The following is a 55,268-nucleotide window of genomic DNA, read 5'->3' on the forward strand; positions in this document are numbered from 1 at the left end:
CCCCAAGCACGTCGAAGGTGCCCGGGCACGACTCAAACGCATGGTCAGCCGCGGAATCCTGATCGAGAACGAACCCGGAATATTCACTCTCGCCACGAAACGGACCTAATCTTTCCTACCGCCCTCTCAGCAGCACGGAATGGACACCGAAACGGGTGAATGGTACGGCGAGTGGTCGGCGGAGGACGTCGTCAGGACCGCACTGGATCGCGCCGCCTATCCTGCTTGATCGAGCGGCAGTGTCAACGATCTTGGGCTTGCAGGCGTTCCTCGAACCATCACCATGACGGCAATCCGAATGCCAGCCCAGACGGAGATGGGTGTGGCGTTTGCCTGGCTTTCGGCCCGCCGTTCAAGCCCGGCGCGCATCTGGTCGATGATCGCCAGCTTCGCCAGCCGGACCTGTTGCCTGATCGTCGTAGGTGTCATTGCCTTGGCCAGCACCGACTCCCTGATCACCTGCCAGGTCCGCGCTGGCACGTCAGGTGCACGGTGGCCGGCTGGCTCTTGAGTCCGCCCTTGTCGTAGATCCACATCTGGACGTCGACCGCTTTTTGGTTCGGCTGGCCGCACGCGAGGTTGAAGGGGTAGTCCACGCGGCCGGCTGACACGCGACCGTAGGAAGGACTGGAGAACGGGTGGCTTTCCGTGCCCGGCTGCCAGCTAAACCCGAACCCTTCCGCATCGCCGTTCACGTCGGTGTAGTTGGCTCGCGCATAGACGAGCACACCCTCCTGGTAGGTGCTGGTACTCACGATCAGAGGGGCTTGCGGTTCGGACACGGGTGGTTCGTGCGCGGGGAAGAGACCGGTCAGCCAGGTCGCGTAGGTGGCTAGGTGAGTGTGGTACCGGACATGTGCGCAGCTGCGGGAGTCTGGTTGGTACCTACACCAGGCTGTGTCGTCCCACGTGAAGTTGCAGACCGGGTCGTCGGCCAGGCAGATAGTGGCTGCGTGGGGCAGGGTCGGTAACCTCTTCCTACCGGCCGCACCGTGGAGATTCGGATCGAAGTCGCCCTCAGCGTAGGGGTCCGAGGGATCGAACATGGGGCTGGCATAGAGCACCACGGCCTTGACCCTGGTCCGGGCCTGTTTGGTGAGGGCTGGCTCGGCGGTGAGCCCAGGGTCGAGTGCGAGCTGGACGGCGTACGCGCCGAGTGAGTATCCGGATAGGACGAACTCCAGGTCGTCGCAGTCCGTGGCTGCGGCCTCGTTGAGCGCGCCGCGCAGCGCGAGTGCGCCAGCCGTCGCATTCTTTTCTGCGTCCTTCAGACTTTCGATGCTGACTGGCGGTGCGTGGTACCTGATGGGCGTGCCGGTGACGAGGAGACCCTTGTCGGCCATCTCCTCGGTGAAGAACGTGAAGGTGGATCCGACCTCGGGCCCCATCTGCACGGCGGTGCTCCCGCCCTCCCCGCCCTGACCAGAGCCCTTCAGCCCGAAGAACTGGACGTCAGCGCAGTCGGCGGCGGCCCCAACGGTCCCGGCTCCGACCTGGGAAGGCGCGACCGCTGCGGTGGGGGACGCTGCGAGCACCATGACCGCCACAAGCGTGGCAATGCCTGCGGATCTCTGGCGCGGCTTCACGACTGTGATCGTTGCAGACGCCAACGGGGGCGGAACGAGTTTGCCGTAAAAGGCGCCGTCACCGCCCCTTCTCCGTCGAGGCCGGCCAGAAGTTGCCTTCCCGCCGGAGGAAACGCCGGTATTCGCCTTTTACATCCGGTTCTTCCTCGCCGGCGCTGTTCAACGCCGGAGGATCCGTGCAGGGGTCGGCCGGAGCGTCCGCAAAGTAATGGACCGGCGTCGACTCTCGCAGGGCTTGCTCCTTGGCGCGGGCCAGCTCCTCCGGGGTGTATTCCCGGTTGCCTTCTTGCAGGATCTGCTCCCACGAGCGTGGGCGCGCATCTCCGACAGGAAGGCCAGCATTTACGGTCGGAGCCTGATATTCCCGGTCGGCAGGATCACCGCCGTCACGAGCTGATGCGGAGCTTGCCATCGCGAGTACGCCTACGAGGCGGAATCGGCTTCGTCATGACCGCGACTATAGCGGTACGACAAGCTGCGGTCGGGTTGAAGAATTTTTTGACGCCCGGGAAGTCGGTTGATCTTGACCTGCCGATCTTCAGCCTCCGACACCCGCCCGACCCCGTACGTACACCCTGGTGCGACAGCTCATGCCCTACCCGAACCGCGGTCGTCGTGGTTGAGGCGCCTCACGGGGTCCGGCCTCCCCCAGGGCGGAGGGGGTTGCCGCGGCGGGGTACCAGCCCGGCATGCGGATGCCGAGATTGCGGTACAGGGCGATCGTCTCGCCGTGGTGCAGCGTCATGGGCAGCCGCAGCGGCCCCTGGTGCAGGATCCGGTCCAGCACGGCCGTGGGGTCCCGGGGCCGGTCCCGGTCGAGCTCGGTCATGAGGTTCCTTCCGGTTCGGCGGGCGAGGGTCAGGCTTCGGCGGCGCGGGTGTGGTGCTGCGGGTCGGCGGTCGGGGCCGTGGGCGGGTGATGGAGCTGGCGGTGCAGCGGGACGGACGCAGCTGGACCGTCTGGGCCGTCACCGCAGGCGGCGGCTGGCAGCCCACACCCCCACTCACTCCGCGGCCATCCGAGAGCGGATGGTCTGTGGCTCAGATCCGCGAGATACGGCTTTAGGTGCCCTTACGCCCCGCCCGCAAGACCTCGGCGAGCACGTTTAGGTCCGGCCCGCCGAAGGCGATAGTGAAACTCCCCGTCGCGGGAGGGCCGTCCGTGTTCGTTGCGGTGGCCTTCCATGTTGCCGTCACCGGCGCGGTCCGGGTGGCCGGGATCAGCACCGACACGTGCTTGGTGAGCACGTGGATCTGTTCTGGCCGTAGATCCACCGGAGCGAACCGCAGCCTGAAGCCGCCTCCCCGCTCGATCGTCACAGATGGCGGGTGTGCTGTCGCCGAGCGGACGTTGGAGAGTGTGCCGTACGAGTGGATGGAATCCAGCATTGAGGACATCGGCAGATTCCACGGCCCCCAGCGACGTGGTGGGTGAGGCAGCAATTCGTCTAGGTTGAGGCCCTCAGTAGCTGGCTCGAACTCAGCGGCATCGGCTTCACCGGCGACGTAGAGCTCAACCAGAACCTTCTCGTAGTTGCGCGTGGACCGGTTAGCGAGCACAAACCTCGGCGGCAAGACAAAATTTGCAGCCGCGGTGCGCATTATGTCGGGCCAGGCCGCGCGGACGTCCTCAAGGTAGGCGTTCACGGCGGATTGGTACTCCGCCGGTGAGCGCTTCTCCCGCATCCGGGTTGGGCCGAGCCCGTACGAGCTGCTCTCGTCAGCGAACGTGGCGAACAGGCCTGTTGACGGGCGTGCGCGAGACGACTGCTGCTGTTCCTCGATGATGGGCGCCATGAGTTCGTCCCTCTTAAACCCCAGGAACTGATCAAGTTGGCTTGAATCCCATCCGTACCGGCTCAACGGTGAGGTGGTCTCAATGTCGACCGCGAGGTCCAGCCCCTCGGGTGCACGAGTAGCCCGCCGGTCCCCGAGTCTGGTGACCTCAACGTGGCCGGCCGGGGCGGACTTCGCTAGCTTCCGCACGAAGATGGCGCCGTTGGAGATGGTCCGCGGTTCCTTACCCTGTACCGACGACTGAACCTGAATCTCTTTCCGGAATGTATGAATGGGATCGCCCCACTGCGGCGGCCCGATCTCGATGATCAGGATCTTCTTGCCGCGGTACTGCGTCCAGTGCGGCAGCCACACCGGCCCGTCAGCGCCAACGTATGGACTGATCAGGTTGTCTAGATCCGCATTGTCGACGGCTTCAACGCCAGTTACGTTTCCGGGTTCGATGCCGATGAGCAGGATCCCGATGCCTCCGACGGCCCGCGCCGCGCGGTCGGGGTCACGGTTCGCCATGGCGATGATGGCCTTAGCGACGACCGTGGCCATCTGTTCCTTCGAGCGCAGGTCGAGCGTCGACTTCCACTCCAGCCAGTCCTGCTCATCGCTCGGATCGGCAGCGAACACCGCCTCCAGTACGGCCGACCAGTCGCTGATCCGCACTGGTCGGTGACTGGTGTCCATGTTCAGCATGGATGCACGGTACCGGCAGGGGCCGACTGCTAGACGGATTTGCGATCCAACGGCAATCACCACCGTCGCGGACGTAGATCACTGCAATCGAGCCTAGGGTGCGTCCTGCACTCTCTCCGCGGCCGCTGGTCCGAGGGCGGGGTCAGTTGCCGACAGCTATGGGCGTTGCTACGAACCTCGCGGTCGTGGCCGATGCCGGAAGGCGTACGTCGCGGAAAGCCGTGGTCATGTCCATCGTGCCAGGCTCCGGCAGCCGCGGCGCGCAAGGCGGAGTGGGAGGCGCGGGACCGGCGGTGGGCAAGCTCCACTCGATTAGGCTCCCGGCTGTGTTCATAGGGCTGGATGACATCGACTGGGAGTCGCTGGAGCACGCCTACGGCTCGGCGGAGGACGTGCCGGGGTGGGTGCGCGGCCTGGTCGACTCCGACCCGGCGGTTCGGGAGGAATCCCTGGACGCCCTGTACGGCGCCGTCCACCACCAGGGCGACGTCTACGACTCCACAGTCGCGGCGGTGCCGTACCTGATCGAGGCCCTGAGCAGGCCGGGCCTACCCGGCAGGAACGGTATCGCGGAGCTCCTCGCCAGCATCGCCGAGCTGGGCGAGTGGCCGGACGAGACGGAACTGGACGAGTACAGGGCCGAGATGCTTCGCCACGCCATGCAGGCCCACGCGCTCGCCGCGGCGGCGACACCGGTTCTGGTTCCGCTCGTCGACGACCCCGACCCGGCGGTGCGGGCCGCCGCACCGCAACTTCTCGTCGCCGTGGCAGCGGCGACTACCGATCTCGCCGGCCTGTTCATCGACCTGCTCGGCACCGAGGACGACGCCGACGTCCGGAAGGGCCTGTTCGACGCCCTGGGCAGCCTGAAACTCGGGGACGCCGCGATCGGTCACCTGCTCGGCCTGGCCCGATCCGCGCCGGCGTCTACCGGGCTGGCCGCCCTGATCGCCGTGGCCCGCAACGACCCGCACCGGGTCCCTCTCGACGGCGTGCTGGATCTCATCGTCCGGGCCTACTCCGAGGAAAGTCCCGCCGCCGAGCCGGCCGGCTTCCGGACCGACACCCTGGTCGGATCGGTCCGGTTGATGCGGGAGGAAGCGGCCGCGGGACGCCGTGCGCCACACTGCGCGCGCATGGTCGAGGACCTGACGGATCCGCTCGCCTCACGCGTGGCGGACCGGATCGCGATCGTCACCCCGCTGCTCGCCTCGCCCCACGACGATCTCGCCGGCGACGCCCTGTTCGCCGCGAACAAACTGATCGAACGGTGGCGTGGGGACTACCGGGAGGTGGTGACCCGGATCGCCGGGTTGCTCGACCGCTCACCGCGCCAGGCCGAACGGGCCGCCAGCATGTTGAGACATTGGGGGCCGGTCGCTGCGCCCGCCGCGGAGGCAGCCGCCCGGCACCTGGCCGACCTCGACGCCCAACCGTGGCAGGACGGGCAACCCTCCTGGAGTGTCTCGGGGCTGCATCCGTACATCGAGATTTTGGCCGCGCTCGGCGACGAACGGGCCCTACCGCTGCTGCTGACCGCGCTACGGCTGCCGCGACGCCCGTACGACATCGGATTCAAGCTCGCCCACTATGCCGAGCACGCCGACCGGATCACCGCCGCGATCGTGCCCCGCCTTCCGGTCCTCCGGGCCGGCGAACGGACACCTGACGAGTGGAGCGCATTCCAGTACGCGCTGCGGGCCTTCGGCCCGGCCGCCGCCCCGGCCGTGCCCCGCCTGCTCGCCTCACCACTGCAGGACGACTCCGCGGTCACGCTCGGCCGGATCGGCCCAGCCGCGGCAGAGGCGCTGCCTACCCTCCGGGTGGCCGCGACTGGCGACGATCCTCGGCTGGCCGTCGCGGCGGCCGGGGCGCTATGGCGCATCGACCGGTCGCTGGAGGCCCTGCCGCTGCTGACGGCGCACCTGGATGGCCCGGCCGCGGACCAGGCGCTCGGGGAGCTCGCCGAGATGGGCTCCGCCGCCGTCCAGGCCGCCCCGCTGGTCGCGACCTACCTCGACGCGCCGCCGCAACGGCACTGGTGGACACCCACGCGCGCCGCGATCGCGTTGTGGCAGCTCACCGGCGAGGCCGCTCAGGTGACGCCGGTCCTGACCGGCGCCTGGCACGGCAATCCACACACACGCACGACAATCGCCGAGGCGGCCACCGGCACGCTGGCGGCGGCGCTGCAACCCCTGTTCCGCGCCGAACTCACGGCGGACCGACGGTCGAATACCTCCGCCAACGTGTGGTCAAGCGCTCAGGTCACCGACGACGAGCGGCTGCTGCACCTTTGCCAGACTCTGGTCTGAGCCGGCTCCCCAGGGTCCTGCATGGTTCCTCTCGAAACAGCGTGCCTCGATATGTGCAGCAGGCACACGCCGCAACGTAGAGCAATCATTGGACCTGGTAGAGGCGCTAATCCGCGACAGTTGAATAGGCGCTCTCACCAGTCTTGAGGGCCGCCTACCACCGGGACACGTTCCCGGAATTCGTGGATGAGTGCCGCCGGTCAGGGGCGTCTGCTTTCTGCCTAGAATCCTAGGATGCTTTAGCGATCGTGCGGCAAGCCGCACTGAATAAACCCTGAAAAGACGGCTTCGCCGACGACCACAAAAGAACTGATTTCAGGACCACGACTGACGATCTCGTGAGAACTAGTGCCTGGCCTGGTCAGAGGGGGTCGAACCGTTGATCAATCGCCGCGAGCCGACCGCGTTTCCCGTCCGCCGGCCCGAGCAATCCCGGCCGGCGGACGGGAAGCGCGGTCAGTGGTTCAGAGTCTCCCAGACCGGATGCTGGGGCTCGTCGTTGTGCACGACGATGTCGACGTGATCGGTCGGGTGGACCGTAGCGAAATAGAACTGCTGGGAGGGGATGTAACGCCTGCGCCAGCGCCGTTCGACTTCGGGTCGAGATGACACCCGGCGTTCTCGGATCACGGCACGATCCACGGTGTTCTCGAGCGCGGTCGACACGAAGATGCGCAGATCCCACCGATCGATCAGTTCCGGGCGCATGAGGAAGACACCGTCGAAGATCAGCACGGCGTCGGCGGGGGCGGTCGTGACCGGCGGGGACAGCACAGTGTCCGCGATGTGGTCGTAGGCCGCGTCCTGGAAGCGTCGGTCTCCGCCCGGGCCGAGGGGATCGAGCAGGACCCGGTTCAGCGTGTCGTGGTCGTGGGCGTCGAGGTAGCAGCCTTCGGCCGAGTACTCGCCGCGCGGGTAGCGCTGTGCTCGCGGGACGAGGAAGTCGTCGATCGTCGCGCGGATGACGTTGCGGCCCTGTGTGCGCAAGGCGGCGGCCAGCTCGTCGGCGAGCGTGGTCTTGCCTGCGGCGGGCGGTCCGTCGATGGCGACCCGTGTCGGGTGTGGTGCGGTGACGGACCCGGCCAGCTGGGCCAGGTGGCCGATCATCTCGTCGCGGGTGCCTTGGTCCATGTGCTGCCTCATCCTGTTCTCGCGGGCTTGAACGGTGCCGGAGCCTGGGCGTCAGGTCGATCCCGGGTGCGGTTCAGGGCCGGCCGGCCGGCGGAGCATGCGGATCTCTCGTACGCCGTCCTCGATCTGGCCGGCGCCGTCGGGGGCGAAGCCGTGCTTGCGGTAGAACGCTTGCGCGCGGGGGTTCGGGTCGGCGACCCACAGCGCTGCCGGTTCGTGCGGGTCGAGGACCGCGTTGAGCAGGGCCGGCCCGGTGCCGGTGCCGTGGTCGCTGGCGTAGACGTAGAGCACGTAGAGCTGGCGGGTCCATGTCGGCGTGGTGTCCAGGGGTGGGCCTGACATGGCGATGCCGACGAGTCGGCCGTCGCGTTCGGCGACGGCGATGCGGTTGTCGCGGTACCGCTCGTCGCTGAGTGCGGCGGTCCAGAACCGGTTGCGGGCGGTGAGGAGGGCGGGGTCGTCGAGGACGGCGTCGGGCATGAGTCCCCGGTATGTCTGCTGCCAGCAGCGCACGTTGACGTGTGCCATGTGTGGGGCGTCGTCGGCCCGGGCCGGGCGCACGGTCGCTGGGGTGCTCATGGCCGCATCGTAGGCCTGGGTGTGGTGTGGGGCGTACCGAGGTTGATCGGGGTTTGTCGATGGTGGGTCAGAGGGTGATGAAGGTGGGTGGGTCGTGGCGGAGGAAGTCGTGGTGGGAGATGTCCCAGCCGTAGGCGCCGGCGCGGGCGAAGAGCAGGATGTCGCCGGCGCGCAGGTGGGTGACGTGTTGGCCGCGGGCGAGGACGTCGCGGGGGGTGCAGAGTTCGCCGACGGCGTCGATGTGGGTGTTGTGGATTTCGGGGCGGGGGTAGGGGTGGGGCCAGTCGTCGATGGGGATGACGGTGAAGGGGTGGGAGTAGCCCCAGGCGGCGGGGAGCCGGAAGTGGTGGGTGCCGCCGCGGAGGACGGCGAAGGTGCGGCCGTGGGTGGTTTTGAGGTCGAGGACTTCGGCGGCGTACCAGCCGGCGTCGGCGGTGAGGTATCGGCCGGGTTCGAGGATGAGTTCGAGGCCGTCGGGGACGGTGACGGTGGACAGCGGGGTCAGGTCGATGGAGCGGTCGGTGTGGTAGTCGATGCCGAGGCCGCCGCCGGCGTTGACCACGCGCAGGTCGATGTGGTGTGCCGAGGCGGTTTGCTGTGACCAGGTGATGGCGTCGGTGAGGAAGGTGGCGTGGGCGGGGCCGTCGAGGTTGTTGGAGACGCCGTGCAGGTGGAAGCCGATGACGCGCAGGCCGGTGGGGAGGGTGGCGAGGACGTCGGGGAGTTGGTGTTCGTCGATGCCGAAGGGGGTGGGGGTGCCGGTCATGGTGTGGCTGCCGGTGAGGGGGGTGGTGGCGCGGTTGATGCGCAGGCAGATGTCGCCGTGGAGGCCGAGGGCGGCGAGGCGGCGCAGTTCGTGGGGGCTTTCGACGTTGAGGAGGGCTCCGGCGTGGACGGCGGCGGCGAGTTCGGTGTCGGTTTTGGCGGGGCCGCCGAAGGCGATGCGGCGGGCTCCGGCTTGGAGGGCGAGGGCGAGTTCTCCGCCGGAGGCGACTTCGAGGCCGTCGCAGGTTTGGGCGAGGGTGTGGACGACGTCGGGGTGGCCGTTGGCTTTCACGGCGTACAGCAGGGTGGTGTTGGCCGGGAGGGCGGCTCGCAGTTGTGCGGTGCGGGTGCGCAGCGCGGTCGTGTCGTAGAGGTAGGCGCAGCGTGGTGTGGGGAGCCGGTGGAGGGCGGCGGTGAGGTGGTCAGCCATGGAGGGGGTTGTCGACGGTGATGTGGATGTCGCCGGCGCCGGCGAGGCGCATGCGGACGAGGGCTTTGTGGGGGATGTGGGCGGCGGTGAGCCAGTGGTGGTCGGCGGTGGCGTGGGGGTGGGGGCGCAGGGTGTCGTAGGTGTCGTCGATGACGGTGCGGATGAGGCGCCAGGCGTGGGTTTCGTCGAGGTTGTGGGATTCGGCGAGGCGGATGACGAGTTCGCCGAGGTGGGCTTGCAGGGCGGTGTAGCCGAGTTTGGCGCGCAGGGTTTCGGTGTTGTCGGTGCTGATGACGGAGCCGGGCCAGAGGTCGATGGTGTGGCCGGTTTGGGTGAGGCGGCCGGGGTGCAGGCGTAGTCCGGCGAAGTCGCGGAGGGCGAGGCGGTGGGGGTGGCCGTTTTTGAAGGTGGGCAGGCAGTTCTGGAGGTGGGCTTCGAGGGCGATGCCGTGGGTGAGGAGGCGTAGTAGGGGTGGCAGCAGGAGCCGGGTGTAGTCGGTGAGCCAGGTGGCGGGGTTGCCGCCGGCGGTGTTGACGAGGCCGGCCAGGACGGTGGTGCCGGTGGTGGGGTCGTAGGCGGGGAGGGCGCCGCCGGGGATGGCGTGTTCGCCGGGTTGGAGGCGGCCGGTGAGGCCGGTGCGGGTGATGGCGGAGAGGTCGCGGCCGCTGCCGGTGGGGACGGCGGCGCCGGCGGGTTCGGTCATGAGCAGGATGCGGTGGCCGTCGGGGTCGTCGTCGATGAGTTGGGTGAGCAGGGTGGAGAGGGTGGGGCCGTTGCGGGTGCTGGCGATGCTGATGCTGCGGCGGGTGGAGGTGACTTGGATGTCGAGGCTGACTTTGAGGTAGTGGCCGCCGGGCAGGAGCAGGGTGCGCAGGGCGGCGGTGGGTGTGGCGTCGAGGTGGCCGTCGAGGCGTTTGAGGGTGCCGTCGGTGAAGGCGTCGGCGTAGCGGGTGAGGACGGTGTCGTGTTGCCAGGCGTGGACGGGTTGGAGGCGGTGTCCGGGTGGGGCGTGGGGGATGTCGTGGAAGTGCTGGTGGAGCCAGGGGCCGAGGTCGTCGCCGAGGTGGGTGTCGTCGCGGACGGCGATGAAGTGGATGCGGGTGTGGCCGGCTTCGAGGTCGTGGGCGAGGACGTCGCCGGTGTCCCAGCCGAGGCGGGTGCGGCCGCAGGGGTGCAGGTTGTGGCCGGCGACGGCGAGGCGTTCGAGGTGTACGGCGGTGAGGTCGGGGTTGGCGCTGGTGGGGATGGTGGGGTCGTAGCGGGCGTGGGCTAGGGCGAGGTTGATGACGGCGTTGCGGATTTCGGTGGAGAAGGTGCCGGTGGTGTCGATGCCGGCGAGGAGGTCGACGGGGTCGGCGACGCCGGCGTGGGGGTATTCGGTGCGGTTGAAGGCGTGGGTGTGGCCGCCGGCGGTTTTGGGGGTGAGGTTTTCGCGGGTGAGGGCGGCGCGGAGGCGGCGGCCGACGGTGTCGGCGGCGTGGGGGAGGTTGCGGACGAAGCCGTCGACGAGGTGGGGTTCGTGGACGGCGAGGGCGGCTTCGGTGTGGGCGGCGGCCGCGGCGAGGCGGCCGGTGGTGACGAGGCGGATCATCGGGGGTCCTTCCGCGGGTGGCTCATGCGTGTGCCGCCATGGGGTTGGGCAGGTGGGTCCATTGGTCGTGCAGGGGGTTGGTGGCCAGTCGCATGGCGGTGGTGGCTTTGACCGGGAGGGGGTCGGTGAGCAGGGCGCGGGTGTCGGTGGTGCCGTGCAGGGCGGCGGCGGTGATCTGCCAGAGGCGGTCGGGGTCGGCGTGGTGGTGGTGGGTGAGGGCGGTGATGGTTTGGCGGGCGACGGTGGCGAGGGCGGCGGCGGCGAGTTTGGTGCGTAGTTCGGTGTGGTCGTCGGTGGGGAGGTCGCCGTGTAGTGGGGGCATGGGGTGGCCTGCGGTGGTGAGGCGTCCGGGGTGGACGCGGACGCCGCCGAGGTCGCGGTAGAGGGTGCGTACGGGGCGGCCGTCGTGTAGCAGCAGCAGGGTGTTCTGGCCGTGGGCCTCCAGGGCGACGCCGCGTTCCAGGAGGCGGGCCAGTGGGGCGAATAGCACCTGTCCGAGGTCTTTCATGAAGGTGTACGGGTCGGTGATCGCCGTCAGGTAGGCGGGGGTGGTGGTGAGGACGCCGAGGGGGACGGCGCCGGGGGGTGGGGCTTGGCGGATGAGGTGGGCGAGGCGGCGGTCGGGGCCGTGGTCGGTGATGACGGCGCCGGCGGCGGTTTCGGTGAGCACGTCCAGTGGCAGGTCCGCGGTCAGGTTGTGGAGCAGGGCGGACAGGCGGGGGCCGTTGTCGACGGCGGCGGGGGAGACGGTGCGGACGGCGGAGGTCATCTGGATGTCGACGGCGGTTTTGATGTGGGGGCCGCCGTCGAGGGGTGCGACGGTGCGTAGTGACATGAGGGGGCGGACGGGGCCGGTGGTGCCGTCGGTGGTGAGCCATGGGTATTGCTCGCGTAGGCGGGTGGCTTGCCAGGGGTGGGCGAGTAGGACGGGTTCGCCGCCGCCGTGCCAGCGTTCGGGGGGTACTCGTAGCCGTTGCAGGCGGATGACGGGATGGTGTTCGGGGGCGTAGGCGAGCACGTCGGTGACGGTCATGCCGGTGCGGGTGCGGCAGCAGGGGTGTAGTGGGTGGCCGTCGGTGAGGAGTTGCTCGGCCAGTCCGGGTGCCGCCGGTGGTGGCGTGGTGGGCGGGGTGGGGTTGGCGGCGCGGGCGAGGGCGAGGTTGGCGACGCTGTTGGCGATTTCGGTGGCGAGTGGGGAGGTGGGCCAGAGCAGGGTGGTGAGGTGGGCGGGGTCGTCGGTGGGGGTGCCGTTGAAGGTGGCGGTGAGGCCGGGTGGGGGTTCGGTGAAGGGGGTGGCGGCGCTGGTGGGGTAGGAGAGGGTGCCGTGGGTGAGGTGGACGTGGGTGCGTCCGTGGTGGTGGTGGCGGCTGGTGACGGCGGGCAGGGGTTCGGTTTCGCAGGCGATGAGGAGGCGGGCGAGGATCGCGGTGCGGGCTGCGGGTAGTGCTTGGTCGTAGCGTTGCAGCAGGTCGGGGCGGGTTTCGGCGAGTTGGTGGCGGGTGTGGGCGGGGTCGGCGGTGTGCCGGTGGGGTGGTGGTGTGGGGGTGGGTGGCGGCACCCCACCATTGTTGCGGTCGTTGTGGGGGATGTGTTGCGGGGAGTGGGTGAGCGGTGGGGGTCACAGTGGCGTGTTCCCCCGGCGCGGTGAATCCGATAAATTCTCGTATTCATCTTCAGGGGGAGTTGCTGTGGACGTCGACGTCATCGTGGTGGGGGCGGGGCTGGCGGGGCTGGCGGCCGCTCATGAGATCACCGGTGCGGGGAAGACGGTGGCGCTGTTGGATCAGGAGAACGCCGCCAACCTGGGTGGTCAGGCGTGGTGGTCGTTCGGTGGGTTGTTCTTCGTGGGCAGTCCTGAGCAGCGGCGTGCCGGTGTCCGTGACAGTGTCGAGCTGGCTTGGTCGGATTGGCGGGGCAGTGCCGGGTTCGACCGTCTCGATGACGAGGACGTGTGGGCGGTCAAGTGGGCGCGGGCGTACGTGGAGTTCGCCGCCGGGGAGAAGCGGTCCTGGCTGTCGGGGATGGGGTTGAGCTGGCTGCCGTTCGCGGGCTGGGCGGAACGCGGTGATCTGCGGGCGGCGGGGCACGGCAATTCGGTGCCGCGGTTCCACATCACCTGGGGTACGGGCACCGGTGTCGTGGCTCCGTTCGCGGCGGCGGCGGTGGCGGCCGCCGAGGCGGGGCGGCTGCGGTTTCACCATCGGCACCGGGTCGACGAGTTGATCGTCGAGAACGGTGCGGTGACCGGGGTGCGGGGCACGCTGCTGGCGCCTGATGAGGCGGCTCGTGGTGTGTCGTCGAACCGGGACCGGGTGGGGGAGTTCGAGTTGCGGGCGCAGGCGGTGGTGGTGACGACGGGCGGGATCGGCGCCAATCACGATCTTGTGCGGCAGTACTGGCCGGCGCGGCTCGGCACCGCACCCACCAGCATGATCACCGGGGTGCCGGGTTATGTGGACGGCCGGATGCTGGGCATCGCCGAGTCGGCCGGGGCGCGGCTGGTGAACCGGGACCGGATGTGGCATTACACCGAGGGTGTGCAGAACTGGGATCCGATCTGGCCGGGTCACGGTATCCGGATCCTGTCGGCGCCGTCGCCGTTGTGGCTGGACGCGCTCGGGCGGCGTCTGCCGGCGCCGTTCTTTCCCAGTTACGACACGCTCGGCACGTTGCGTTATCTGCGGACGACTCCGGACATCGCCGGGTACGACCATTCGTGGTTCCTGCTGAGTCAGCGGATCATCGAGAAGGAGTTCGCGTTGTCGGGGTCGGAGCAGAATCCGGACCTGACCGCCGGGGATCGGCGCGGTTTCCTTAAGGAGCGTCTGTTCGGCAAGGGTGCGCCGGCGCCGGTGGAGGCGTTCAAGCGGCACGGTGCGGACTTCGTGGTGGCCGACACGCTGGAGGAGTTGGTCGCCGGGATGAACAAGCTGACCGCGCAGCCGTTGCTGGAGGTGGCGCGGGTGCGTGAGCAGGTGCTGGCCCGGGACGGGCAGATGGTCAACAAGGTGTCGAAGGACGCGCAGGTGCAGGGGATCCACAATTCGCGCCGCTATCTGGGGGACCGGATCGGTCGGACGTCGGCGCCGCATCGTCTGCTGGATCCGGCGGCCGGCCCGTTGATCGGGGTGAAGTTGCACATTCTGACGCGTAAGACGCTCGGTGGTATCCAGACCGATCTGGATTCGCGGGCGCTGGGCGCCGATGGCAGGCCGGTGGAGGGTTTGTACGCGGCCGGTGAGGTCGCCGGGTTCGGTGGCGGTGGTGTGCACGGCTACAACGCGCTGGAGGGCACGTTCCTCGGTGGTTGCCTGTTCGGTGGCCGTGCGGCGGGCCGGCCCGCCGCACGGTCCCGGGAGTGGCGGGGGGGGGGCGCGGGGCCGCCCGGGCCCCCCGCCGGGTTGGGGGGTGGGCCGCCCCGTAGCCGCGGGGCCCCCCGACGGTCGCGGCGGGGTGGGTCAGCGCAGCTGGGTGACGATCTCGTCGGTGATCGGCCCGGTGAGGGGGCTGAGTTCGGACATCAGTTTCTGGGCGTGGGCGGCGGGGTCCTTCGGCAGGACCGGTGTCTGCCACACCGTGACGATGACGACCGCGTTCTCGACCACGGTGGTCTGGGTGAGGCTCTCGATGGTGGCGTCGGCGGAGAAGATGGCCCGGCCGGCGGCGGTGTCGCCTTCGGCGGTCCAGACCGCGGAGTCGGGTTCGGCGGCCTCTTTCAGGGCCCGGCCGCGGGCGTCATTGTAGACCCGTTGCGCGTTGCCGGTGCCGGTCTTGGTGGGTTGCACGCCGTCGGCGAACACCAGGACCTCGGCGTTGAGCAGGGGCCGGTCGGTGCCGGAGCCGGTGCCCCAGGAGCAGGAGGCTCCGGCCAGGGCGCCGACCGCAGGGCGGGCGGACCGGAACTGGCGGCCCGGGCCGGAGGCGTTGAACCGTTTGGCTTCGGTGGACCGCAGTGTCGGGCAGCCGCCGCCGTCCACACCGGTGTAGTGGGTGGCGGCCGACGCCGACGCTGCCGGTGACGCTGGTGCCGATGGTGGGTCGGGCTTCTCCGTGCTCGCGGAACAGCCGGCCAGACCGGCCAGCACCACCACCATCGACATGATCGGCCTGCGTCGCTGCATGCGCCGACCGTAGCGTAGCCGTCGGTCAGGCCAGCAACTTGGTCTCCATCTCGTGATCAAGTCCGACCGGTGGGCGGTCGGCGCGGTGCGGTGCGGCGCCGGGCAGCGACCGCAGCCACGCCCACGTGTCGGTGACGGTCTCGCGGACCGGCCGGCACCGCAGTCCGGCGGCCAGCGCCCTGCTCACGTCGCCTTGGTGCAGGAAAGCGTGGATCGGGCCCGGCGGCAGCCACACCGGCAGGTCGGTCCACGGTTGGGCACCGGCGGCGAGGATCTGCTCCGGGGGCAGCCAGCGCAAGTCGGCGTGTCCGCCGGTGATCTCGGTGGCGACGGCCAGCAGTTCACCCATGGTGGTGTGGCCGGGTTCACTCACGAGGTTGAACGGGCCGGTGTGGCCGGCCTCGGCCGCGTCCAGCAGGAATTCGGCCAGGTCGCGGGCGTCGATGTACTGCAACGGCAGGTCCTGGGGGCCGGGCGCCGGGGTGGGGCCGCCGCGGTGCAGCCGGTTGAGCCACCAGGGCAGCCGGCCGATGTCCTCGTGCGGGCCCAGGATGAGACCGGCCCGGGCCAGCAGCAGTGGCCCGGCGAACGCCTCGGCGGCGCGTTCGCCGCGCAGTTTGTCGCCGGCGTATCCGGGGTCGTCGGCGGCGACGAGCGGCGCGTCCTCGGTGACCGGCGGCGGTGTGGCGCCGGACTCGTCGAACAGGTAGACCGACCGGCTCGACACGTACGAGAAATGGCCTGCGCGGCCGCGCAGCAGACCCGCGGCCGCGCCGACGGCGTCGGCGTCGGCGGACCAGGTGTCGACGACGGCGTCCCAGGTGCCGTCGGCGAGCGCGGTGAGGCCGCCGGGGGTGAGCCGGTCGCCGAGCAGGACGCGTGCCCCGTCGACCGGGTCGCGCCGGCCGCGGTTGAAGACGGTGGTGTCCCAGCCGCGGGCGACCGCCGCCGCGGCCACCGCCCGGCCGACGAAACCACTACCACCCAAGATCAGAATCCGCATGCGGCGAGCCTGCCTCAGCGTGCGGCGACACGCCCAGCGGGCTCTGCCGTCGGCAGAGTCCGCTCACCGCGCAGCCCGCGGTCGCGCCTGGCTCAGGTGGCCAGGAACGTCTCGATCGCCTCGACGACCAGGGCGTGGTCGTCGGCCTGCGGCAGCCCGGAGACGGTGACCACGCCGATCACGCCGGCGCCGGGGATCCGCACCGGGAACGCGCCGCCGTGCGCGGCGTACCGGGCCGGGTCGAGGCCCTGGGAGGCGTCCAGGTGCCGGCCCTTGGCGGCGAGCCGGCGGCCGACCAGGTACGACGACGCCCCGAACCGGTACACGACGCGTACCTTGCGTTCGATCCACGCGTCGTTGCCGGCCACGGCGGCGTGGAACAGCTGTTGGGTGCCGCGGCGGATGTCCACGGCCACCGGCAGCGCTCGGCTGGTGGCCAGGTCGACCAGCAGGCAGCCGAGCGCGAAGGCGTCGGCTTCGGTGAAGGTGCCGAAGACCAGGCGTCGTTCCTGCTCCTCGATGGTGGCGATCAGCTTCTGCGGGTCTTCGCTCATGGCAGTCATTGTGGCGGGTCAGGCTTGCTGCCAGTGCAGCCACCCGAGGCGGGCGATGAGCATCAGCACCACCGCCAGCAGCACGATCCTGACGAACCCGGCGCCGCGGCGCAGCGCCATCCGGGCGCCCAGCAGTGCCCCGCCGACGTTGCAGACCGCCATGGCCGCGCCGAGCAGCCAGGCGACATGGCCGGTGGCGGCGAACACGACCAGCGCGCCCAGGTTGGTGGCCGTGTTGACGATCTTCGCCATCGCCGAGCCGTGCACGAAGTCGGCGCCGACGATGGTGGTGAACGCCAGCACCAGGAACGTGCCGGTGCCGGGGCCGATCAGGCCGTCGTAGACGGCGATCACCCCTCCGGCGACCGCGACCGCGGTGCCGCGCCGCCAGGCGGTGCGTTTCTGGGACTGCTCGGTGAGGCCCATCTGCGGGCGGACGGTGACGAACACGGCCACCGCGACGAGCACCACGATGATCACGGGCCGGTACGCGGACGCTGGGATCGCCCCGGCCAGCGCCGCCCCGCAGCCGGAGCAGAGCAGCGCCAGGGCGGCCGCCGGGCCCGCCACCCGCCAGTCGATCTTCGTGCGGCGGGCGTAGGCCACCGCCGCCGTGCTCGTTCCGCAGATCGCCGTGAGTTTGTTCGTGCCCAGCGCCGTGGCCGTGCCCAGGTGCGGGGCGACCACCATCAGCGCCGGCAGCAGCAGCAGCCCGCCTCCGCCGACGACCGCGTCCACCCAGCCGGCCGCGAACGCCGCCACCAGCAAGGTGGCGATCACCGGCCGCGCCGCTGTTTCTGCAGCCACATCCCGAACAGCGCGCCCACCACGAACAGCATCGCGAGACACAACAACGCCTTGAAGAACATCCCACTCATCCCGTTGGCTAGGGTCGGCTGGTGCGCCTGGCCACCTTCAACCTGCTGCACGGCAGATCACTGTCGGACGGCACCGTACACGCCGACCGCATCCGGACAGCGATCGCCGACCTCGACGCCGATGTGCTGGGCCTGCAGGAGGTCGACCGGGCCCAGCCTCGTTCCGGGCTGCTCGACCTGACCGCTCTGGCCGCCGACGCTCTCGGCGCGGGGCACCACCGGTTCGCCGCCGCCGTCGTCGGCACCCCCGGCCACGTGTGGGAACCGTGGCACGCGAGCGCCGACATCACCCACCCGCAGTACGGCATCGCCCTGGTGAGCCGCTATCCGGTGCAACGCTGGCAGATCACCACGCTGCCGGCGGCGCCGGTGCGGTCGCCGGTGTACGTGCCCGACGGCGGCCTGCTGCTGCTGCGCGACGAGCCGCGGGTGATGCTCGCCGCGGTGCTGGACACCCCGCGCGGGCCGTTGACGGTCGCCACGACACATCTGTCGTTCGTGCCCGGATGGAACGTGCGTCAGCTGCGCGCCGCGGTCCGGGCGTTGCGGGCGTTGCCGGCGCCGCGGGTGCTGCTGGGTGATCTGAACATGCCGGCCGGGCCGGTGCGCGCGTTCACCGGCTGGCGGCCGCTGGCGCGGGCGGCGACGTTCCCCAGCCCGTTGCCGAGAACCCAGCTCGACCATGTGGTGGCGGACCCGCGGGGCGCGGCCACTCTCGGCCGGGTCGTGCAGGTCCGTACCCCGCACGTCCCGGTCTCCGATCACCGGCCCCTGGTCGTTCACCTCGACCGTTGACCGAGGGCCGCGTCCGTTTCGACCGTTGACTCCGAAAGTTCGACCGTTGACCCGAAAGGAAGTACCAGCCGTGTTCACCGGCCTGAGCGCCTTCCCGCTCACCCCGCTCCGCGACGATCGCCTCGACGACCGCGCCTACGCCGGGCTGATCACCCGCCTCGTCACCGCCGGCGTCGCCAGCATCGGCGCCCTCGGCTCCACCGGCAGTTACGCGTACCTGTCGCGCGAGGAACGGGCCCGGGCCGCCGCCCTCGCCGTCCAGCACGCCGGTGAGACGCCGGTCATCGTCGGCATCGGGGCGCTGCGGCTGCGGCACGTCCTTGACGCCGCCGACGACGCTCAGCAGGCGGGCGCCGCCGCGGTGCTGCTCGCCCCGATGTCCTACCAGCCGCTCACCCCGGACGAGATCTACCGCCTGTACGAACAGGTCACCGCCCATCTGTCGGTGCCGTTGGTGGTCTACGACAACCCGCGCACCACGCACGTGTCGCTGACCGACGACCTGTACGCGGCGATCGCGAAACTCCCGCACGTCACCTCGATCAAAGTGCCGCCCCTGCCGGCCGACCCGGCCATCGCCCGGGACCGGGTCACCGCGCTGCGCGGCCGGCTGCCCGGCCACGTCGGCATCGGGGTCTCCGGCGACCCGGTCGCCGCGGTCGCCCTGCACGCCGGCTGCGACGCCTGGTACTCGGTCATCGGCGGCACCCTGCCGCGCCTCGCCCTCGACATCACCCGCGCGCCCGACGCGGCCGCCGCCCGCGCCGCCTCCGACCGGCTGCGCCCGCTGTGGGACCTGTTCGCCGCGCACGGCAGCGTCCGCGTCGTCGCCGCCATCGCCGAACACCTCGGCCTCACCGCCGCCGGCTGCCTGCCGGCGCCGCTGCGGGGCCTCGCCCCCGACGCCCGTAACGCCGTCATCCACGCCCTCGCCGAGGTCGACCCCACCGCTTGACGCCCACCGCCCGACGTCCTGACGCGGCCGGCCGTTTGCTGCCGGCGGACCCGCGAACCGGTCCCGCCCCACGCCGCGCGCCGATACCCATCCGGCGACGCCGCGGGCCGGTCCCGCTCAGAACCTTCTCCGGTACGCCTCGGGCCGCCCCGCCGAACCACGCGGCCCCTCAGCTACGACGCGAACATCTCCCTCATCCCGGCCGCTACGCGACCGCCGGGATGAGGCTGCTGGTCACCGGCCGAGCCCGTTCCGTCCCATGCCCAGCCGGTCCTGCCCAGCTACCCGGCCGTAGCTCCCGTGCGCTCAACCGCTCCCGGCAACACGTGCCAGCTACGGCTGGCCGCACCCTGCCGTAGCTCCCGCGCGTCATACGCCGGCTCCCGCGCGTCATACGCCGTGAACACGTCCCGGCTACGGCCGAGCACGGTCAGCCCGGGACCGCCCGGCGGCGAGCCGTCGCCTGCACATGTCACACCTGGCCGATGACACGCTTGCGCTACGGCTGGGGCGGTCGGCTGCGGGGGCCGGGTCTCTGGGCCCGAGCGCGGCGCCGGAACAGGCGGTCGCGTGGCTGGCTGTGGCTGCACAGCGTCGCGGGCGCTCGGCCTCGCCGGGGTGACCGGGCGGTAGCGCCGTAAGCGGTGAGCCGGCAGTGGCGGCGCGGGTGGGCGGCCCAGGTTGGCGGCGCGGGTGGCCGTTGACGGCCGGCTCGCGTTCGGTCCTGGCCAGGTCGACCCTGGCTGGTCAGGTTGGAACGTGGTCAGGGTTGTTCGGTGAGCGGTTCCATGGTGACCGACGTGCCCTGACCGGCATTCGCCCGACGCGCTCCGGCGACGGGGATCAGCGTGGGACATCAGTTGTCCTGAGGACCGGGGAGAAAACTCTGCCGGGCCTGCCTGCGAGAGGGGTGACCTGCCGGCGGTGCGGGTCGGCCGGCCCGGTGACCAGCAGCCTCATCCCGGCGGTCGCGTAGCGGCCGGGATGAGGGAGATGTTCGCGTCGTAGCTGAGGGGCCGCGTGGTTCGGCGGGACGGCCCGAGGCGTACCGGAGAAGGCTCTGAGGAAGACCCGCAGGCTTGGCCGCGGACCGGGAGAGTTTCTCGGAGGACCCAGCAGGGAGGCCCGGCAGCGAGGGAGAGGGATGGGCAGGAGGGCCGTCACGCCGTGTCGGTGGAACCGGTTGCGTGGCCGGTGGCTGATTCCGTGCGGCCGGCGGCGCACGACGCGGATCGGGGACGCCTGTGGCGTCGTGTGGGGCGGGTCATGGCGCGGATTCGGAGCTTCTTGTTGATGGCGTACCGGCTGCGCGGGAGGCCAGGAAGAGAAGTGACCTTCCCGCGCGGCCGGTGTCGATCAGCCGGCGTGTGGGCTGGACTCGACGGGCAGGCCGGCGGCCACCCAGTCCTGGATGCCTTCGCGGTACTTGCGCACGTTGGTGTAGCCGAGGGCGGTGAGCTTGTCGGCTACCCGCTGGCTGTTCGGGCAGGCCGGGTTCGAGCAGTAGGTCACGATCGGCGCGCCGCGGTCGGGCAGCAGCGTGCCGGCGCGGTCCGCGACGTCGGCCTCGACCAGCGCGATGGCGCGGGGCAGGTGCTGCTGAGCGTAGTAGTCACCGCCGAGAGCGTCGAGGACGGTGACGGTACCTGCGTCGATTTCGGCGCGGAGCTGTTCGCGGGTGATGAGGGCGGTCATGGCATCCTCCAGGTAATCGGACTACAGTCCAGTTATGCCTCGAGACATTAGCGGACCGCAGTCCGGTTCCGCCAGGCCGGCAGAAGAACTCTTGATGTTGTGCAGCTCGCCGCCCGCCGAGCGGGCCGACGCCGCTCGCAACCGCGCCGCCGTGCTGAACGCGGCGGCGGCCCTCTTCCGCCAACACGGCATCGAGGCGGTATCCATGGACGCGATCGCCGCCGCCGCAGGCGTGGGCAAGGGCACGCTGTTTCGCCGCTTCGGCGACAAGGCGGGACTGGCCGTCGCATTGCTCGACGAACAGGAGCGCAGCCTGCAAGAGGCGATCCTGTTCGGTCCGGCACCGCTCGGACCGGGCACGCCGGACGACGACCCCGGCTCACGCGAACGGCTGCGGGCCTTCGTGGCCGCCTACGTCGACTACCTGCTGGCCCATCTGCCACTGATACGGATGTCGGAGACCGCTTCGCCCGGTGCGCGCTACCGGATCGGCGCATACCGATTCTGGCACCGACACGTCTCACTGCTTCTGCAGAAACGCGACGACCCCGAGGCCGACGCGCACACCCTGCTGGCCGCCCTCGCCGCCGAACACGTGCACGCCGTGGCCGCCGAGGTCGGCGCCACCCGAGTACGCCAATCCGTGCAGGGCCTTGCCGATGCCCTCACCATCTGAAGCCACAGCGCCTTTCCTGATCAATCCCCATTGGTGAGACATCACTGGTGCCGGAACTCACGAACAAGACCAGACGTCGGTTCGTGGGGTCAGGGGGTGGTGGGGGCGATGCGGCCGAGGCCGGGAATGATGCCGCCCCGGTCGCGCAGTTGCGCCTCGGCCGTGGCCGCGCGCCGCCGCAGCCGCTCGACCTCGCGGGTCAGCACGGCCGCGCCACCGTCGGTGAGGCGGTAGTAGCGGCGGAGCCGGCCGTCGACCGCCTCCTCACGTTCGACTTCGATCAGGCCCTGTTCGGCGAGCCGGTCCAGGGCACCGTAGAGGGTGCCGGGCCGCAGCCGCACCTCGCTGTCGGAGAGCTCGCCGACGGCCTGGATGATGCCGTAGCCGTGCAGCGGCCGGGTGGCGAGGGCGGTCAGGATCAGGAATGTCGGCTCCTGCATCAGGTGGCCACCTTTCGTGGGGCGGCTGCCCGGCCGGGGCGCAGCACCGACAGCGCCACCGTGACGGCGGCCAGCAGCAGACCGGCGACGACGAGGCCGACGGTGAGCCACCGGGCGCCGGGGAAGGACTCGGGCGGCCCGGCGAGGCCGGCCGCCCACCAGTGCAGCGACGGCTGCAGGGCGCTGTGCACGGTCGGCACGCCGGTGTGGGTGTCGCCGGTCAGCGGGAAGACAGCGTCCTGGAAGACCGTGACGGTGTTGTCGTAGAGCGTCCACACCGGGGCGAACAGCACCGCGAAGGTGAACACCGACGCGATCGCCGCCGGCCGGGACCGGCGGCGTGCCACCGATGCCGCGATCAGCCAACCGGCCAGCGCGCCGAGGGCCAGGCCGGCGGCGATCAGCGGCAGCAGCCAGCCGCTGTCGACGGCCTGCAGGTCGGTGGTGACCGAGCCGCCCTTGCCGGTGACGGTGAGTTCGAGGCCGTCGCGGACCGCTTCGAAGCCGGTCTCGGGGTCGTCGGTGCCGGTTTTCAGGCGGTCGGTGGGCCGCACGGCGCCGACCTGCCAGCCGTCGGCGGCGAGCCGGGCGCGGGCCTGTTCGCCGTCCCACACCTGGCCGTCGGCGTGGCGGCTGCTGCCCCACATCCACGGGACGCTCTGCGGCGCGCCGGAGAAGACGTCCAGGATGAGGTTCGTGGTCGGTCCCGCGGCCTGCTGGTGGATCTGCTGGCCCTGCGCGGTCGACGGCAGGTCGGTGAACGTCTGCTCGCCCGCCCACGATCCGCCGGCGGCGCCGAGCGCACCGCCGGCGAGCAGCGCGAGGAGGGCGGCGATCCACGCGAGGGGGCGGCGGGCCGGCAGCCGGAACCGCTGGCGCAGGCCGCTGGCGAGCAGATGCCGGATGTCGGCGGCGGCGGGGCGGCGCTGGCCGGGTGCGGCCATCTCCAGCAGCGTCGTGACCATCTCGGCGCCGTACTGGAGCCGGTACGCGCGCGGGTAGGCGTGCAGCAGCCGCCGGTAGAAGCGCTCGAGCGCGGGGTCGGCGCGCGGCCAATCGGAGGTCGACATGCCCCTCACCGTACGGCCGCCGGTATATATCGTCAACCGAACTATCTGGTGGTGGGTATTCCGGTTGCGCCGGAGGCGGGGGAGCGGGCAGGCTAGGACCCGGAAGTCGCCGCCGACGGATTCAGGAGAGCATGTCGATGCTGTGAGAGACACCTGACCGCGTGTTCCCTGTCGGTGTCGTCTCCAGGAGGCCGTTGTGCGCCCCGAACCCCATCTCAAGACCGTCCGCCTCGGCTGCGCCCACGACGGTGAGCTGCTCTTCTCCGGTCTCGACCTGGTGCTGCGCGCCGGCGACCGGATCGGGATCGTCGGCCCTAACGGCGCCGGCAAGACCACCCTGCTGCGGGTGCTGGCCGGTGAACTGCGGCCGACCGAAGGCCACCTCAGCGTCGCGCCGGGCACCCGGGTGGCCTACGTGCCGCAGCGGATGCCGGACCCGGACGGCGCCGTCGGCGCGTTCCTCACTGGCGGCCTCGGTGAACTCGCCGACGTCACCGCGACCATGCGGGAGCTGGAGCGGCGGCTGGCCGACGGCGACGACGTCCTGGACGCCTACGCGGCCGTGCAGGAGCGCTGGACCGCCCTGGAAGGGTGGACCGCCGAGACCCGGCTCACCGAGATCCGCCAGCGTCTCGACATCGACCACCTCGACGACTCGTGGCCGTTGCGGGCCGTCAGCGGCGGCGAACAGGCCCGGCTGATGCTGGCCCGCGCCCTGCTCGACGAGCCGGACCTGCTGTTGCTCGACGAACCCACCAACCACCTCGACGCCGAGGGCGCGGCCTGGCTGCGGCAGTGGCTGCGGGAGTTCCCCGGCGGGGTGCTGGCGGTCAGCCACGACCGGGCGTTCCTCGACGAGGTCGCCGGCCGCATCGTCGAGCTCGACGGCATCGACGAGCAGCCGCAGGACTACCCGGGCTGCGGCTACACCGCGTACCGCGCCGAGAAGCAGCGCCGCTGGGAGAGACTGCTGCTCGACTACGAGGCGCAGGAGAAGGACCGGATCCGGTGGGAAGCCGACATCGCCCGCACCAAGGGCTTCGCCATGGGCGTGGAGAACGCCGACCGGTCCAGCGCCCAGGCCCCGCACCTGCGGCGGGTCGCCCGGCTGGTGGCCCGCAAGGCCAAGGTCCGTGAGCGGCGGCTGCGCCGGCAGATGGCCTCGGTGAAATGGATCGCCCGGCCGCGCACCAGGCCGCCGCTGACGCTGGCGTTCCCCGGCGACGACGGCGACCCGGGCGAGGTGGTTCTGAAGATCCGCGATCTGACCGTCCGTGATCTGCTGCGCGACGTCGACCTGGACGTGCGGCGCGGCGACCGGATCCTGATCACCGGGCGCAACGGGTCGGGCAAGACGACCCTGCTGCGGGCCGTCGAGCAGCGGCATCCGGAGGTGGCGGTGCTGCCGCAGACCGACGACGGGCTCCGCGACGCCACCAAGGTGATCGACTTCTTCCGGGCGCGGGTGCCGGTATACATCGACGTCGCGGAGAAGCTGCTGGCCGGGCACCAGTTCGAGGCCGACCAGCAGCAGGCCCCGGTGCGTGAGCTGTCCGCCGGCGAACTGCGGCGGCTGATGCTGGCGGTGCTGGTCAACAGCCCGTCGCGGGTGCTGCTGCTGGACGAGCCGACGAACTTCCTCGACTTCGCCGCCCTCGACGTCATCGAGGAGGCGCTGCGCCGCTACCGGGGAACCCTGCTGATCGTCAGCCACGACCGGTACTTCGCCGATGCCGTCGGTCACACCCGGCACTGGCATGTCGCCGCCGGACAGGTGATCGAAAGCTGACACCATGGGGGCATGTCGCTGCAGCCACGCCTCGCCGGGGAACTGGCCACCGGCGGACCCGCCGAGCAGTTCACCGAGGCGTGGCTGGCCAACCGGCGACTGTCCGACCACACCCGCGCCGCGTACCGGCGTGACGTGGCCGGCTGGCTGACCTGGTGCACGGCACACGGCACCGATCCGCTGCGGGCCAGTTTCCTCGACGTCAACGCCTACGCCCGCGAGCTGGAAGCCCGGCCGCTGGCGCCCGCCTCGGTGGCCCGCAAACTGTCCGGTGTCTCCAGCTGGTACGACTTCCTCGTCAAACTGCAGGCCGTGGTCGCCAACCCGGTCGCCGCCGCCGACCGGCCGCACGTGGACCGCGACCACTCGGCCACCCTCGGGCTCACCCCGTCCGAAGTCGACGCCCTGCTCGACGCCGCGACCGCGGCCGGCGCCCGCACCCGGGCGATGATCACCATGCTGGCCGACCTGGGATTGCGGGTCAGCGAACTCGTCGGCCTCGATCTGGCCGACATGGGACACGAACGCGGGCACCGTACCGTCCGGTTCACCGGCAAGGGCGGCAAGGCCCGCCGCCGCGCCCTGACCCCGTCGACCGCCGCGGCCGTCGACGACTACCTGCGCGAACGTGGCCTCGGACCGGGCCCGCTGTTCGTCACCGCCTCCGGCGCCCGCGTCGACCGGCACGCCATCTTCCGGCTTGTGCGCCGCCTGGCCGCGGCCGCCGGGATCGACGCCGCCGACCAGTTGTCCCCGCACTCGCTGCGGCACGCCTTCGCCACCACCGCGCGCGCCGAAGGCGTCGCCCTCGAAGACGTCCAGGACGCCATGGGCCACGCCGACCCGCGCACCACCCGCCGCTACGACCGTGACCGGCACAACCTGGATCGTGACCCCGCGTACACGATCGCCGCTGCCCGTGCCCGGCGTAACAGCCCGTGAACAGGCCCCCTATGCTCTGAACCCGGCTACGGAAAGCGGGCGGGGTTTTGAGTTCGGACATGAATATCGTCGAGGCAGTGATCCTCGGCGCGGTCGAGGGCATCACCGAGTTCCTCCCGGTGTCGAGCACCGGTCACCTGACGATTCTGGAGAAACTGTTCGGTCACCGGATCGACGATCCGGACATCACCGCCTTCACGGTGATCATCCAGTCGGGTGCGGTGCTGGCCACCATCCTGTTCCTGCGTCACGACATCGCCCGCGTCGTCCCCGCCTTCCTCAAGGGTCTGTTCAACAAGGAGCATCGCGAGCACGCCGACTTCCGGTTCGGGTGGGCGGTGCTGCTCGGCTCCATCCCGATCGTCATCGCCGCGTTGCTGTTCAAGGACCAGATCGAGACGACGCTGCGCAGCCTCTGGTTCGTCGCCGGCGCGCTGATCCTGTGGAGCGGTGTGATGGCGTTCGCCGACCACGCCGCCACCCAGGTCCGCCACCAAGAGGACGTGACCTGGAAGGACACCCTGATCATCGGGGCGGTGCAGTGCATGGCGCTGATCCCGGGCGTCTCCCGGTCCGGCGCCACCATGTCGGCCGGCCTGCTGCGCGACCTGGACCGGGTCACCGTCACGAAACTGTCGTTCTTCCTGTCCATTCCCGCGCTGCTCGGCGCGTCGCTGTTGCAGGGCATCGACGAGTACGACCGGATCGCCGGCGGGGTCGGCTGGACCAACACGATCGTCGCGACCGTCGTCAGTTTCGTCGTCGCCTACGCGTCGGTGACCTGGCTGCTGAAGTTCGTGTCGAAGCACTCCTACAGCATCTTCATCTTCTACCGGCTCGCGCTCGGGTCGCTGCTGCTGGTGCTGCTGGCCTCGGGCACGATCGACGCGAAATGACCCCGGGGGAACGAGCGCTCGCCCATGTGCGGGCGCTCTTCCCTGCTGTCGCGCCGTTTCCGGACGCGCCGATCACCGTCAACTTCCACCCCGACCGGCTGCTCCCGGACGGGCGGACCGTGATCGAGCACCTCGCCGCCGACGGGATCTACCGCAGCCAGTTCGAGACGCGGATCTCCAACGGCCTGGTCTTCCCCTACCCCGGCGGCGACCGCGACCGGTGGGAGCAGCGGATGTTCGGTGGGGCGTACACGAGCGCCATGGGCCGGCCCGTCTACGGGGCGCTCAACCTGGCCGGGCACCCGGACGGGGCCGCGCCCCGGTTCGGCAGCTGCCACCTGCTGCTGCGGCCGCACGTCGCGGCGCGCGCCACGTTCAGCCTCGGCGACAGCCACACCGAACCCGCGCTGCTCGGTACCGCCGACACCTTCGGCGCGATCTGGGACGGACTGCTCGCGCAGGTCGCCCGTACCGGGCAGGCCCTGGGGGTGACCGCGGCCGGCCGGCACGCGTGGGCGGCGGCACTCGCCGCGCCCCGCACGGACGCCGGCCGCACCCTCGACGACTACGTCGAGGCCCAGATCCACGACGGCGTCACCGTCGCCGCGGACGCCGCCGCGGTCGTCGCCGACCCCTCCTTCCGCGGTACGCCCACCGAAGCCGCCCTGCGCTCGCTCGGCGTCGAGGTCCGCTGGCACCGCGGCTTCCGCCTGCCCGCCGCCGAGTTCCCGGCGGACCTGCGCGGCGAGCAGGTGCCGCCGCTGGCCCGCGAGATCGCCGCCCGGTACGGCCAACCGGTCCTCGACGCCGAGATCATCGGCCGGGCCGCCCGCGACGGCGACCACCCGCAGCTGGTGAAATATCTGTGGCACATCCTGGTCATCCGGGGCCGGCCAGCCTAGCCACCAGCTTCTCGCCGTCGGGCCACGGACCGAACCCCGACTTCGAGTCGAGATGGCCGACCGCGCCGGCGTCGAACAGCTCACACCCCAGTCGCGGGCCAGCCGCACACCGTCGGCGAACGCGCAGTGCGGATCGTCCCGGCTGGCCACCAGGATCGACCGGAACGGCAGCGGCGTGCGCTGCAGCCCGTCCACCGCCGGCGGCGTCACCAGCAGCGCGCCCACCACCGGCCCGGTGTGCTCCTGCGACCAGAACCGCACCGTCAGGCAGCCCGCGCTGTGCGCGATCAGGATCGCCGGCTCGTCCGAAGCACTGACCACCGCGTGCAACGCCGCCACCCGCTCCTCGGGAACATAGGGCGGGCCGGGCGGCTCGGGCGCCCACACCCACTGTTTGTGGGCGCGGGCCCACTGCCGCGACCAGTGGTTCGCAAACGGCTTCCCCCGACCGGGCACCAGCAGAAAACGGGTCACCCGCGCGAGCGTAACGGCAAACGTCGATCGATGCCCGCCCGCGGCGCCGTCTCGCCTCGTGGCGCCCGAGCCGCCCACGCGGGCATCGAATATGGTCGGACCCGTGCCCGACGCGATCTTCGCCCACCCACGGCTGGCCCGGCTCTACGACACGTTCGAGGGCGACCGCGGCGACCTCGACGCCTACGAGGAGATCATCGCCGAACTCGGGGCACGGCGGATCCTCGACCTCGGCTGCGGCACCGGCTGCCTGGCGCTGCGCCTCGCCGCCGCCGGCCTGACGGTGACCGCCGTGGACCCGGCCGCCGCGTCCCTCGACGTGGCCCGCGCCAAACCCGGCGCCGACAAGGTGACCTGGCTGCCGGAACTGCCCGCGCCGGCCGGCGATGGATTCGACCTGGCCGTGATGACCGGCAACGTCGCCCAGGTGTTCCTCACCGACGACGAGTGGGACACCGTCCTGCGGGACCTGCACGCCCGGCTGCGGCCCGGCGGGTTCCTGGTGTTCGAGACCCGTCGTCCCGAATTCCGGGCCTGGGACGAATGGGCCGCGGCGCGCGCCCCCCGTCACCCGCGACGTGCCCGGGGTCGGCCCGGTCGAGCAGCGTTTCACGCTCACCGAGGTGCGCCTGCCGAAGGTGTCGTTTCGTTACACCTACACCTTCGGTGACGGTGAGACCCTCACCTCCGACTCCACGTTGCGGTTCCGCGACCGCAACGAACTCGACGCCGGCCTCACGGCCGCCGGCTTCCGCATCCACGACGTCCGCCAGGCGCCCGACCGGCCGGCCCGCGAACGCGTCTTCCTCTGCGACAAACCCTGATCGGGTACGGCCGGTGAAGGCGCCGTGAGCAACCGACCGCCGCCGCCGGCCCGCGGCGGCGGTCTGGTCGCGGCCGGCCGTCGATGACGGGTCGCATCGGCGCCCGGTAGGGCGTGCTGGCGACGGCTGGGGTACTCGGTGGCAGGGGTGCCGGCTGAAATCGGTGGTGCGCGGGAGGGAGGGCGGTCATCATCGACGGTCATGACCAGCCGATACGTCGCCCTCGGTGACTCGATGTCGATCGACGACTACGCGGGCGGCGCCGGCCGCGGCGCGGCGCGGCGCGCCTGCTGCACCGCAACCACGACAGCGACTTCGGTGACTGGGCCGGCCGCGATCTCGCCGCGGCCGGGTACAGCGTGGAGGTGCTGGCCCGCGACGGCGCCGTCACCGCCGACGTGCTGAACCGGCAACCGCCGCTGCCCACCACGGCGCCCGATCTGGTCACGATCACCATGGGCGGCAACGACCTGCTGGCCGGGTACGGCGACGACACCGCCGCCGCGGCCACCGTCGCCCGGGTCGCCGCGCCGGGCTGCGCCGACGGGCCGGTGACTCCTGCCGGATCGTGGTCACCACCGTCGTGCACGCCGCGTTCCAGGGCCACGGTGTCAGCGCGGGTGACCCGGCCCGGTCCGACCCACGGCCCATCGACCGGTCACTCTGGTTCTGCGGCGTCGTCGAACCCAACGCCTGGGGTGCGCACGCTATCCGTACCGCCTGGTGGAACGCCCTGCACCCGGCCGCCGCTCCCGCCGGGCACGCCCGGCAGGATGTCTGACCACCACCCTGTTCGCCGGCGGACCACAGATATGCCGATGCGGGAACCCTCGGCCTCCGGGACAGGAGGCCGGTGAAGCGTGCAGCTCAGCTGCCAGATCGATGAGTCCTCATCGCCCGTTCCGGGCTGGGGACGGCATGAGACGTGTGAGGACGGCCGGCATGGACGCCAACGACATCGAGTGGACCGGCGACGCCGGGTCGTTCAAATACCGGTCGGCGGCCGTGATCGCTGACGGCGACCGGCTGCTGGTGTGTGCGGTCGACGGCATCGACGGCTGGTTCCTGCCCGGCGGCAAGGTCAACTTCGGGGAGACGTCCGCGGCCGCTCTGGTCCGGGAACTCCGCGAGGAACTCGGCATCGACGTCACTGTCGCCGGCGGGCCTCTCCTGGTCACCGAGGGCGTCCGGGACGAGGGCGGGGTGATCCATCAGGAGGTCTGCTTCTACTATCCGGTCCGCTGGCCGGGCGACGTGCCGCCCGACGCGGTGTACGACCGGGACGGGCACCGCTTCCGCTGGGCCCGTTTCGCCGATCTGCCCGGCCTGAGGTTCCTGCCGCCGGAGATCACCGGCCTGCTCACCGACCCGGCCCCCGGACCACGGCACCTCGCCTTCGACCGCCGGGGCCAGCACCCGCCGGACGTCGGCCCGGCCTGACTGGAAAGTCCGTGCCGTGCGCTGGTGGACCGGGGCGTCCGCCGGCAGACGGGCATACGCCGGCGGACCGGAGGGCACGCGTATCGACGGCTGTTGTGTGAGCATGGCGGGATGGGTGGTGACGCACGCGAGGCGCTGGCCGGTGTCCGGGACGCGCTGGACCCGGCGGTCCAGGAGAACCCACTGGTCGTGGCGGTGCGGGAGGGCCGGGCTCCGCTGGCGGCGGTGGCCGTGTTCGCCGCCGAGGAGAACCTGATCATTCCCAGTGACCGGCGGAGCTTCCTCACGCTGGCGGCCCGGGCGGGTGAACCGGCCGCCGCCGGTTTCTTCGCCGGGCTGGCCCAAGGGGAGAACCTGGTGCTGCCGATGGTGGCGCCGCTCGCCGCGGCCGCCGGGATGGACCGGGCCGGACTCGCGGCATACGAGCCGCGGGCCGGCTGCCAGGCGTACCCCGCCTATGTGTCGTGGCTGGCGTTGAACGCCGAGCCGGCCGCGGCCGCGCTGGCCCTGGTCGCGAACTTCGCCGCCTGGGGCGGCTACTGCGCGGCGCTGGCCACCGGTCTCCGGCAGCGGTATGGGTTCGGCGATCCCGCGTGCGCGTTCCTGGACTTCTTCGCCGCTCCGGCGCCGGACCTGGAGGAGCAGGCGGTGACGGCGGCGCAGGCGGCTCTCGACAGCGGAGTGCCGCTGGACGCCGCCCGGCGCTACGGGAGACTGCTGCACGAGTACGAGACCGCCTTCTGGGGCACCCTCGCCGACATCTGACCCCGGCGCCGGCGACGGCCGGCCACCGGTGCGCATGCGGGGCGTTGCGAAGATCGACCGGGCAGGCCCTGCTCAGCGAGGCGCGGGCGCTGGACTGCCGGCCGCGCCGGGTTCCGGTGAGTGGGGACGTGCCCGAGAGCCGCGCCGCGCCGCGGCCCCGGGGAGATCGTCGCGTGGTAGTGCGGGACGGGACGGCTTCGGCGGGGCGAGGTGGCCGTACGAGATCAGGGTTGGTCGTCGAGGGCGGCCTTGACCAGAGCGAGCGCCGTCGCCGCGGGGATGCCGAGCGCCCGGGTCCGTTCGGCGTAGGCGGCGGCCGCCCGCTGCGCCTGCCCGGACGTGCCGGCGGCCCTGGCGGTGATCACCGTGCCGAGCCGGCCACGGGTCTCGACGAGGCCGGCTTGTTCGAGTTCGCGGTAGGCGCGGGCCACCGTGTTCACCGCCAGCCCCAGGTCGCCGGCCAGCTGCCGGACCGGGGGCAGGCGGGTGCCGGCGGCCAGAGCGCCGTCGGCGGCCAGGGCGGCGATGCGCAGCCGGACCTGCTCGTAGGGCGCGACCGGTGACGCCGGGTCGATGGTGATGTCCATCAGACCAGCCTGGGCGGGGTGTTCCCGGCGGCGACGATGGCGCGCCGGATCGGCACGAACGCTAGCAGGACCCCGCCGACCAGGAAGAACACGACCAGGGAGACGATGCCGGTGCGGTAGCTGTTGGTGACCTGGAAGATCAGGCCGAAGAACAGCGGGCCGAGCCAGCTGGTGCCCTTGTCGCTGATCTCGTAGAAGCCGTAGTACTCGCCTTCCCGGCCGGCCGGGATGAGCTGGGAGAACAGGCTGCGCGACAGGGCCTGGCTGCCGCCCATGACCAGGCCGATGCCGGCGCCGAGGATCATGAACGGTACGGGTTCGCCTTCGGGCAGCCAGTAGGCGGCGATGACGACGCCGAGCCAGAGGGCCAGGGCGATCAGGATGGTCTTGCGGGCGCCGATGCGGCCGGCGAGCGCGCCGAGCAGCAGGGCGCCGCCGAAGGCCAGGAACTGCACGATCAGGATGGTGAGGATCAGCGTGGACTGGGCGAGGCCGAGTTCCTCGCTGCCGAACTGGGCGGACAGCGCGATCACGGTCTGGATGCCGTCGTTGTAGATCAGGTACGCGCCGAGGAAGGCCAGGGTCAGTGGGTACGCGCGCATGCCCTTGAGCGTGTGGGCGAGCTGTTTGAAGCCGTCGGTGAGCACGTTGCCGTGGCCGGTGGCCGCGGAGGCCTGGACGCCGGGGTGTTCGCGCAGCCACAGCAGCGGCACGATGGTGAACGCGGCCCACCAGACGCCGGCGGACACGATGGACCAGCGGGCCAGGTCGAGGGTGCGCTGCGCGTTGCCCTCCTCGGTCAGCGACATCACGGCGGCCAGGTTGAGCAGCAGCAGCACCCCGCCGCCGAGGTAGCCGATGGCCCAGCCGCGGCTGGAGATGCGGTCGCGTTCGTCGGGGCCGGCCAGGTACGGCAGGAACGAGTGGTAGACGACGATCGCCGCGCCGAAGGAGATGTTCGCGATGATGAACAGCAGGCCGCCGAGCAGGTAGCGGTCGCCGGTGACGAAGGCCATCGCGATGGTGGCGGCGGCGCCGGTGAAGGCGGCCCCGGCCAGCAGCGGCTTCTTGCGCGGGGCGCGGTCGGCGATGGCGCCCATGATCGGCAGGACGAAGACGGTCAACAGCACCGACAGCGAGACTAGGTACGCGTAGTAGGAGCCGGCCGCGACCGGGATCCCCAGCGGGTGGACGGTGCCGTCGCACTCGTCGGCGCCGAGGGCGCACCCGGCGGCCTGCTCGGTGACGCTGGTCAGGAACGGACCCAGGAACACCGTGATGACGGTCGTGGAGAAGGCCGAGTTCGCCCAGTCATAGATATACCAGCCGGTGCGTTCCCGCTTGGGCGCGAGAGTGGTGCTGTTGCCGGTTTCGGCCATCGAGTGCGCTCCTGAGAATGGGTCGGTGCGCGGTCATGATGTCATCCCGGCGCGCTCAAGGGGAGATGTGGATCACTGTTCACCGTGAGTCCACCAGCGGGCCAGCGCGGCGGTGGCCGGGTCCTCGGAAGCGGCCAGGACCGTCCACGGGTCGGCGCCGGGCGGGATCTCCACGCCGGCGTAGGCGGCGAGATCCTCGGCGGTGACCGGTTCGACCGGCGGGACGAAGCCGGCGGTGTCGCCGGCGCCGAGGGTGGCGGTGTCGATCCAGGGGAACCCGTCGACGGGTTCGGGCAGGTCGACGTCGAGCGCGGGGGGAAACACCGTGTCCTCGGCGACCACGGCGATCGTCTCGGACAGGTCCGGAAGGTCCGGGGCGTCGGGCAGTTCGTCCGGCAGGTCCCAGTCGGCCGCGGAGTCCAGCGCCGGTACCTCGGGAACCGGTAGGTCCTCGGGGAGATCGAAGTCGAAGTCGTCGTGGTCCCAGTGATCGGTCATCAGAGGCTTCCTTCTTCGATGATGGGGGCGGGAGTCAGGGAGCGGGCGCGCAGCAGTGCCTCGTCGGCCTGCCGCAGCCGGGTGGCCGCGGCGTCGCGGTCGGCGGTGGCGGCGGCCCGTCGTTTGGCGCGGCCGGCCGCGTCCTCGGCGGCGGCCGCGTCGATCTCGGCGATCAGCCCGTCGAGTTCCCGCAGCCGGCGTTCGATCGCGTCGTCGAGGGCGACCGACAGCGCGTACTGCAGGTCGGTGAAGCGGATGCTGATCTCGTCGGTGAGCGCGGCCCGCGCCTCGGCGAGCACGTCGCGCAGCCAGGTGTGGGCGTGCCGGCGGTCGGTGTGCACCCGGCGGCGGTAGATGACATAGCCGCCGGCGGCCAGGCCCAGCCCGATCCCGGCGACCGGGATCAGCAGCCCGGCCCCGGCGACGCCGAGCGCGGACACCCCGAGCATCGCGCCGCGCCCGGCGATCAGGGCCACGCCGCCGGCGGACAGGGCGATCAGCATGTTGTCGCCCGCGCCGTCGCGTGGCGGCCCGGCGATCAGCGTGTGCCGCAGCGTGGCGCTGACCAGGGCCGGGTCGAACGTGTCGGCGAGAACCTTCTCGGCCACGTCCCGGTAGGTGTCCTCCAGCGTCGCCGACAGTTCCGCCGCCACCGCCTGCAACTGGGTGTCCAGGTCGTCCGGCAGCGCGGACAGCGCCTCACCGCGGGCCGCGTCGATGCGCCGCGCGTAGTCGTGCTGCACCTCGGTGATCCGGGTCCGCAGCCGGCCGACCACGGCCACCCGGGCGTGCTGGATCTCGGTGTTCAGCTTGAGCGTCCACTGCCGTGACTCGGTGCGTTTGCGGGCGGCGAGCGCGGCGCGTTCGGCGCGGGTGGCGGCCTGCCCGGCCGCGTCGGCGGCGGCCGCCCGCACCCGTTCCTCGCCCGCGTCCCGCAGCCGGGTCAGGTCCCGGTGGGCGGCGCGCAGCACGTTGGCCAGGCGCAACTGGTGACCCCGGCCGGCCAGCTCGACCAGCGCGTGCTGCAGGGCCGGCACCCGCGACTCGTGCGCCAGGGCGTCACGGGTCGCCGGGTCCGCGGTCAGGGCCACCTCGGCGAGCCGGGCCGACACCGGGTACCACGGCGCGGACGCGAACCGGGGGGCGTGCGCCTGCAGCAGGGACCGGTTGTCGTCGGCGATGGTCCGCCACTGCGGAAACGCGTCGATCTTGGTGAGGGCGAAGACCACGGCGTCGACGCGCTCGGTGGCCGCGGCCAGGAAGTCCAGTTCCGGCTGCGACAGCGGGGCGCCGGCGTCGGCGACGAACAACAGGGCGGTGCCGCGGCGGACCGCGTCCAGGGCGATCGTGGCGTGCACCGGGTCCAGGCCGCCCGCGCCGGGGGTGTCCAGCAGCGTCAGGTACTGCAGCAGCGGCGCCGGGTGGGTGACCTCGATCCTTCTGGTCTTCTGGTGGCCGCGCGCCCACGACGAGAGGTCGTCGATCTGGATCTCCTCGCCGCCGGGCAGCCACGCTTTCGCCGTCATCTCCGGGCCCGGAACGAAATGCAGGTACGCCGCGGTCGTCACCGCCGCGTCCACCGGCGACAGGCCGGGCACCCCGACCAGCGCGTTGACCAGGGAACTCTTGCCGCGTTTGGTCTCGCCGACGACGACCACGCCGGGCCGGGTCAGGTGGGCGCGGCGCAGCTCGGCCAGGTCGGCGGCCGCGTCCGGGTCGGCGGTGCGCAGGTACGACATGGTGTCGCGCACGGCGGTGTCCAGCAGCACGGTCAGATCCTGCATTCGCGCACCTCCCGGGCGAGTAGTTGGAAACCGCGGTGGGCGACCTGCGCGATGCGGGCCTGCGCGGGCCCGGCGCCGTCGACCGCGTAGGCGCGCCACCGCCCGGCCGCCGCGACCGCGGCCGTGGCCAGTTCGGCGGGCGCGGCATCGGGCAGCCGCAGGATCCACCGCGGATCGTCGGAGGTGGCCAGCCGGATCAGCTCCTGCTCCCAGACGGCCGGCAACGGCACCGCGCCGGTGGCGGCCCGCTGCGCCGCCTCCAGCAGCCGCAGCCGGTGGTACGCCGGATCCCGCAGCGCCGCCTCCAGCGCGTCCCGGATGATCTCCTCGTCGCGGGAGCCGATGTCCCGCGGGCCGGCGTCCCGCGGGCCGAGACGGTGGCGGGCCAGCCGCTCCAGCCGGGTCAGCGCCCACCCCGCCTTGATCGCGTCCGAGCGCCAGCGGAACGTCTGGTCCACCGTGGCGGTCAGCCGGGCCAGGCCGGAGGCGGCGGCCAACCGGCGGACCAGCTCACCGGTGCCGAGCCGGGGTTCGGCCGCCAGCTGGGCGCAGGCGAACCCGACGCCGTACAGGTCGAGGCGGGTCAGCAGCCGTTCCCGCTGGTCCGGGCCGACCGGAGCGGGCCGGCTCCGGAACAGGTCGGCCGACAGCAGCATGACGTCCAGCTCGGCGGCCGGCAGCGCGGCGAGCCGGGCCAGGGCGTCACGGTCGGCGCCGGTCAGCCGGCCGGCCTCGGCGGTCTCGGCCAGCAGGCCGGCCACCGGCACGACATCGCCGACGGTACGGGCCAGCAGCGCCGCCTGCTGCCGGGCCAGGGGCTCGGCCACCGGCCACGGATCAGCGGCCCCACCGGCCAGGGTGTCGACCTTGCCGAGCACCCCGATCGCGTTGATCGGGCTGGTCGCCAGCCGCGCCGACGCGGTGTGGAAGGCCTCCAGCGCCCGCACGTCGTCGGCCCGCACCGCCTGGGTGAACACGTACACCACCGCCTCGGCGGCGGCCACCTCACCGGCCGAGTCGTCGTCGATGCCGACCGCCGCCTCGGCCCGCGCGCTGCCCGCGGTGTCGGTCGACGCCAGACCAGGGGTGTCGACGACGGTCAGGTCCCGCAGCCGGTCACTGGTCAGCGTCACGTCGACGTAGGCGATCCGGGTGGCCGGCACCCCCAGCCGGGCCGGGACCATGCCGTCCTCGTCCAGCGGCAGGCTCTGCCGGCCCCCGTCGCGGGTGACCACGTCGATGCGGTCGGCGGGCCCGTACCGGAAGCGGGTCACCACCCGGGTGCACTCGCCGGCCGCGGTAGGGGCGACGCGACGCCCGATGATCGCGTTGACTAGTGTCGACTTTCCGGCTTTCAGGCGTCCCGCGATCGCCACTCGTAACGGATCGTGAAGACGTTCACTGATCTGCCGCACGTGTTGACCAGCATCAGAGGAGACGCGGGTGACTATCTCGTGACAGACAGTCGCGATCCCCGAGGTGAGTGGGCCGGTCACTTCGACTCGTCAGCGCAGCACACCGTCGGCGACAATGAGCGTGTCGCGGCAGTCGGCGTCACGAAGGGACCTTTCGTCAGCGGGAGCGGTCGTCGCAGCACAGCCTACGGAAACCGGCGTGGCGTCCGGGATCCCGAGTTCGTGCCAGTGACACCGCAGTGGGCGAGGACACCGCAGCGGGCAGTGGCATCGAGGTGGAGAGGGGAGCGCAGGTGACGGACGAGCCAGAGGAGGCCGCCCGCACCGCATTGCGTCAACCCGGCCTCGTCGTGCTGACCGGCCCACCCGGCTGCGGCCGCACCACCCTGCTGCGCCGCATCGCCGCCGCCGTGGCCGGCCCCGTCCACCTCGGCGGCGGCCTCGCCATGCTGGCCGGCGTGCCCGCGCTGGCCCTGTCCCGGGCGGTCCGGGCCCGGCTGCCCGCCGACGACGTGCCGCTGCTCGCCGAAGCGGTCCGCTCCCGGGTCCGCGGCGGCCTGCTGGTCCTCGACGACCTGCAGCACGCCGACCCGGCCACCCTGGCCGCGTTGCCGCACCTGGCCCGCAGCTGCCGGGTGCTGGTCGCGCTGCGCACCCCGCACCGGCTCCCCGACGCCCTCGCCGCCGACCTGCGGGCCGCCGCGACCGCCTGGCTGCCGGTGCCGCCGCTGACCGCCGACGCCGCGTCCGCCCTGGTCCGGCAGACCTCCGGCGGCCTCGACGAGCAGACCGCCGCCGCCGTCGTCGCCCGCGCCGGCGGGAACCCCCTGGCGACCATCGCCCTGGCCCGGCAGGCCGCCGCCGGCCGCGCCCCGATCGGCGAGGACATCGACCAGGTGGCGTACGCGATAGCGACCGCCCTGGCCGACCTGCCCCGCCCCGCCCGGACCGCGCTGGCCGCGCTCGGCCTGCTCGGGCGCCCGGCCGCACCCGCCCTGCTCGGCACCGGCGCCGCCGACCTGCTGACCGCCGGCCTGGTCACCGTCGAACCCGGCGGCTCCCTGCTGCCGGTGTCGTCCTACCTGGCCGAGACCGCGGCCGGCCTGCTGGACGGCCCGGCCCGCGCCGACCTGCACGCCCGCCTGGCCGAGCTGACCCCGCCCGCGGAAGCCGCCCGGCACCTGGCCGCCGCCGGGGACACCGACGGGGCGTACCGCACCGCCCTCGCCGCCGCCGACCGTGCGGCCGGCTCCGAACGCGCCGGGCTGCTGCTGTTCGCCTGCGGCCTCGGCGGACGCGTCGACCCCCGAGTCCGGCTGGCCGCCGCCGACGCCGCCCTGGCCACCGGCCGTGCCGCCGACGCCGCCGAGGTGCTGCTGCCACTGGCCGCCACCGCCGGCCCGGAAACCGCCCTCTGGGGGCAACCACACCGGCCGGCCGCCCCGTTCGCCCTGGAAGCGGCCGTGCTGCGCGGTGAGGCTCTGCTGCAGTCCGGCGACCCGCACACCGCCCGCGACGCGGTCCGCCCGGTGCCCGACACCGCCGCCGCACCGGTCGTCGCCGCCCGCGACCGCGTCCTGCTGCTGAGCGTCCTGGCCACCGAGCCGATGACCGCTCTCGAACTCGCCGACAAGATCGCCGTCCGGCATCCGGACCCGCCGCCGGGCATCGCCGCCGCCCTCGCCGCGGTCCGCGCCACCCACCGGCTGCCCGGCTGGGACACCGCCCTGGCCCGGGCCGCCGACACCGGCGCCGACCCGCTGATCAGCCGCTGGTCGGCGTGGCTGCTCGTGGAACACCTCGCCGCCGAAGGCCGCCTCGTCGACGCCGCCGGGGCCGCCCTGCACGCCGCCGCCGCCGCCGGGGCCGCCCTCGCCTACGGCTGGCAGACCCGGTTCCTGGCCGCCGCCGACTGGGCGCTGGCCCTGCACGGCCCCGGCTTCCCGGCCGAACTGGCCTGGGACGGCACCGACGGCGTGCTGCGGCGGGCCGCGAACCTCACCGACCGGGCCCTGCCCGACCAGGCCCGCGCCTACGCCACCGCCGCGACCGCCCTGATCGAGGCCGACAGCGGACTGCTCGCGGCCGCGCGCGCCCGCCTGGAGAGCGCTCCGGCACACCCGGCGGCCGCCTGGGTGGCCCGGGAAGCGGCCTGGCTCGACGGCCAGCCCGACCGGGCCGCCCGCACCCCCACCGACGCCGGCCACGGGCTGCTCGCCGGCCTGCACGCGATCACCGCCCGGTGGGCCGCCTACGACCTCGGCGTCCCCGGCGCCGCGGCGATCCCGGTCGACCTGCCGGCCGCCGCCCGCCGCACCCTCACCGCCTGGGCCGTCGGCTCCGGGCTCGACACCGCCGCCGATAGCTGGCAGCCGGTCGCCCTGCGCGAACAGGTCCGCTGCCTGATCGCCGCCGGACTCACCAGCACCGACCGGGAACCCGCCGTGGCCGCCCTGCTGCGCGCCGAACAACTCGCCGACGCGGCCGGGCTCACCGTCCTGGCCGGGCGGGCCCGCCGCGGACTGCGCCGCCACCAGATCCAGCGCGACACCCGCAGCCCCCGCTCCGACGGCCGGCTCACCCGCCGCGAACTCGACGTGCTGCACCTGGTCGCCGCCGGCGAGCCGACCCGCCGGATCGCCGGCCAGCTGGGCATCTCCGCCGAAACCGTCGACACCCACATCCGCGCGAGCATGCGCAAACTCTCCGCGCGTACCCGTACCGAGGCCGCCGCTCTGGCCTTCGCCACCACCCCGGCGAGGACCGAACCCTTCGAAACCAGCGAGGATGGCCGGTGATAAGACAGCCCGACGATGCTCCACGCCACGTAGTGGCAACCTCAGCCGAAGCCGACACGGTGCTGCGCCGACTGGCCCGCGACGGGTGGACAGCCCGGGCCGGGTTCGCCCTGCCCGACCCGTCGTGGGACGTCGGCGCCGCCCGCCTCATCCTGCACGGCCGCATCGGCGACGACGACCTCGAAACCGCCCAACTCGCCGTCCTCGCCGCCGCCCGCGGCGCCGGCGTCGTCGCCATCTGCGACGCCGAATCGGCCGCCGGCCGCGCCCTCATCGACGACCTGTCCCGGCTCGGCCCGCTGCACCGCGGCATCGACGGCACCGACCTCATCGCCAACCTGATCCCGGAACAACGCGCCCTGCTCGACCGCCTCGCCGCCGGCGACACCATCGCCGCCGCCGCGGCGGCGGAATTCCTCTCCCTGCGCACCGCCAACCGCCGCATCGCCGAAGCCAGAACCCTCTTCGGGGTACGCACCACGCGCGAAGCCGTCCTGGCCTACCTCCGCCAGCGCCAGCGCGCCCCCGAGTGATCCCGGCGCGGCAACCACCGGCCCGTTCCCCACAGACCCTCCGGCACACGCGCAGACCGCGACATCCGACCGACACCCCGGCACCCGGGCACGCCGCCCCGCGCCTGCCGACCGGCCACCGGCCGTTTTCCACAGCCCCGCACCTCGGCGAGCCCCGCGCCTGCCATGCGGTCAACCGGCCACTGGCCGTCCGGCTGTCCCACCGCTGACCGTCCGGGCATGCCACCTCGATATGTCTGACTCCGATCCGGAGCGGGATCTAGCATCGGCTGGTGGAGGTCGAGCAGATCGAGCGGATGCGTGACTTCAACCGCTACTACACCCTGCGCCTCGGCGTGCTCACCGACCGGTACCTGGGTCAGGCCCGGCCGTTCGGCCAGGCGCGGCTGCTGTTCGAAATCGGCGACGGCAGCGACCTGGGCGAACTGTGCACCCGCCTGGACGTGGGCGCCGGCTACCTGCAAGACATGCTGCGCGCCCTGCAGGAACAGGGCCTGGTACAGATGCGGGACCAGGTCGCCGAACTCACCGACGCCGGCCGCCGCGAACGCGCCGACCTGGAGGAACGCTCCAACGCCGGCATCGCCGCCCTGCTCGGCGAACTCACCACCGGCCAGCGCGAACGCCTCATCAGCGCCCAGGACGAGATCCGCCGCGTGCTGCGGGCCGCGGCCGTCGTCGTCGAGGCGGTGCCACCCGGCTCCGCCGTGGCTCGTGACAGCCTGGCCCGTTACGCCGCCGAACTCGACACCATCTTCCCGGAAGGCTTCGACGAATCCACCCTGACCCGCCCGGAGGACGTGACCGGCACCCAACTGGTCGCCTTCGAAGACGGGCATCCCGTCGGCTGCGGCCTGTGGATCCGCCTCGGCCCCGGCATCGCCGAGATCCGCCACCTGTGGGTGGCCCCGGAGGCGCGGGGCCTCGGACTGGGCCGCAAACTGCTCGCCCGGCTGGAGGTCGACGCCGTCAACCACGGCATCGACACCGTCCGCCTGGGCACCCATCCACTGCTGACCGAGGCGCTGGCCCTCTACCGGACCAGCGGCTACACCAACATCGGCGGCTACAGCGACGTCCCGTACAACCAGCTCGCCTTCGAGAAGGTGCTGGTCAGTGCATCCGCCGCCGCACCCGGGACAGGTCGTGCGGCCGCGACGTATCCACCGTCCGCGGCATCTGCATTTCGCCGAGCCGCAACGGAGTCAGGGTCTCGTCGATAGCCTCCATGATCAGCCGGGTGCCCTGCATGGCCTGCGCGCCCGGCGACCCGGACCCCGCGCCGGCAAGATCAACCGCCCGGTCCCCGAACCGCACCTGCACCACCGGCCGCCGCACCAGGGCCTTGACCAAGGCACGCCCGAGCCCTTTCGGCGCCTCCCACGGAATCACGGCATGCGTGCCCCACTGCGCGACCGGCAGCACCGGCGCCCCCGACAGCTGCGCCATCCGTGCCGTGCCGGTCTTGCCCCGCTCCGGCCACATCCACGGATCCAGGCCGATGCGCCCCTCCGGATACACCAGCACCGCCGAGTTCTCCGCCAGAGCCTTCGCAGCCACCGGCAGCGCGTCAGCAACGTGCATCGTGTTGCGATCCACCCGGATATGCCCACAATGCCGCATCACCGCCCCGACCACCGGCGTCCGGAACACCCCACCCGTCGCCATGATCCGCGGAACGACCCCCGCCTTGTGGCAGGCCGCCATGAGCACAACTGGATCGAACGGGCTGACATGATTGGCCGCGAGAATCACCGGCCCACCCCGCAACTCCTCCGGCACACCGTTCGTCACACGAAGCCGGGCCAGCGGGAACACCACGATCCTCGACAGAGCGAGCAACAGCCGCCATAGCCGCGGCACTCGCCAAACAGGTGACGTGTCCATGAGGCTCGAATAATCGCACGCCCACAAGGCCTTCCTCCATCCGCCTTCACCCGCCAGTCCACTTCCCGACCACCACACCTCACCGCCCGTCCCCCCAAACGCCACACACCCCTCCGCCCTCACACACCGCCCCCACACCCGTCAGCCCGTCCGACAGCGACCACCACGCGGCCCGCTCGCCCGCACCGGCTCACCCGACAGCCACCCTCAAGCCCGGCGGGCACCAACCACCGCGGCCTACTCTCACGCACCGCCTCACACCGACGGCCCCCGTCAGCCCGTCAGCCCGTCAGCCTGTCAGCCTGTCGGGCAGCGGCACCCGGGCGGCCCGCTCTAGCACTGCCCTCACCCGTCGGCCACCGTTCGGCCCGCCTGTGAGCAGCCATCGCGCGGCAGGCTGTGCCTCACCGTCAACCCGTCAGTCACCGTCAACCCGTCTGGCAACCGGGCCGTCAGCCTTCAGCCGTCAGCCACCGCGGCCACCACGGCACCGCCCTCGGCCTCGTTCAGTCCTTCCTACAGCGGCCACCGAATAGCAGCTGCCCATCACCGCTCGGCTGCTTCTCGGCGGCTTCGCGCGAATGTGGGAGTACCTCGGCAACGGTGTGAACGTGGCACCAACCCCGTGCCTGTCGGCCTTCGGGTGAGTTGATCTGCTGGCCGTGCGGATGCGCTGTTTCAGGTCCGGGTCAACCGCGGAATCGCACGCCAGCAGATCAACACCTGGTGGGGGTGGCCGCAATCCGGAAGGCGTCGGGATCCGGGTCGATGGTGGGCGGTTCTACCGGCTGGCCGTGAGCGCGCCTCGGCCCGCTCGGATCCGCACTCCCGACCGGCCCGCCAAGGCCTCCTTGGGCCCGTCGCGCCCGTTACGCCCGTCGCGCCCGTCACGCCGCCTTGGCCACCGTGCGCTCGTTGACGCGCACTCCCGCAAATGGTTCCTCGGGCACGCTAGACGTCCCGCTTCCCCTGTGACCGTGTTCCGGAGCATGGTGTGTTCCGGAGTTTTGACACCCGTTGTGGGTGTCAGCAACACCCACAACGGGTGTCAAAACTTCAGGAGACAGTGGCGCTGCGGGCGTTCTTTCCGCCGCCTTTGAGGCGTTCGCGCCCCGCCGGCTTGAGGAGTGGGCGACCCCCGTAGGGAAGGAGCACGGCGGCCTTGCCGCCTTTGAGGCCTTCGGTGACCCGTGGGGCAGAGCACGGCGGCCTTGCCGCCCTTGAAGCGTTGGGCGAGCCGTCGGGCAGAGCACGGTTCACTGTGCCGTGGCTGGTCTGCACCGGTCCCGCCATGACGGGGCGACCCTGCCCCACAGAAGTTCGGCCGGCGGCGGGGGACCATCTCGCTAACGGTGGCGAGTGGTGGTGCGATGGTCTGCACTGGCCTTGCCGGAGGGCACTGCCGGGGGCGGGTAGGAGGCGCTACTGCGAGGTGCCGCTGCGAGGTGCGATGCGCTACTGCGAGGGTGAGGGTGAGGGCCCGGCCGGCGGCGGGGGAGTGGGGGCCCGGCGAGGGGTGATCGATACGCTGGCGGCATGGCCGGAAACGTGCAGGCGTTGCTGCTGAAGACCTCCGAACAGAAGCCGCGCCGGGCAGCGCTGCCTACCGTCCCGTTGGCCGCTGACAGCGGGTTGGTGCTTTTGCCGCTAACAGAAGAGATCGTCGCGAGCGTGGTGCCGACCGCGGCGGACGACCCGCCCGTGGACGGCTTCTACGAACTGGCGACCGGGGTCGCGGAATGGGCGCGCCGGCAGTCGATGGACGGCGATGTGGCGTACCTGCATAGCGAGTTCTTCGGAGGCGGCGGGTTCCATGCGGCGATGGCATGGCGCGACGGGGCAGTCGCGTGGGGGCCGCTGTTCACGGCAACCTCCGACGGCGAAGCGGAGGACCACTACGCGACAGTGACCGACCTTCGTGACATGGCGGTCAACGTGATGCTGCGATGGTGGGGCGTGCAGCGGGCAGACCAGATCGACGAGTTCACCGCCGCCGGCTTGAGCCGCTGCCGGTGGACGCAGGAGTGGGCGGCACTGATCGCCCCGGAGCCGCCCACCGCGGTGTGAGCATCGGTAGGCGGCACCGCACACCGCACCGGTAGATGACACCGCACACCGCGGTGTGAGCACCCGGTAAGCGGCACGGCCCTCCACGGTGAGCACTGCGACAAAGCAATGTGAGCGGTCTACGTGAGCTGGTCAGCCGAAGGCGTTCAGACCTGTGGTGTGACGGTCGGTCCTGGCTCCACCCGGGCGGGGCAGCTCCAGTCGGTCCCAAAGCCGACCCGGGGCGGCCCAACAAAACCGCAGCCCAGCGCTCCCCGCGCCCCTGATGCTCCTCTTGAGGGGTCGGGCCACGTAAGCCCCCCGGGTAAAGCCGATCTTGAGGGTGGGGCCATACTGAGCCGTCGGGATGAAGCCAGGCGGGACCATCAGAACCAGACCTGACGGCTCGTGCGAGGGTGACCGGAGGCCGCGAGAACCTGAGCGGTCAGGGGGCCGGAACCGATAAAACCTGAACTGTCCACGGACCTGAACCGTTCGCGAGGACCTGAACTGTCCACGGGCGGTCCGAAGGCCGTCAAGGTCACCATCGGAGGCCGTCAGATCGCTGCGGGGTGGTCGCGCCCCCAGGATGTACCCGGCCGCAAAACCGGGACGACGCGGCCACGGATGGCCGACGCTGTCGGCATGACGATCCCGCAAGCCTCGCGGCGTACCGCCGCTCTCTCGTTTCTGCGATGCTGCGCGACAGCGGCCATGACCGCGACGTGCGCCCTCACCGCCGGCGCGACCGCCGTCCAGGCGGCCCCGGACATCTCACCGCCCACCCGGGAGGCGCCGCTGACCGCCGGCCAGCTAGGCGCCGCGTCGCTCGCCGGCAGGTCGCCCGCCACCTGGGCGCCCGCGCAGAAGCCGTTCGCTGACAAGCCGCCCGCCACGGCACGGCTCACGAAAGCACAGCGGAAAGTACTGGTCGAGGCGACGCGGCGCTACCACGACGTGGACCAGGCACTGGCCGACGGATATCTGGCCACCGACCACTGCGTGCCGGGAATGGGCTGGCACTACGCCCACCCGGGACTGTCCGCCGACGCGGCGATCGACCCGGTCTGGCCGGAGGTGCTGCTGTACGTCCCCGGCCGGGACGGCAGCCCACAACTCATCGGTGTCGAATACTTCAAAGCCGACGCCGACGGCAGTCTCACGACCGACAGCGACCGGCCCACCCTGTTCGGCAACGCGTTCAACGGCCCCATGGCCGGCCACGAGATGCCGCCCGGCGCCCCGCCGATGCCGGTCCACTACGACCTGCACGTGTGGCTTTACACCGACAACCCGGCCGGCGAACTCGCCATCGAGAACCCTCAGGTCACCTGCCCGTAAGCACACCGACGTTCACCTCGATCACGCGCCCGCAAGCGGCTCGGGCCCCACCCCGATCACCGGCTCGCGGGCGCGCCCGGAAACGGTGAGTTCGGCCACCACCACAGCCTGCCCACCTGCAGGCCCGTCATCGAATGGCTACTCTCAGAGACGGCGCCCGCGATCGTGGGCGCCCCGGACGAGTGCGTGTCGTACCCGGCCTGACAAGACGACCGCCCTTGAGGTGATCTGTCATGGCCTGGCTCGTTCTTGTCATCTCCGGCCTGCTCGAGACCGTCTGGGCGATCGCCCTGGACCGCAGCGCCGGCTTCACCCGCCCCGCACCCACCGCCGTCTTCGCGACAGCACTGGCGCTCAGCATGCTCGGCCTCGGTTACGCCCTGCGCACCATCCCGGTCGGCACCGGCTACGCCGTGTGGGTCGGCATCGGCGCGGTCGGCACCGCCCTCGTCGGCATGATCGCCCTCAACGAGCCCGCCAGCCTGCCGCGCATCGTCTGCCTGCTGCTGGTGCTCTGCGGCGTAGCGGGCCTCAAATACTTCCACTGACCGGCACCGCTCGCCCACACAGCCCGCCTACCGATCCCGGGCCACGATCCCGGGCCACGATCGCAGCGGCCCGGGAACACCGGCACCGGATCAACCCGCCTCGCCCAACTCCGCCAGACGGGCCTCCACCTCGGCGAGCTCGGCCCGCAACCGCTGCGCCTGCTGCTCAGCCTCGGCCCGCTCAGCCGCCACGATCTGCTCGACCGCCTCCTGCACACCAGGCACATCGATCAACGACACCATCTTCAGCGCCTCCGCCGGCCGGATCACATAAGGCCGGGCCAACGCCTTCGCCCCCTGATTGGCCGCCACCGTCCACTCGCCGTCGCCATAAGCCAGCGTCACGGTCAGGCCCGGCGACGCTTTCGCCCTCGCCGGCCGAGCCGCCTTACGGGGAGCCGCCACCTCGTTGCCGCCCTTACCGTCGGTCACCGCAACACTGTCCTCACTTGTCTTCTTGGTCCGCTGAACGGGCGGCTTGACCGGCAACGGCTTGTCGATCAGGAACGCCGGCCCGGACAGCACCGGCTCCGGCGGCTCCACCACCACAGGCGCCACCTTCTTCGGCGCCGGCCCCTTCGGCGCGACCCGCAGGTCACTGGGGGAGAAGGGCAGCTCGTCACGCCCGAACTTGACCACCACCCACTCATCCGACACCGCCGGATCATCGAGCCCCACCACCTGCCCGATCTGCCCGGCAATCTGCCCAGCCGCCTCCGTGAACTGCACCCGCGGCTTCCGGCCGGCCGCCAGCGCCTCCCGGATCTGCTGCAGCTCCTCCGCGGACAGCCCACCGGTTTCCACGCCTGCCGCCGTCATCACCCCACCACCTTCGAACGCCTGTATCAGAGCGGCTTCTTTCTACCAGCCACCACCGACAAGAACCGCACACCACACCGAAGTGATCATGCAGGCAACGGCGAACGCCCCGTCACGCAATACTCCCGGCCAGCCGGATCCCGCAACGTCGTCCAGTCACCCGGCACCCGCCGCACCACCACCGCACCCCACCCGACATGCCGCTCCACCTCGGCATCCACGTCATCACACGCCAGATCCACATGCACCCCGGCCACCTCACCACCGGTGCGCTGCAACAACAACCGCAACCCCAACCCCGCCGGCCGCTCCAACCAGGAGAACTCCGGCAGATCCGACGACCGCCGCTCCCACCCGGTCACCGCCGCCCAGAACCCGGCCTCCCGGTCATGCACCGCCCCAGGAAGATCCAGACACAACTGATCCACCACACTGCTCTGCCCACCCGGCCACCGCACCGGCGCCGGCCGCCGCCGCTCCCCGCCCCACCGCACCAGACAGAACACGATCCCCGCCGGCGACCGCGACACCACCAGACCATCCTCGGCCGCGACCAGCGTCGCACCCAACGCCGCCACCTCGGCCGCTGCCGCAGCCACATCGTCCACGTGCAGATCCAGATGCGCCCGCGCCGGAGAATCCCCGACCACCTGCACCCGCAGACACGCATCCCCGTCCCCGGGCAGCAGCGTCGCGAACGCCCCGCCACCCCGCCGCGCCGACAACCCCCACCCCGTCACCGCCTGCCAGAACGACTCGACCCCAGGATCCGGACCGCCACCCGCACCACCCGGAGTGTCCAAGAACCCGGTCACCCACCGCACGATCACGCCACCACCCGCCCCGTCCGCATCGCCGACGCCACATCCGGACGCCCGAAACCCTCAGCCAGCCGCGCCGCCGAATCCCACGGGTACACCACCGACCGGAACACCACCTCCCACCGCCCCGACACATCGTCGACCACCGCATACCGCGCATGCGGCGACCCGGCCTCCATCCGATGCGGGTACGGCTGCTCATCCTCATAAGCCGGCCACCCCACACTGCCCGGATTCACCACCAGAGCCCCACCCGGCAACCGCATCGACCCGGGCAGGTGAGTGTGCCCACACAGCAGCAACGAATACCCACCCACCTCACCGAGCCGCTCCACGACCTCGTCCACCGTCGACTCCCGCACCCCACCCGGCTCCACCGTGTGCAGCAGATACCGCAGATCGTCGCTGGGCGTACCGTGAAATGCCAAAACCCCGGGAACGGGGGAGAGAACCGCCGGCAGCGACCGCAGCCACGCCAGATGGTCCTCGGAGAGGACCGCCCGGGTAAGCCGGTCAGCCATCCCGACCCGATCCGGCCCGAACGTCAGCAACTGCCGCTCATGATTCCCCGCGACCGTCGCCAACCCCACCCCCATCAACCGGTCCGCGGTCTCCGCCGGCCGCACATAACCCGACAGCAGATCCCCGCAATTCACCGTCACATCCACACCCTCGGACCCGATCGCCGCCAGCACAGCGTCGAGCGCCGGCAGATTGCCATGGACATCGGAGATCACCGCAATACGCATCCGGCCATCCTGCCCACCGCCCGCCACGAGGCATCGCCGCACCCCTCAACCCGCCGTCGCCTGAAGCCCGCGACCGGCTCCCCACCGCGCGACCGCTACACCAGCGGAGGCAGGGGGAGAGGCACCCCCGGCAACCCGTCCATGCTGCTCGCGATGTAATCCTTCTTCGCGAAATACGCGCTCAACGACGCGTCATCCTCCCGCGCGAAACGCTTCGCGTGCAGATCACGATCACCGTCGTACGTCATGAAAGGAACCGCATAACCGCACGAATCCCGAATCACCTCAGCCCGCACAACGATGATCGCCCGCAACCCGTGCAGGGTCACATCGATATCGGGAAAGAACCCGACCAACTCCGCCCACCGCACGTCATCACGAAACACCGCCTCACCCCGGCCATGAACCCGCACGATGTTCGGCGGCCCCTGAAACGCACACCACATCAACGTGATCCGGCCGTTCTCCCGCAGATGAGCCACCGTCTCCGCGTTACTGCCCGCGAAATCCAGGTACGCCACCGTCATCTCGTCCAGAACCGCGAACGACCCCCGCAACCCCTTCGGCGACAGATTCACCCTCCCGTCGCCGTCCAGCGGCGCCGTCGCCGTGAAGAAGACCGGCTGCTCCTCGATGAACTCCCGCAACCGGCCCGAAATCGACTCATGCATCTTCCCCATGACGCCATTCTCGACCCAAGGTCAACCGACACCCATCCACCAGCCGGGTACGCCCACCACCGCTACACCAGAAGCCCGGCCTCCACCAAACCCAACGGAGCCCACCACCCGGCACCGGCACACCCATGCCGCGGACCCATCGCCCGTACACCGCACGAACCTGCACCCGCAGCCGGCCACCGAAACTCCACAACAGCCGACCACACCGGCTAGACCGGCATCGCCCTCGACTGCACGCCCGCCAACTCCAGCAGCCGAGCACCATCACCCAGCGCGCCGACACCACTCGAACCCACCGAAACATCACGGGGACTCAACGACACCTCCGCCCGCAGCGACGGCAACTCCCGGCCCGCACGCTCCACCATCACGATCGCCGTCACCAGCCACCCCTCCAGCAACGACCGCAGAACTTGATGACTCGACGACCGATACTCCAGCACCAGCGCATCCACGAAACGAACGAACACGTCCACATCGATCGCGTACTCGTCAGCCCACATCCCACCGATCCCCGACGGCAACCCCACCAGCGAAGACACCACCTCCGACGTACGCACGAACAACACCGCCACCCGACTCGACGGATTCCACAGAGAGTTGCGATCACCGTCGTTGAAGTACTGACTCATCCCACTCCACCCCGTCCACCCGCCGACCGCAGCACAGTAACCGGCAGGGGAGCAGCCCACAGACCGCGACAGCGCAACGACGCTTGATCACCGCGCCGACGCTCTGGGCGCCCGGCGAATCACACCGACCAGCAGCGGAAAGTAGCCGGGCCCAGCCCGATCCACACCCGACACCGCCACCGGCGGGAGACCGACCGACCAACGGCCAACTCGAGACCCACAGGGGGAGCGGCCTCCGCTCGACTCTCTCGACATCGCTCTGGGCCCACCCGGACGGGCACGACACCCCACCTTGTGGCGCCCGAGCCGCCCCGCGCGGGCATCGCGAATATTGTCGGACCCATCCCGGACCTGGCCATCCCGGTCGAAGAGGGCGACCTCGATCCGCCCGCAGCCACAACGGCGGGGAGATGGCCCACGCGCGACAGCGGCGTGTTCGCGCTTATAGGAGCTCGACGGCGTGCTCCCGTGTGGGAGCGCGGGTGCACTCGTCCACGAGATTCCCGAACCGTCCGCTTCCGGCGTTCGCCTAGTGGCCTGGCTGCTGTTGGGCCCGGCTACGCGAACTGGCTGTGCGAACCGTCCTGCCGACAGCCTCTCCTCAGGCCCCGATCGCCCACGAATTTATCAGGTCGATAATGAGCATTATGTCAACCTATCTCCAGAAGGGGCTCCGGAAGCCCTCTCCTATGCACCGTTGAGAGATGCAGTCGTAGTAGAGGGATGCCGCCGTAGCCCCAGCCACGTCACCCGAACTCTGCTGGCCGCCGACATTGCTGGTGGGCTCGAGCAGAAGATGCAGCCCGGGACGAAAGATGCAGCCGTAGCCAAGCCGCGACATGCCGAACTCATAGCACGCCTAAGCGACGGCCGACCGCCGTGCGTGAGCGACGGCCGACCGCACAGCGAGCGCGCCGGCCCGGTTGGCCTGGCGCTTCTGGTCGGTCGCCTGCCTGGCGGCCGGCTGTCGCTCACGCACGTCACCGATCGACGATGGCACCTCCCGGCTACGGCTAGGCCCGGCCGGGCTGCTGCGAGCCGTAGCGGAGACGCGCTAGGCCTCGCTCTTAACGTCGCAGGGCGACGGCTCGCCGTCGGGTGAACGGCGGGCGAGCTTGCCGGTGGCGGCCAGCCGTCGCCGAGACGCGCTATCGCCGGCTCGTGACGTGCGTGAGCGACGGCTGGCCGCAGTTGGCCCCCTGTCAGACCCAGCGAGCCGTCGCCGGGACGTGTTGATGACGACGCATAACGCGACTGAGCGACCGCCGACAAAGCTGGGCGGCTGCCCAGCGGCGGCGATGACGGCGGCTGCGCGGGCTGCGACCGCGACCTCTGCGCCCGCGGCTGCGGCGGCTGTACAGCCACAGCCGTCGGTGGCTGTGGCGAGGCTGGGCGTGTGGGTGCCCCGCTTCCCCGGCTGGGTGGTGGGCGCTGGGTGGCGCGAGGTGGCGGCCTGGAGGGTCGGAGCGCTCAGTGGTGGATCTGGTGGCGTGGCGGGGCGCGACTGGCAGGGGTTATTTGGGGTGTAAACGGTCATAAGTCATCTTCAGGCGCGATGGATCATGGTGGGACCAGCGCAAACGCCGATAATTGCTGCATAATATGCCTTATGCAGCATATGTCAATCACTGAGTTGATCGACGACTTCCTGGCCGCGCGTGCCACGAGGAAACCTTCGGTGCACACGCTGTCGGCGTACCGCCGGGATCTGAATCTGGTGGTGGGTCTCGCCGAGCCCGCGCCGCTCACCGTGAGTGACCTCTCCCCTCGCGTGCTGCGGGCCGCGTTCGCGCGGTTCGCAGCCGACCGCTCCCCCGCCTCGGTGTCGCGGGCCTGGTCGTCGTGGAACGCGTTCTTCACGTTTCTGGTGACCGAGCAGGTGGTGGCCGGCAATCCGATGTCGGCGGTGGACAAGCCGCGGCAGTCGGTGCTGGTGCCGAAGCCGTTGCGGGGTGAGGACACTCCGGAGGTGCTGTTGCGGGCGGTGAGCACGAAGGACGAGACGCAGCGTGATCCGTGGCCGGAGCGGGATGTGGTGGTGCTGGCGCTGGCGTTGTGTGCGGGGCTGCGGTTGTCGGAGATGCTGGCGTTGCGGGTGGGTTCGGTGAGTGGGCGTGCCGGTGAGCGGCGGGTGGAGGTGGCCGGTAAGGGTGGGCGGCCGCGGACGGTGCCGATCGAGGATGGGCTGGATGCGGCGGTGGCGCGCTATCTGGACAGTCGGCGGGTGCGGTTCGGGCGGGTGGCGGCGACGGCTCCCCTGTTGGTGGATCGGCGGGGTGGGGCGTTGCAGCGGGGTGGTCTGCAGTATCTGGTGCGGTCGTGTTATCGGCGTGCGGGTATCGGTGACCGGGTGCCGCGGGGTGCGCAGTTGCATGCGTTGCGGCATACGTTCGCGACGCGGTTGGCGGAGGACGGGGCGAACGCGTCGGAGATCATGCGGTTGCTGGGGCATGCGTCGTTGGCGACGTCGCAGTCCTATATCGAGGTGACGGCGGAGCAGCAGCGGGCGGCGGTTCAGGCTAACCGGACGAATCGGGTGTTGAGTGAGTTGGGGTGACGGTGGTCTGTCAGAATCCGGGCATGACTGACGAGAGGTTCAGCCGGCGGTCGCTGTTCGGGCGGATTCTGCTGGTGGCGGGTGGTGCGGCGACGCTGTTGACGCTGACCGGGTGCCCGGGTGGCGAGCCGGATGACGACGATGACGATGACGGGGGCGGGGAGGACGACGATTGATGTTGTACGGAATTGACGGCCGTTCCCGGTAGCCACTACTCCCCCGGTCCTCCGCGCGAGGTTCCGCCCGGGTCAGGGCCGTAGCGCGGCCACCGGGCGGAATCCGATACTCACGGCACACCCGCGGTCGACTTTGGTAGCTACTGCGGTCCCGCGGTGTGTGGGCATGCGGGTTGTCGGGTTGTGGGCGCTGGCGACGTGGTGCGCCGAGTGTGTGTGTGGTGGGTTCACGGTCGCGGAGTACCCGTTGGTGCTGCTGTTTCTGGGGCCGTTGTACGGCAGTGTGGCGGTGCTGATCCGGGAGGTGGCGCGGCGGCGCGGTGGTGGCTGGCCGGTGATGGTGTTGCTGGCGGCGGCGTTCGGGCTGGTGCAGGCCGGTGTGGTGGATCAGTCGCTGTTCGATCGTGGGGCGCTGGCGGGTACGCGGTTCGCGCAGTGGAATCGTGAGGCGGGGCGACGCGGGTGCCGTGGCCGGGTTTCAGTGCCGAACAGTTGTTCGATTTCGTCGGTAACCATGTGTGGCTGAGTGTCTGTGCGCCGATCGCGGTGGTGGAGGCGTGTGTCGCCCCGGCGCGGCGTGAGGTGCCGTGGTTGGGCCGGCGGGCGGTGGTCGTGCTGGTGGTGCTCTATCTGGTGAGCAGCCTGATGATCTGGTCGGAGTCCGGTCGGGTGCTGTCGGCGGCGCAGGGCGTGTTCGTTGCGGTGGTGGCCGCGATGGTGTGGCGTCCTTCTCCCCCGCCGGTATGGGGTGTGCATCCGTTGGTTCTGGGTGCGCTGGTGCTGGGGGCGCATGTGGCGAGCTGATTCGCTCGGCGCGCGGTGGCCGGGGGCGGTAGCGACGGCATGTGGTGGCGGGGTGGGGTGCCGGTCTGGTGGCGGCGGCGGGTGCGGCGTTTCTGCATCCGCCGTATCAGGCGGCGGCGCCGTGGTTGGCGGTGGCCAGTGACGTGGGCGGTGCGGTGTTGGTGGCGTCGTTGCTGGTGGTGGCGTATCGGCGGGCTGGTGTCGGTGAGCCGGTCATGGGGCGTGCGCTCGGGTGAGGGCTGCGGCGAGGAGGGCGACGGTCCGGTCGGCGTCGTGGGTGAGCCGGTGCAGGGTGGGTCGTGCGGCGTCGGGCGGCATGTCGGCGAGGGCCTGGGTGAGGCGGATCCGGGTCGCGGAGTCGGCGGTGGGTGCGGTGAGTTCGTCGGTCAGTGCGGTGAGGATCTGGTCGGTGTGTGCGGGGTCGTGTGCGAGTGTGCCGAGGATGTCGGCGGCGTCGACGTCGTTGGTGCCGGTGGCGACCATGGTGACGAGGGTGGGTACGGCTGTGGTGGCGCCGCGGAGGCCTGCGGCGAGGGCGGCGTGTGCGCGTACGGCGGGGTCGGGGTCGTCGAGGGCGCGGGTGAGGATCGCGGTGGCGTGGTCGCCGGGTATCTCGGCGATGGCGCGGACGGCGCGGCGGCGGGTGTCGGGGTGGGGTGCGGTGGTGGCGGGTGCCAGGTGGGTGAGGGCGTCGTCGCCGGTGCGGGCGAGGGCCCAGTGGAGGGCGCCGGCGACGTTGGGGTCGGTTTCGGTGAGGATCGCGTCGGCGAGTAGTTCGGTGGGGACCGGGGTGTCGTCGGTGGGGGCGAGGATGGCCTGTTGGCGGCGGGCGGCGTGGGGTGAGTGGAGGCCGTGCAGGAGTTCGACGATGCGCAGGACGCCGGGCCAATCGTCGGGTGTCGAGGCGTCGACGGTGCGGAGTCGGTCGAGGAGTTCCTGTTGTTGCCGGAGGCGGTGTTCGGTCTGCCGGATGAGGTCGGCGACGAGGGTGGCCGGGGTGAAGGCGGGGTCTTGCAGGGCGCGGGCGATCTGGCGTAGGGACAGTCCGAGGGTTCGCAGGCTTTCGACGTGGAAGATGCGGCGGATGTCGTCGGTGGAGTATTCGCGGTAGTTGCCGTGGGTGCGGCCGGTGGGTTGGACCAGGCCGAGGGTGTCGTAGTGGCGCAGCATGCGGGTGCTGACCCCGCAGCGGCGGGCGACGTCGCCGATCAGCACGGGGTTTCTCCGGTGGGGTCGGGTTGCTGGGGGCCGAGGGCGACGATGCGGATGGCTTCGTCGATGTCGGGGGTGAAGGCGGCGTCGGGGTCGTGCAGGAGTCGCCGGGTGGCGTGGGCGTGTGCGCGGACGGTGGGGTCGTGGTTGGTGAGTGCGGTTGTCAGGGCGGGTTCGGCGGCGTCGGCGAGGGTGGCGATGGCGCGGCTGAGGCTTAGTCGCAGGGTGCGGTCGCCGCGGCCGAGTTGGGTGGTCAGTTCTGCGGCGAGGGCGGGGTGTTCGCTGGTGGGCGCGAGGATGACGGCGGCGCGCCAGGCGCTGCGGGCGACGTCGTCGTGGGGGTCGTGCAGCAGGGTTCGGGTGATCGCGGGCCACGTGCCGTGGTCGCCGATCTTGGAGAGTGTGTGGAGTGCCTGGCTGCGGGCTTGTGGGTTCGGGGAGTGGAGTTCGGTGAGGAGCCGGGGCACGGTGGTCTCCGGGGGGAGGCGGGTCAGTGCCCAGGTGAGCATGTCGCGGACGAAGAAGTCGGGTTCGGTGGCGCATCGGGTCACGAGGGCGTCGGTGTGGGTGGGGTCGGCGTGGGTGCCGGCGGTGAGGGCTGTCTGGAGCCGGGTGGACGGGTTGGGGTCGTTGAGGGTGTCGAGCAGGGTCATGGGGACCACCTCCGGCGTCCCAGTGAAGACCTTGTCACAGTGTCAAGGTCAAGTTCGGGTCGGTGGTGGAGGCGGAGAAGTTTTTTTGCGCGGGGGTGTCGAGATGGTGGTTACGGCGGCGTCCCTGTGGTGGAACTGCCGAACCTGAGGGAGTACGAGATGGCGAAATACCTGTTGCTCAAGCACTACCGTGGCGCGCCGGCTCCGGTCAACGATGTGCCGATGGCCCGGTGGACGCAGGAGGAGATCA

Annotated in this window: 53 protein-coding genes, 3 pseudogenes and 1 riboswitch (1 of these 57 running past the window's edge); of the genes and pseudogenes, 26 read left to right on the plus strand and 30 right to left on the minus strand. The window is 71.3% G+C overall.

From position 1 onward, the window contains the following. Positions 1 to 216: 216 nt before the first annotated feature. The 5 genes from QLQ12_RS41245 to QLQ12_RS41265 form a co-directional block, all read right to left on the minus strand. A complete protein-coding gene (locus QLQ12_RS41245) occupies positions 217 to 459 on the minus strand; it encodes a hypothetical protein (protein ID WP_282766496.1) in 243 nt (80 codons plus the stop codon). Then, positions 456 to 1,586, minus strand: coding sequence for a cutinase family protein (locus QLQ12_RS41250; protein WP_282766497.1), 1,131 nt, complete (start codon positions 1,584 to 1,586; stop codon positions 456 to 458). Before QLQ12_RS41250 ends, QLQ12_RS41245 begins: the two co-directional genes overlap by 4 nt. A gap of 58 nt (positions 1,587 to 1,644) precedes the next feature. Beyond that, positions 1,645 to 1,998, minus strand: a complete 354-nt coding sequence (locus tag QLQ12_RS41255) for a hypothetical protein (protein ID WP_282766498.1) — start codon at positions 1,996 to 1,998, stop codon at positions 1,645 to 1,647. Between the two features lie 183 nt (positions 1,999 to 2,181). Continuing rightward, on the minus strand, positions 2,182 to 2,415 hold the full coding sequence (locus QLQ12_RS41260) for a hypothetical protein (RefSeq protein ID WP_282766499.1): 234 nt from the start codon (positions 2,413 to 2,415) through the stop codon (positions 2,182 to 2,184). A gap of 232 nt (positions 2,416 to 2,647) precedes the next feature. After that, positions 2,648 to 4,069 (minus strand): RNA-binding domain-containing protein, encoded by a 1,422-nt coding sequence (locus QLQ12_RS41265; RefSeq protein WP_282766500.1) that lies wholly within the window; start codon positions 4,067 to 4,069, stop codon positions 2,648 to 2,650. A gap of 326 nt (positions 4,070 to 4,395) precedes the next feature. On the opposite strand from QLQ12_RS41265, the gene QLQ12_RS41270 reads away from it, so the two are divergent. Beyond that, the gene (locus QLQ12_RS41270) at positions 4,396 to 6,384 is read left to right on the plus strand and encodes a hypothetical protein (RefSeq protein WP_282766501.1); all 1,989 of its coding nucleotides are present in this window, start codon (positions 4,396 to 4,398) and stop codon (positions 6,382 to 6,384) included. 456 nt (positions 6,385 to 6,840) lie between these two features. On the opposite strand, the gene QLQ12_RS41275 is transcribed toward QLQ12_RS41270, so the two are convergent. From QLQ12_RS41275 to QLQ12_RS41295, 5 genes are all read right to left on the minus strand, one after another. Beyond that, complete coding sequence (locus tag QLQ12_RS41275; protein WP_282766502.1) at positions 6,841 to 7,515, minus strand: AAA family ATPase; 675 nt, start codon at positions 7,513 to 7,515, stop codon at positions 6,841 to 6,843. A 51-nt stretch (positions 7,516 to 7,566) separates the two neighbouring features. Further along, positions 7,567 to 8,094, minus strand: a complete 528-nt coding sequence (locus tag QLQ12_RS41280; RefSeq protein WP_282766503.1) for a GNAT family N-acetyltransferase — start codon at positions 8,092 to 8,094, stop codon at positions 7,567 to 7,569. 67 nt (positions 8,095 to 8,161) lie between these two features. Further along, positions 8,162 to 9,289 carry a type III PLP-dependent enzyme domain-containing protein gene (locus QLQ12_RS41285; RefSeq protein WP_282766504.1) on the minus strand — a complete coding sequence of 376 codons (1,128 nt, stop codon included), beginning with the start codon at positions 9,287 to 9,289 and terminating at the stop codon, positions 8,162 to 8,164. Further along, positions 9,282 to 10,880, minus strand: a complete 1,599-nt coding sequence (locus tag QLQ12_RS41290; protein ID WP_282766505.1) for an IucA/IucC family protein — start codon at positions 10,878 to 10,880, stop codon at positions 9,282 to 9,284. Before QLQ12_RS41290 ends, QLQ12_RS41285 begins: the two co-directional genes overlap by 8 nt. A gap of 22 nt (positions 10,881 to 10,902) precedes the next feature. Further along, on the minus strand, positions 10,903 to 12,438 hold the full coding sequence (locus tag QLQ12_RS41295; RefSeq protein WP_282766506.1) for an IucA/IucC family siderophore biosynthesis protein: 1,536 nt from the start codon (positions 12,436 to 12,438) through the stop codon (positions 10,903 to 10,905). 130 nt (positions 12,439 to 12,568) lie between these two features. On the opposite strand from QLQ12_RS41295, the pseudogene QLQ12_RS41300 reads away from it, so the two are divergent. Continuing rightward, positions 12,569 to 14,230, plus strand: a pseudogene (locus tag QLQ12_RS41300) (FAD-binding dehydrogenase); the annotation flags it as partial. A 796-nt stretch (positions 14,231 to 15,026) separates the two neighbouring features. Here QLQ12_RS41300 and QLQ12_RS41305 read toward each other — a convergent pair. The 3 genes from QLQ12_RS41305 to QLQ12_RS41315 form a co-directional block, all read right to left on the minus strand. Beyond that, positions 15,027 to 16,004, minus strand: a complete 978-nt coding sequence (locus QLQ12_RS41305) for an NAD-dependent epimerase/dehydratase family protein (RefSeq protein WP_282766507.1) — start codon at positions 16,002 to 16,004, stop codon at positions 15,027 to 15,029. A 92-nt stretch (positions 16,005 to 16,096) separates the two neighbouring features. Further along, positions 16,097 to 16,558 (minus strand): heme-degrading domain-containing protein, encoded by a 462-nt coding sequence (locus tag QLQ12_RS41310; RefSeq protein WP_282766508.1) that lies wholly within the window; start codon positions 16,556 to 16,558, stop codon positions 16,097 to 16,099. Between the two features lie 18 nt (positions 16,559 to 16,576). Further along, positions 16,577 to 17,338 (minus strand): sulfite exporter TauE/SafE family protein, encoded by a 762-nt coding sequence (locus QLQ12_RS41315; RefSeq protein WP_282766509.1) that lies wholly within the window; start codon positions 17,336 to 17,338, stop codon positions 16,577 to 16,579. A 119-nt stretch (positions 17,339 to 17,457) separates the two neighbouring features. Between QLQ12_RS41315 and QLQ12_RS41320 the strand changes: the two genes are divergently transcribed. Together QLQ12_RS41320 and QLQ12_RS41325 are read left to right on the plus strand one after the other, a co-directional pair. Next, entirely contained in the window at positions 17,458 to 18,231 is a 774-nt protein-coding gene (locus QLQ12_RS41320; protein WP_282766510.1) for an endonuclease/exonuclease/phosphatase family protein, read from the plus strand. A gap of 46 nt (positions 18,232 to 18,277) precedes the next feature. Further along, positions 18,278 to 19,186 (plus strand): dihydrodipicolinate synthase family protein, encoded by a 909-nt coding sequence (locus QLQ12_RS41325; protein ID WP_282766511.1) that lies wholly within the window; start codon positions 18,278 to 18,280, stop codon positions 19,184 to 19,186. 1,356 nt (positions 19,187 to 20,542) lie between these two features. Here QLQ12_RS41325 and QLQ12_RS41330 read toward each other — a convergent pair. Then, positions 20,543 to 20,881, minus strand: a complete 339-nt coding sequence (locus tag QLQ12_RS41330; protein ID WP_282766512.1) for a rhodanese-like domain-containing protein — start codon at positions 20,879 to 20,881, stop codon at positions 20,543 to 20,545. Positions 20,882 to 21,032: 151 nt separating this feature from the next. Here QLQ12_RS41330 and QLQ12_RS41335 point away from each other — a divergent pair, with 151 nt between their 5' ends. Next, entirely contained in the window at positions 21,033 to 21,557 is a 525-nt protein-coding gene (locus QLQ12_RS41335) for a TetR/AcrR family transcriptional regulator (RefSeq protein WP_282766513.1), read from the plus strand. Between the two features lie 89 nt (positions 21,558 to 21,646). Here the strand turns inward: QLQ12_RS41335 and QLQ12_RS41340 are convergent, their stop codons facing one another. Both QLQ12_RS41340 and QLQ12_RS41345 read right to left on the minus strand, forming a co-directional pair. Then, complete coding sequence (locus QLQ12_RS41340) at positions 21,647 to 21,997, minus strand: PadR family transcriptional regulator (RefSeq protein WP_282766514.1); 351 nt, start codon at positions 21,995 to 21,997, stop codon at positions 21,647 to 21,649. Next, positions 21,997 to 23,067, minus strand: coding sequence for a hypothetical protein (locus QLQ12_RS41345; protein WP_282766515.1), 1,071 nt, complete (start codon positions 23,065 to 23,067; stop codon positions 21,997 to 21,999). The genes QLQ12_RS41340 and QLQ12_RS41345 overlap by 1 nt, the downstream gene beginning before the upstream one ends. Before the next feature lie 196 nt (positions 23,068 to 23,263). Between QLQ12_RS41345 and QLQ12_RS41350 the strand changes: the two genes are divergently transcribed. The 4 genes from QLQ12_RS41350 to QLQ12_RS41365 are packed head-to-tail and all read left to right on the plus strand — an operon-like array spanning position 23,264 to position 27,596. Next, a complete protein-coding gene (locus QLQ12_RS41350; RefSeq protein ID WP_282766516.1) occupies positions 23,264 to 24,856 on the plus strand; it encodes an ABC-F family ATP-binding cassette domain-containing protein in 1,593 nt (530 codons plus the stop codon). 12 nt (positions 24,857 to 24,868) lie between these two features. Continuing rightward, positions 24,869 to 25,798, plus strand: coding sequence for a tyrosine-type recombinase/integrase (locus QLQ12_RS41355; RefSeq protein WP_282766517.1), 930 nt, complete (start codon positions 24,869 to 24,871; stop codon positions 25,796 to 25,798). Positions 25,799 to 25,857: 59 nt separating this feature from the next. Next, the gene (locus tag QLQ12_RS41360) at positions 25,858 to 26,694 is read left to right on the plus strand and encodes an undecaprenyl-diphosphate phosphatase (protein WP_282766518.1); all 837 of its coding nucleotides are present in this window, start codon (positions 25,858 to 25,860) and stop codon (positions 26,692 to 26,694) included. Further along, a complete protein-coding gene (locus QLQ12_RS41365) occupies positions 26,691 to 27,596 on the plus strand; it encodes a DUF3626 domain-containing protein (RefSeq protein ID WP_282766519.1) in 906 nt (301 codons plus the stop codon). Before QLQ12_RS41360 ends, QLQ12_RS41365 begins: the two co-directional genes overlap by 4 nt. 135 nt (positions 27,597 to 27,731) lie before the next feature. Here the strand turns inward: QLQ12_RS41365 and QLQ12_RS47260 are convergent. Further along, positions 27,732 to 28,148: pseudogene (locus QLQ12_RS47260) on the minus strand (RBBP9/YdeN family alpha/beta hydrolase); the annotation flags it as partial. A gap of 25 nt (positions 28,149 to 28,173) precedes the next feature. On the opposite strand from QLQ12_RS47260, the gene QLQ12_RS41375 reads away from it, so the two are divergent. From QLQ12_RS41375 to QLQ12_RS41400, 6 genes and pseudogenes are all read left to right on the plus strand, one after another. After that, positions 28,174 to 28,740 (plus strand): class I SAM-dependent DNA methyltransferase, encoded by a 567-nt coding sequence (locus tag QLQ12_RS41375; protein ID WP_282766521.1) that lies wholly within the window; start codon positions 28,174 to 28,176, stop codon positions 28,738 to 28,740. Next, positions 28,709 to 28,894 (plus strand): hypothetical protein, encoded by a 186-nt coding sequence (locus tag QLQ12_RS41380; RefSeq protein WP_282766522.1) that lies wholly within the window; start codon positions 28,709 to 28,711, stop codon positions 28,892 to 28,894. Before QLQ12_RS41375 ends, QLQ12_RS41380 begins: the two co-directional genes overlap by 32 nt. Before the next feature lie 290 nt (positions 28,895 to 29,184). Continuing rightward, a pseudogene (locus tag QLQ12_RS41385) lies at positions 29,185 to 29,406 on the plus strand (GDSL-type esterase/lipase family protein); the annotation flags it as partial. A gap of 56 nt (positions 29,407 to 29,462) precedes the next feature. Next, complete coding sequence (locus QLQ12_RS41390) at positions 29,463 to 29,675, plus strand: hypothetical protein (protein ID WP_282766523.1); 213 nt, start codon at positions 29,463 to 29,465, stop codon at positions 29,673 to 29,675. A 161-nt stretch (positions 29,676 to 29,836) separates the two neighbouring features. Continuing rightward, entirely contained in the window at positions 29,837 to 30,334 is a 498-nt protein-coding gene (locus QLQ12_RS41395) for an NUDIX hydrolase (RefSeq protein WP_282766524.1), read from the plus strand. A gap of 111 nt (positions 30,335 to 30,445) precedes the next feature. Then, the gene (locus QLQ12_RS41400) at positions 30,446 to 31,099 is read left to right on the plus strand and encodes a thiaminase II/PqqC family protein (protein WP_282766525.1); all 654 of its coding nucleotides are present in this window, start codon (positions 30,446 to 30,448) and stop codon (positions 31,097 to 31,099) included. A gap of 224 nt (positions 31,100 to 31,323) precedes the next feature. Here QLQ12_RS41400 and QLQ12_RS41405 read toward each other — a convergent pair whose 3' ends face one another. The 5 genes from QLQ12_RS41405 to QLQ12_RS41425 all read right to left on the minus strand — a co-directional run bounded on the left by QLQ12_RS41405 (position 31,324) and on the right by QLQ12_RS41425 (position 36,723). Further along, positions 31,324 to 31,686: a GntR family transcriptional regulator gene (locus tag QLQ12_RS41405; RefSeq protein WP_282766526.1), complete on the minus strand. Its 363-nt coding sequence runs from the start codon at positions 31,684 to 31,686 to the stop codon at positions 31,324 to 31,326. After that, entirely contained in the window at positions 31,686 to 33,065 is a 1,380-nt protein-coding gene (locus tag QLQ12_RS41410) for an MFS transporter (RefSeq protein WP_282766527.1), read from the minus strand. Before QLQ12_RS41410 ends, QLQ12_RS41405 begins: the two co-directional genes overlap by 1 nt. Positions 33,066 to 33,137: 72 nt before the next feature. Beyond that, positions 33,138 to 33,563: a hypothetical protein gene (locus QLQ12_RS41415; protein ID WP_282766528.1), complete on the minus strand. Its 426-nt coding sequence runs from the start codon at positions 33,561 to 33,563 to the stop codon at positions 33,138 to 33,140. Next, positions 33,563 to 35,347, minus strand: a complete 1,785-nt coding sequence (locus QLQ12_RS41420) for a dynamin family protein (RefSeq protein WP_282766529.1) — start codon at positions 35,345 to 35,347, stop codon at positions 33,563 to 33,565. The genes QLQ12_RS41415 and QLQ12_RS41420 overlap by 1 nt, the downstream gene beginning before the upstream one ends. Next, on the minus strand, positions 35,335 to 36,723 hold the full coding sequence (locus QLQ12_RS41425) for a dynamin family protein (RefSeq protein WP_282766530.1): 1,389 nt from the start codon (positions 36,721 to 36,723) through the stop codon (positions 35,335 to 35,337). Before QLQ12_RS41425 ends, QLQ12_RS41420 begins: the two co-directional genes overlap by 13 nt. A 332-nt stretch (positions 36,724 to 37,055) precedes the next feature. On the opposite strand from QLQ12_RS41425, the gene QLQ12_RS41430 reads away from it, so the two are divergent. From QLQ12_RS41430 to QLQ12_RS41440, 3 genes are all read left to right on the plus strand, one after another. After that, positions 37,056 to 39,560 carry a LuxR C-terminal-related transcriptional regulator gene (locus QLQ12_RS41430; RefSeq protein ID WP_282766531.1) on the plus strand — a complete coding sequence of 835 codons (2,505 nt, stop codon included), beginning with the start codon at positions 37,056 to 37,058 and terminating at the stop codon, positions 39,558 to 39,560. A gap of 32 nt (positions 39,561 to 39,592) precedes the next feature. Continuing rightward, a complete protein-coding gene (locus QLQ12_RS41435) occupies positions 39,593 to 40,093 on the plus strand; it encodes a LuxR family transcriptional regulator (RefSeq protein ID WP_282766532.1) in 501 nt (166 codons plus the stop codon). A gap of 272 nt (positions 40,094 to 40,365) precedes the next feature. Then, the gene (locus tag QLQ12_RS41440) at positions 40,366 to 41,316 is read left to right on the plus strand and encodes a helix-turn-helix domain-containing GNAT family N-acetyltransferase (protein ID WP_282766533.1); all 951 of its coding nucleotides are present in this window, start codon (positions 40,366 to 40,368) and stop codon (positions 41,314 to 41,316) included. On the opposite strand, the gene QLQ12_RS41445 is transcribed toward QLQ12_RS41440, so the two are convergent. Then, a complete protein-coding gene (locus QLQ12_RS41445; RefSeq protein WP_282766593.1) occupies positions 41,207 to 41,980 on the minus strand; it encodes a lysophospholipid acyltransferase family protein in 774 nt (257 codons plus the stop codon). The two genes, QLQ12_RS41440 and QLQ12_RS41445, sit on opposite strands and share 110 nt — an antisense overlap. A 1,557-nt stretch (positions 41,981 to 43,537) precedes the next feature. Between QLQ12_RS41445 and QLQ12_RS41450 the strand changes: the two genes are divergently transcribed. From QLQ12_RS41450 to QLQ12_RS41460, 3 genes are all read left to right on the plus strand, one after another. Next, the gene (locus QLQ12_RS41450; RefSeq protein WP_282766534.1) at positions 43,538 to 44,047 is read left to right on the plus strand and encodes a hypothetical protein; all 510 of its coding nucleotides are present in this window, start codon (positions 43,538 to 43,540) and stop codon (positions 44,045 to 44,047) included. Between the two features lie 624 nt (positions 44,048 to 44,671). Further along, positions 44,672 to 45,367 carry a hypothetical protein gene (locus tag QLQ12_RS41455; RefSeq protein ID WP_282766535.1) on the plus strand — a complete coding sequence of 232 codons (696 nt, stop codon included), beginning with the start codon at positions 44,672 to 44,674 and terminating at the stop codon, positions 45,365 to 45,367. Between the two features lie 150 nt (positions 45,368 to 45,517). After that, a riboswitch (guanidine-III (ykkC-III) riboswitch) is annotated at positions 45,518 to 45,586 on the plus strand. Between the two features lie 14 nt (positions 45,587 to 45,600). After that, on the plus strand, positions 45,601 to 45,915 hold the full coding sequence (locus QLQ12_RS41460; protein ID WP_282766536.1) for a DMT family transporter: 315 nt from the start codon (positions 45,601 to 45,603) through the stop codon (positions 45,913 to 45,915). Positions 45,916 to 46,005: 90 nt separating this feature from the next. Here QLQ12_RS41460 and QLQ12_RS41465 read toward each other — a convergent pair whose 3' ends face one another. The 5 genes from QLQ12_RS41465 to QLQ12_RS41485 all read right to left on the minus strand — a co-directional run bounded on the left by QLQ12_RS41465 (position 46,006) and on the right by QLQ12_RS41485 (position 49,616). Further along, entirely contained in the window at positions 46,006 to 46,734 is a 729-nt protein-coding gene (locus QLQ12_RS41465) for a hypothetical protein (protein WP_407651697.1), read from the minus strand. 86 nt (positions 46,735 to 46,820) lie between these two features. After that, positions 46,821 to 47,564, minus strand: a complete 744-nt coding sequence (locus QLQ12_RS41470; protein ID WP_328518343.1) for a VOC family protein — start codon at positions 47,562 to 47,564, stop codon at positions 46,821 to 46,823. After that, positions 47,561 to 48,304, minus strand: coding sequence for a metallophosphoesterase family protein (locus QLQ12_RS41475; protein ID WP_282766538.1), 744 nt, complete (start codon positions 48,302 to 48,304; stop codon positions 47,561 to 47,563). The genes QLQ12_RS41470 and QLQ12_RS41475 overlap by 4 nt, the downstream gene beginning before the upstream one ends. A 95-nt stretch (positions 48,305 to 48,399) precedes the next feature. Then, a complete protein-coding gene (locus QLQ12_RS41480) occupies positions 48,400 to 48,984 on the minus strand; it encodes a pyridoxamine 5'-phosphate oxidase family protein (RefSeq protein ID WP_282766539.1) in 585 nt (194 codons plus the stop codon). Between the two features lie 209 nt (positions 48,985 to 49,193). Further along, entirely contained in the window at positions 49,194 to 49,616 is a 423-nt protein-coding gene (locus QLQ12_RS41485; protein WP_282766540.1) for a DUF6086 family protein, read from the minus strand. A 1,609-nt stretch (positions 49,617 to 51,225) separates the two neighbouring features. Between QLQ12_RS41485 and QLQ12_RS41490 the strand changes: the two genes are divergently transcribed. The 4 genes from QLQ12_RS41490 (at position 51,226) to QLQ12_RS41505 (ending at position 53,153) form a co-directional block, all read left to right on the plus strand. Next, entirely contained in the window at positions 51,226 to 52,173 is a 948-nt protein-coding gene (locus tag QLQ12_RS41490) for a tyrosine-type recombinase/integrase (RefSeq protein ID WP_282766595.1), read from the plus strand. Between the two features lie 23 nt (positions 52,174 to 52,196). After that, a complete protein-coding gene (locus QLQ12_RS41495; protein WP_282766541.1) occupies positions 52,197 to 52,349 on the plus strand; it encodes a hypothetical protein in 153 nt (50 codons plus the stop codon). Positions 52,350 to 52,596: 247 nt separating this feature from the next. Further along, positions 52,597 to 52,875 (plus strand): hypothetical protein, encoded by a 279-nt coding sequence (locus QLQ12_RS41500; RefSeq protein WP_282766542.1) that lies wholly within the window; start codon positions 52,597 to 52,599, stop codon positions 52,873 to 52,875. Then, the gene (locus tag QLQ12_RS41505) at positions 52,842 to 53,153 is read left to right on the plus strand and encodes a hypothetical protein (protein ID WP_282766543.1); all 312 of its coding nucleotides are present in this window, start codon (positions 52,842 to 52,844) and stop codon (positions 53,151 to 53,153) included. Before QLQ12_RS41500 ends, QLQ12_RS41505 begins: the two co-directional genes overlap by 34 nt. Positions 53,154 to 53,366: 213 nt before the next feature. On the opposite strand, the gene QLQ12_RS41510 is transcribed toward QLQ12_RS41505, so the two are convergent. Beyond that, positions 53,367 to 54,368, minus strand: coding sequence for a HEAT repeat domain-containing protein (locus QLQ12_RS41510; RefSeq protein WP_282766544.1), 1,002 nt, complete (start codon positions 54,366 to 54,368; stop codon positions 53,367 to 53,369). After that, positions 54,362 to 55,018: a HEAT repeat domain-containing protein gene (locus QLQ12_RS41515; RefSeq protein ID WP_282766545.1), complete on the minus strand. Its 657-nt coding sequence runs from the start codon at positions 55,016 to 55,018 to the stop codon at positions 54,362 to 54,364. Before QLQ12_RS41515 ends, QLQ12_RS41510 begins: the two co-directional genes overlap by 7 nt. A gap of 159 nt (positions 55,019 to 55,177) precedes the next feature. On the opposite strand from QLQ12_RS41515, the gene QLQ12_RS41520 reads away from it, so the two are divergent. After that, positions 55,178 to 55,268, plus strand: the 5' end (the start) of a protein-coding gene (locus tag QLQ12_RS41520; RefSeq protein WP_282766596.1) for a YciI family protein. The gene runs 317 nt beyond the window's last position; the window shows 91 of its 408 coding nt (coding positions 1-91); it begins with the start codon at positions 55,178 to 55,180; its stop codon lies beyond the right edge, outside the window.

The organism is Actinoplanes sandaracinus (assembly GCF_030009775.1).
Classification (GTDB): Bacteria; Actinomycetota; Actinomycetes; order Mycobacteriales; family Micromonosporaceae; genus Actinoplanes; species Actinoplanes sandaracinus.

Bases quoted from the DNA above. Each gene is read 5' to 3' on its own strand.
- QLQ12_RS41455 (WP_282766535.1), top strand. From the start codon at position 44,672: ATGACGATCCCGCAAGCCTCGCGGCGTACCGCCGCTCTCTCGTTTCTG.
- QLQ12_RS41395 (WP_282766524.1), top strand. From the start codon at position 29,837: ATGGACGCCAACGACATCGAGTGGACCGGCGACGCCGGGTCGTTCAAA.
- QLQ12_RS41475 (WP_282766538.1), bottom strand. From the start codon at position 48,304: ATGCGTATTGCGGTGATCTCCGATGTCCATGGCAATCTGCCGGCGCTC.
- QLQ12_RS41285 (WP_282766504.1), bottom strand. From the start codon at position 9,289: ATGGCTGACCACCTCACCGCCGCCCTCCACCGGCTCCCCACACCACGC.
- QLQ12_RS41485 (WP_282766540.1), bottom strand. From the start codon at position 49,616: ATGAGTCAGTACTTCAACGACGGTGATCGCAACTCTCTGTGGAATCCG.
- QLQ12_RS41405 (WP_282766526.1), bottom strand. From the start codon at position 31,686: ATGGACATCACCATCGACCCGGCGTCACCGGTCGCGCCCTACGAGCAG.
- QLQ12_RS41490 (WP_282766595.1), top strand. From the start codon at position 51,226: ATGCAGCATATGTCAATCACTGAGTTGATCGACGACTTCCTGGCCGCG.
- QLQ12_RS41480 (WP_282766539.1), bottom strand. From the start codon at position 48,984: ATGGGGAAGATGCATGAGTCGATTTCGGGCCGGTTGCGGGAGTTCATC.
- QLQ12_RS41400 (WP_282766525.1), top strand. From the start codon at position 30,446: ATGGGTGGTGACGCACGCGAGGCGCTGGCCGGTGTCCGGGACGCGCTG.
- QLQ12_RS41495 (WP_282766541.1), top strand. From the start codon at position 52,197: ATGACTGACGAGAGGTTCAGCCGGCGGTCGCTGTTCGGGCGGATTCTG.
- QLQ12_RS41355 (WP_282766517.1), top strand. From the start codon at position 24,869: ATGTCGCTGCAGCCACGCCTCGCCGGGGAACTGGCCACCGGCGGACCC.
- QLQ12_RS41420 (WP_282766529.1), bottom strand. From the start codon at position 35,347: ATGCAGGATCTGACCGTGCTGCTGGACACCGCCGTGCGCGACACCATG.
- QLQ12_RS41280 (WP_282766503.1), bottom strand. From the start codon at position 8,094: ATGAGCACCCCAGCGACCGTGCGCCCGGCCCGGGCCGACGACGCCCCA.
- QLQ12_RS41255 (WP_282766498.1), bottom strand. From the start codon at position 1,998: ATGGCAAGCTCCGCATCAGCTCGTGACGGCGGTGATCCTGCCGACCGG.
- QLQ12_RS41515 (WP_282766545.1), bottom strand. From the start codon at position 55,018: ATGACCCTGCTCGACACCCTCAACGACCCCAACCCGTCCACCCGGCTC.
- QLQ12_RS41360 (WP_282766518.1), top strand. From the start codon at position 25,858: ATGAATATCGTCGAGGCAGTGATCCTCGGCGCGGTCGAGGGCATCACC.
- QLQ12_RS41260 (WP_282766499.1), bottom strand. From the start codon at position 2,415: ATGACCGAGCTCGACCGGGACCGGCCCCGGGACCCCACGGCCGTGCTG.
- QLQ12_RS41310 (WP_282766508.1), bottom strand. From the start codon at position 16,558: ATGAGCGAAGACCCGCAGAAGCTGATCGCCACCATCGAGGAGCAGGAA.
- QLQ12_RS41275 (WP_282766502.1), bottom strand. From the start codon at position 7,515: ATGGACCAAGGCACCCGCGACGAGATGATCGGCCACCTGGCCCAGCTG.
- QLQ12_RS41445 (WP_282766593.1), bottom strand. From the start codon at position 41,980: ATGGACACGTCACCTGTTTGGCGAGTGCCGCGGCTATGGCGGCTGTTG.
- QLQ12_RS41305 (WP_282766507.1), bottom strand. From the start codon at position 16,004: ATGCGGATTCTGATCTTGGGTGGTAGTGGTTTCGTCGGCCGGGCGGTG.
- QLQ12_RS41410 (WP_282766527.1), bottom strand. From the start codon at position 33,065: ATGGCCGAAACCGGCAACAGCACCACTCTCGCGCCCAAGCGGGAACGC.
- QLQ12_RS41415 (WP_282766528.1), bottom strand. From the start codon at position 33,563: ATGACCGATCACTGGGACCACGACGACTTCGACTTCGATCTCCCCGAG.
- QLQ12_RS41330 (WP_282766512.1), bottom strand. From the start codon at position 20,881: ATGACCGCCCTCATCACCCGCGAACAGCTCCGCGCCGAAATCGACGCA.
- QLQ12_RS41345 (WP_282766515.1), bottom strand. From the start codon at position 23,067: ATGTCGACCTCCGATTGGCCGCGCGCCGACCCCGCGCTCGAGCGCTTC.
- QLQ12_RS41460 (WP_282766536.1), top strand. From the start codon at position 45,601: ATGGCCTGGCTCGTTCTTGTCATCTCCGGCCTGCTCGAGACCGTCTGG.
- QLQ12_RS41365 (WP_282766519.1), top strand. From the start codon at position 26,691: ATGACCCCGGGGGAACGAGCGCTCGCCCATGTGCGGGCGCTCTTCCCT.
- QLQ12_RS41290 (WP_282766505.1), bottom strand. From the start codon at position 10,880: ATGATCCGCCTCGTCACCACCGGCCGCCTCGCCGCGGCCGCCGCCCAC.
- QLQ12_RS41265 (WP_282766500.1), bottom strand. From the start codon at position 4,069: ATGCTGAACATGGACACCAGTCACCGACCAGTGCGGATCAGCGACTGG.
- QLQ12_RS41340 (WP_282766514.1), bottom strand. From the start codon at position 21,997: ATGCAGGAGCCGACATTCCTGATCCTGACCGCCCTCGCCACCCGGCCG.
- QLQ12_RS41465 (WP_407651697.1), bottom strand. From the start codon at position 46,734: ATGACGGCGGCAGGCGTGGAAACCGGTGGGCTGTCCGCGGAGGAGCTG.